The following is a 55,122-nucleotide window of genomic DNA, read 5'->3' on the forward strand; positions in this document are numbered from 1 at the left end:
TCATCGACACGCTCATCCGGTCCAGGGGGATGCCGTCGAAGAGCTGCCGCATGTCGAGGATCGAGTCGATGGCGACGCCGGCCATGCCGACGTCCCCGGCGACGCGCGGGTGGTCCGAGTCGTAGCCGCGGTGCGTGGCGAGGTCGAACGCGACGGACAGGCCCTTCTGCCCGCCGGCGAGGTTGCGCCGGTAGAAGGCGTTGGACTCCTCGGCGGTGGAGAACCCGGCGTACTGGCGCGCGAGGTCCGGCGGCCCGTACACCCCGGCGACGTCGATGCCCTCGGGCGTCTGCCACGCCTCGGCCGGCTCGGGCAGGGCCGGGTCGACGCGGGGCGTGCCGAGGGCGACCTCGGAGAAGTCGGGGATCACGGCGCCACCAGTCCCAGGTCCGAGTGCGTGCGGCGCAGCACCGCGAGGGCGTCGCAGCCGGTGTACAGGTAGTCGTCGACGTGCGCGTACCCGGCGGGTTTGCCGGCCAGCCAGACGGTCCACACGCCTTCGGCCTTCAACCGTCGCGCCGTCTCCTCGGCCTCCTCGGCGTAGGAACGGTCGGACCCGCAGATGCAGGCGACCACCGGGTCGGGTCCGTTGTGGACGGTACGGATGCCGCCGGCCGCGAACAGGTTCGCCGCGAACGACGCGCGGGCGGTGTGCGCGGCGACCGGGCCCAGGGTCACCAGGCTGACCGTCGCGCCGGTGCCTTCGGCGGCGTCGCGGAGGGTTTCGAAGGCTTCGGCGTACCGATGCCGCGGCAACCCACCCGTCGGTGGCGGCGGCGCGGGGGAGCGGGTGGGCCGGCGCTCCTCGAGGCTGGCGAACTCGCTCACGCCGGTGATCGGGTCGAGGCGGTGCGCGATCCGCTCGGCGCGGCGCTGCCAGGTGGCCGCCACCCGGTCCGCGACCAGCCCGCTGTCGAGCGCGGCGCGCATCCCGCCGGCCCGCTCCACCTCGGTGAACACGTCCCACGCGGCGTGCGCGAGGGCGTCGGTCAGCGACTCCACGAACCAGGAGCCACCGGCCGGGTCCACGACCCGGGCCACACCGGCCTCCTCGACCAGCAGTGTCGAGGTGTTGCGGGCGATCCGCCGGGAGAAGCCGTCGGGCAGCCCGAGCCGCGCGTCGAACGGCAGGACCGTCACCGCGTCGGCGCCGCCGACCCCGGCGGCGAAACAGGCGACGGTGGTGCGCAGCAGGTTCACCCACGGGTCGCGGGCGGTCATCATCGCCGCGCTCGTCACCGCGTGCTGGACCTGCGCGCCGAGGTGCGGCACGTCGCAGACGGTCGCGATCCGCGCCCAGATCCGCCGTGCCGCGCGCAGCTTCGCGATCGTGGCGAACTGGTCGCCGCCGGCCGCGTAGCGGAACTCCAACTGGCGCAGCGCCATCCCGGCGCTCAGGCCCGCGTCGACGAACGCGCGCAGGTACGCCACACCGGTCGCCGCGGCGAACCCCAGCTCCTCGGCGTCGCTGCCGCCGGCCTCGTGGTAGGGCGTCGCGTCGACCGTGGCCACCGGTACCGGCGACTTCGCCAGCCGGCCGAGCATGCCGAGGTCGGCGGGGTGCCCCGTCTTCGCCTGCCAGCCGAGCGGGTCGGCGCCGAGGTTGCCGCGCTTGTCCTCACCCGGCAGCCCGAGGAACACCGCCGCGGCGGCCTCCGTGTCGGCGCCGCAGTCCAGCACGACGGGGGCGAGGTCGAGGTACACGCCGTCGAGGACCTCGGGGATGCTGCCGGGCGCGATCCCGTCCAGCCAGATCGAGGTCGCGCCGTTCTCCAGGTCGGTGAGGATCGCCTCGCGGGTCGCCTTCGCGTCGGGGTCCGCGTGCCGCTGCCGCACGTCCCATGCCCGCGGGCCCGCGCTGCCGCCCCGGATGAACGGCGTCTGCCCCGGCCACCCGACCGCCGGCAACGCCGCGGTGTCGGCCGCGGTGAACAACGGCGCGACGGCGATCCCGTCGTACGTGACGCTGCCCAGCAGCTCCCGCACCGCCTCCGGCGGCGTGCCGTCGTCGGCGGTGCCCGCCTTGCGCAGCACCCCGAGCGCCAGCTTCTGCCACTGCTCCAGGTCACCACCGGTGAAGTCGGCGCCCAGCCGCAACCCGTCCGGCTCCTGCGGCCCGGACCGGACAGCCTCAGTCATGAACGGATGTTAAGGGCGCATGCCACGACGCCCGCAACCGTTGTGAAATCGTCCACCAGTTGAATATCTCACCGATTCACCCGGTTCGCCCCCGCCGGCCCGGCAGTAAGGGGTGGATCAGGGGTTGCCGCACCGCGCCGCCGACCACCCCAGGCAGACCGCCTGATCCATGCCGTGGGCGGGCAACGGGTGGCCGCCGGCCCCGGCGATCTTGCGGCCGAGCCGGATCCGTTCGCCGCAGGCGGGGTTCCGGCGCAGGAAACGGTCCAGGTACACCTCGACCAGGTCGGGCCGGCCGCGGCTGGCCAGCCACTCGACCAGCGCCGACGGGGAGTTCGTGCGGTCGCCCGGCGCGCTGACCACCGCCAGGTCGGGGTCGCCCGCCTCCGCGAACCACGGCATCGCCGCGTCGCGCACCACCGCCGCGAACCCGGCGAGCGTCTCCGCGCGTCCCGCGGGGGCGGTCAGGTCGAGCTCGCCGTCGGTGAAGTCGCCGTACACGTAGCCGTTGGCGCGGCCGGCCGCGTACCCGAGCGGGTGCCCGATGGCCCAGTCGTCCGGCTCCGGCAGCAGGCAGTGTCCGGGGTGAGCCCGCCGCCAGCCGGTCAGGCCCGCGTCGCGCAGGATCAGGAACGTCGACACTGTGACGGTGCCGTCGGTGCGGTTCAGCGACGACGGCTGGAAAGGGATCTCGTGGGTGAGGTTGCCCTCGGCGCGGGTGAGGTTGCGGCGCCGGGTCGACCACACGAACCCCGTGCCGGCCAGCAGGGCACCCAGATGGACGCCGGCGGCGGTCACGACGTCCGCCGGGCGCCTCGCCGCGGCCAGCTCCACGACGCCGATCATGTCACCACCTCAGCGGTCGGGGCGGTCCAGGCCGAGCTGGTCGAGCCACTCGTCGACCGGGTGGCCGAGGTCGTCGGCGGTGTCGAACCAGCGGGCGGCGGTGGGCTCGTCCGGGGTGACGCCCTCGCCGGTCAGGTACATGTAGCCGAGCATGGCCGCGGCGCGGGGGTTGCCGGCGTCGGCGGCGCGGCGGTAGTAGTCGGCGGCGACGGTGAGGTCCTTGGGGAAGCCGGAGCCGGTGGCGTGGGCGGCGCCGAGGTTGTAGAGGGCGCGGTGCTGGCCGAGGTCGGCGGCGCGCAGCAGCCAGGTGCGGCCGGTGTCCTCGTCGAGGGGGACGCCGGTGCCGGTGGAGTGCAGGACGTACAGCTCGAAGGCGGCGTCGGCGTTGCCCTGGGCGGCGGCCCACTCGTGGTGCGGCACGGCGGCGGACGGGTCGCCGAGCCACTGCTCGACCAGGCCGAGCCGGTAGCGGGCCTCCGGGTCGGTGGCGGCGTGCGGGCGCAGGTGCTCGCGGGCGGCCCGCTGGGTGTCCGGCGGGGCGTCGGCGCACGTGCGGGCGAACAGCAGCGCGCCGTCGCGGTCGCCGAGCGCGGCCGCCTGCGCGAAGCTCGCCCGGGCCCGCTCCAGCGGGGAGTCCTGCGCGGCGCCGGGAAGGGACGGGACCGGTGGCAGCAGCGCCCCGTCGACGCCGAGGTAGCAGCGGCCCAGGGTGCACCAGGCGGTGGCGGTGGCGGCGGCGCTGAGACCGGCGACGACGACCCCGGCGGCGTCGACCGGCAGGATGCCGATCATCATGTCGCCGCGGTCGATGCGGCCGGCGAGGGCCGTGCAGGCCGCCTCCAGCAGCCGCAGGTCCGGCTCCGGGTCGGCCAGCTGGCCGGCTGCCAGGGCCATCAGGTCGGTGCCGTCCACGCCGTCGAACTCCATCGCGGCACGATACCCGGCGGCGGATCAGTGCGGGTAGGCGCGCGGGACGCGGGGGGTGATCCCGGCCCGGAACCGCTCGATCCGCGCCAGGACCTGTTCCATGGCGACGGTGTCCTCGATGCGGTCGCGGTACAGCAGCCGCCCGGCCAACCCGTCGACGGTGCAGCTGAAGTAGACGGCCATCAACGGGTTGACGAACAGGGTGCTGCCGCCGGTGCGGGTGGTGAACCGCACGTCGCCGAACTCGCCCCGGGTCGCCGCGGCGATCTGCCCGTTGACGATGCTGGGCCGCAGCGGGGTCGCGGCCTGTGCGTGGGCGACGGCGTCGCGGTACAGCGCCGCCTCCCGGCTGGCCGACGGGATCGACAGCGCGCCGAGGTAGGCGCCGTCGCGGTCGAGCGCGGCGAGGTTCTCCAGCACCTGGGTGTGCCGCACCCCGTGGTACGCGTCGATGCCGAACCCCAGGCACGTCACCAGTTTCGTCGGTACCGCCAGCCCCGCGACCGCCACGAGGCTCGTCATGTCCTCGGTGGGGGTGCCCAGCCCCGCCTCGTCGCCGCGCATGAGGATGTCGGTGCCCCCGTCGACGAGCACGACCGCGTCGAGGCGCAGCTGGTCGGCGAGGGCCGCGTACGCCTCCCGCAGCGGCCGCACACCCGTGCGCGGGAACGCGTAGACGATGTCCGGCTCGCGCTGCCGGCGCAGCCAGCGGGCCAGGGTGCGCTCCGGGAAGTAGTCCTCGAGCCCCTCGGTGCGCGCGGTCACCAGCGCCACGCCGGGCGCCGGCCACGTGTCGAGGTCGAGCACCTCCAGCGCCGCGAACGACAGGTTGCCCAGGTGCACGGTGCGCCCCTGGGCCCGCAGGGCCAGCGCGAGGGGCAGCCCGGCGTACACGTCGAACCCGCCGCCGGCGCCGGCGACGAGGATGCTGCGGGCGCCGGCGAGCGCCTCGAACAGCGGCGGGACGGCCAGTTCCACCCGGCGAGTCTAGGCCCGCCCGGGCGCCCGCGGGGCGGTCAGCGGGCCCAGGCGGTGTAGACGCGCTTCGGCACCACCATGCGCCACGCGTCGACGATCAGGTCGCGCAGCTCGTCGCCGCCGAGCGTGGCCAGGTGCCCGCAGACCCAGTTGAAGCGCAGGTCCGACACCGGCGGCAGGAAGAACCGGGCCGGGTCGGTGGCGATGAGCGCGTCGCGTTCCTCCTTCGGGAACGCGAACCCGAGCGTCGTCTCGTCCTGCGACAGCGCCAGGTAGACGATCCTGCCGACCCTGAACTTGACCCGGTCGCGGATCAGGTGCTCGGTGGTCCGCGGCAGGCTCAGCGCCACGCCACGCACCTCATCGACGGTCCCCATCCGCCTATGCTGCCACGCCGGGGCGCCGCGGCCGGGGCACCGGCGGGCGTGGTAGGCATCCGGGATGGAACCCGACGAGTACATCCGTGGTCTGGCCGCCGACTCGCTGCGCCGGGGCGACGCCGTCGGCTGGTGGGACACCCTGTACGTGGCGGCCGGCGAGGGCGTCACCGAGGTGCCGTGGGACCGGGGCGGCCCGCACCGGCTGCTCGCGTCGTGGCCCGGGATCGAGGTGGACGGCGCCGGCCGGCGCGCGGTCGTCGTCGGCTGCGGGCTCGGCGGGGACGCGGAGTTCATCGCCTCGCGCGGGTACGCGACGGTCGCCTTCGACGTGTCGCCGGCCGCGGTGCGCACCGCCCGCTCCCGGTTCCCGGACTCCGGGGTCGACTACACCGTGGCGGACCTGTTCGACGTGCCCGCGGCGTGGCGCGGCGGTTTTGATCTGGTACTGGAGAGCATGACCGTCCAGGCGTTGCCGCGGGACCTGCGTGACCGGGCGGTCGCCGCCGTGCGTGACCTCGTCGCGCCGGGCGGCACGCTGCTGGTGATCGCCGCCGCGACGCGGGAGGGGCAGGAGCGCGTGGAGGGCCCGCCGTGGCCGCTGACCCGGGCGGACGTCGCCGGGTTCGAGACGGCGGACCTGCGGCTGGAGGCCCTCGACGAGCTGGAGGAGCCGGAGTTCCACCGGTGGCGGGCGACGCTGCGCCGAGCACCGCGGTGAGCGGTCCGCCGCCAAGATCAACTCGGGGTCGGATCCCGGCCGGATACCCGGTCGGTCGGCCGCCGCACATCTGACCTCGCGGTCATCGCCATAAACCCGGACAAATCAGTGCGGAGTTCGTCCGAACGGGTGACCGTGACGTCACCGGGGGCGGTGCTCGTCGTTGCGTGGGGCAGCCAGGAGTCCCCCTGCCGAGCGAACGGACCGACGCGATGAGACCGGGTATCGGTGGCGCGCACAGATCACGAGGCCGGATGCTCATGGCCTCCGCACCGCTCACACTGACCGTCGCCGCCGCCGTCCTGGTCGGTGGCCCGCCGCTCGGTCTCCCCGCCAACCTCGCGGTGCTCGTCGCCGCGGCCGCGGCCGCCGCGCTGCACGCCGTCTGGCTGCTGCGGCTCGCCGTCACCACGGCGTCCCCGAAGGCCGTCCAGGCCGTCCAGGCCGCCCGGGCCGAGGCCGCTCCCGCGAAGATCGTCGCGGTGGAGACCGGGGCGGTGGCGGCGGCTGCGGTAGGGACGGCCGCGGAGCCGGTGGCGGTGGCGACGGCGGCGATGGAGACGATCGAGGCTGAGGCGGTCCCAGCCGAAGCGGTCGCGGCTGAGGCGGTCCCAGCCGAGGCGGTGCCAGCTGAAACGGTCCCGGCCGAGGCGGTCGCGGCTGAGACGGTCGCAGTGGAAGCCGTCCGGGTGGAAGCGGTCCCGGTGGAAGCGGTCCCCGTGGAGGCCGTCCCGGTGGAAGTGGTCCCGGTGGAAGCCGCCCCGCCGCCGACCGTTGCGGCCGAGGCCGGCCCCGCCGACCACGCCGGCCCCGCCGACCACGCCGGCCCCGCCGGCACCCCCACCTCGGCGCCGCCGGAGCCCGAGCCCCGCTCCGGCGACCGGCATCGGCCGGCGCCGCGCGGGACCGTGTTCAGCCTCGCCGCGCTCGCCGCCGGTGTGTTCACCGCCGGGGTGGCCGCGGTCGCCACGCCGGTCGCGGTGTACCTCGCGCCGGTCGCCGGGGCGGCCCTCGTCGCCGGCCTGCTGGCGCTGCCCGGGGTCACGTCCGGCACCGGCGGGGCGCTGCGCCGCGCCCTCGACGGGATCTGCGTCGCGCTGTGGAAGTTCCTGACGCTGCTGATCCTCGTGCTGGAGCAGCACGGCCGGCCAAGCACCACCGTGTTCACCACGTGCCTGCTCGCCGTCATCGGTATCACCGTCGCCGTCGTCAGCGGGGTCCGGGCGCCGTTCCCGCGGTGGGCCGCCGTCACCGCCGCCGCCGGGGTCGCGCTGATCGTGCTCGGCCTCGCCGTGCTGCCCCTGCGGCCCGCCGGCGACGGCACCTGGCTGCTGGTGGCCGGTGGGCTGCTGGTGTCCGGCTCGGTGCTGGTGTGGGCCGGGGCGTACCGGTCCGTGTACGCCGAACGCCGGCCCGGCCGCACCGCCGTCGACGGCACGCTGATCGGCGACCCGCTGCTGGTCGCGCCGGTCCTCGCCGGTGCCGCCGCGGTGCTCTACGCGCTGGTCAGCCGCGGTCAGCTGGGCATGACCGCGATGGTGGTCGGCACGTTCGCGGTGCTGGCGGTGGCGGTACGGGAGCTGCTCGAAACGGTCGCGCTGCGCCGGTACGACGGCCAGCTCGACGCGCAGGAGGCCACCTTCCGCACCCTGGTCGCGGGCTCCAGCGACGTGATCGTCGTGCTCGACCCGGACCTGTCGGTGCGGTGGCAGTCGGCGGCCGCCGCGCGCCAGTTCGGGCTGTCGGACCAGGACGTCGTCGGCCGGCCGTTCCGGCACCTCGTGCACCCGCAGGACCTGGCGCTGCTGGCGCCGCAGCCGGCCGGGTCGCCGCCGGTGCGGGCCAGGATCCAGGACGGGTTCGGGGTGTGGCGGCCGGTCGAGGCGACCGTCACCGACGAACGCGACAACCCCGAGGTCGCCGGCGTCGTGGTGCACCTGCGCGACGCGAGCGCCCAGCAGGAGCTGGAGCGCAGCCTGCAGCACACCCGGCGGGTCGACCCGCTCACCGGCCTGGCCAACCGCGGCGCGCTGCTGGCCAGGCTCGACGCCGGCGGCGGCCACCTGCTCACGATCGGGCTGGACGGGTTCGCCGGTGTCAACACCCTGCACGGCGCCGACCTCGGCGACGCGATGCTGGTGCAGGTCGCCGCCCGCATCCGGGGCGCGGTCGGCCCGGGCGACGTCGCGGCGCGGCTCAACGGCGACGAGTTCGCCGTGTACACCGGCGTGGACAAGGTGCACGCGTTCACGCTCGCGACGCGGCTGCTCGGGGAGCTCGGTGAGCCGTACCGGCTGCCCGGCGCCGACCTGCGGCTGTCCGCGGGCATCGGGCTCGCCCCGGTCGGCGGCGGCGCCGAGGAGTCGCTGCGGCGGGCCGGGCTGGCGCTGCGCAGGGCGAAACGCGGCGGCCGGGGCAGGATCGAGTGGCACGACGCCGCCGTCGAGGACGCCTACGTGCGGCGGGCCACGCTCGAGCAGGACCTGCCGCACGCGGCGGAGCGCGGTGAGCTGGACCTCGCGTACCACCCCGTGTACGACCTCGTCGAGGGCCACCCGATCGGTGTGGAGGCGCTGCTGCGGTGGCGGCACCCGAAGCTCGGCACGATCCCGCCGAGGGAGACCCTGGAGGTCGCCCGGGAGCTCGGCACGACCCGCGACATCCACGACTGGGTGCTCAACCGGGCCTGCCGGCAGCTGTCGTCGTGGCAGCACGAGGGGTACCGGCTGTGGATGTCGATCAACGTGGCGATCGACGACCTCGTCGCCCCCGGCTTCGCCGGCCGGATGAGCCTGACCCTGGACAGCCACCAGCTCGACCCGGCGGACCTGGTCGTCGAGCTGTCCGAGCGCGAGCTCGGGGTCGACCTCGACCGGGCCGTGGAGCCGCTGGCCACGGTGCGCGCGATCGGGGTGCGCACCGCGCTGGACGGCTTCGGCGCCGGCGCCACGTCCCTGGCGCACCTGCGCCGCCTGCCGGCGGACCTGCTGAAGGTCGACGGCGCGCTGTTCGCGTCGCAGCCGCTCACCGGCGGCCCGGCCGCGCCGATCATCGACGTCGTGGTGGCGCTCGCGCAGCGGCTCAGCGTGACGGTCGTCGCCCACGGTCTGGAGGCCCAGCGGCACCTGGAGGTGGTGCGGACCGCGGGCTGCCGCTACGGCCAGGGCCACTATTACGGCACGCCGGCACCGGCGGAACGCATCGAGGCCGCCCTGGTGCGGCAGCGGACCTGGTAGCGGCGGTCACGGCAGCCGGGTGCTGATCGGCCGTTCCCGGTGCACGTGCAGGACGCTGAACGTGATCGGCTGGTCCGGCTTGTCCTGCCAGCCGATGGCGAGCCGGTGCGTCTCACGGGTCGACGGGAAGAGCATCTTGCCGGTCGCGACGACGGGCAGGCCCAGCTTCGCCGGCTGCGCGCCGCGGTTCTTGAGGTTGCCGCCGACGACGTTGATCAGCTCGCCCATCGCGTCGGTCACGTCCCGGTCGGTGACCTCGTCGGGCTCCATGGCCAGCATCAGCCCGGTGATGTCGGTGGCCGCCGCCGCCGGTACGAGCACCCGCACGTGCCCCTCCCACGCGCCGGTGATGGAGACCGCGGCGGTGATCGGCCGCATGTCCAGGGCCGGCTCGTGGTCCGTCTGCTGGGCTTGCGGCTGCTGCAGGTACGCGTCCCAGACCTCGTTGACGATCTCGACGAGGTCCCGGTCGGCGAGGCCGGACTCGGTGAGCGAGGCGTCCACCATGCGCACTCCAGAAGTCGTGAGGGCTGTACCTACCCCCGCATGGTGCCAGTCGAAAGTGGCAGGTCGGGAAAAATGGGAAAATCCACCTCGGCGCCCGGGCCGGTCCTTGCGCTGGCAGCGGAATGGCGCCGCGCCACTCGGTGACCTGCCCCGCCGTCGCCTAGGGTCGCTCGCATGGAGCACAGCTCGCGGTTCCGTTACGACCGGCGCCCCGACGACGACCAGCCGCCCCCGCCGCCCCAGTCCGCGCCCTGGCTCGACGAGCAGCTCTTCGGCCGGCGCATGGTCTTCCTGCGCGGCACGATCGAGCCGGAGATGGCCGGCCGGGCCGCGGCGACCCTGCTCGCCCTCGACGCCATCGGCCCCGACCCGATCAGCCTGCACCTGGCGGCCGAGGAGGGCCAGCTCGCCGCCGTCTTCACCCTGGTCGACGCCCTGGACGCCGTGCACGCCCCGGTCCACGCGACCGCCGTTCGGCCAGATCGGCGGCGCCGCCATCGGCGTGTTCTGCGCCGCGGCCACCCGCTCGGCGTTCGCGCACGCCAGGTTCCGGCTGTCCGAGCCGAAGGTGACCAGCCCCGGCGGCACCGCCGACCAGGTCGTCGCCGAGGCCGGGCGGTACCTGCGCGACCTGGAGGACCTGGTGCTGCGCATCGCCGGCGCGACCGGCCAGCCGCGCTCCCGCGTGGAGGACGACCTGTCCACCGGCCGGGTCCTGTCCGCGCAGGAGGCCGTCGAGTACGGCCTCATCTCCTCGATCACGTCGCGGTGACCGTTTCGTGTCTTGGCGCCCGACCGGCTGAGCCACTAGGTTCGATCACGCAGCGTTGTGATCGCCGGTAGGAAAGGAAACGCTGGGTGGACAGCACGGAGCGGAGCCGGATCGACACCACTGTCCCGCACCCCGCCCGGCGGTACAGCTACTGGCTCGGCGGCAAGGACCACTTCGCCGCGGACCGTGAGTCCGGCGACGCGATCGCCGCGCGCTTCCCCGCCGTGGTCGCCCTGGCCCGCGCCAACCGCGCCTTCCTCGGCCGCAGCGTGCGGTTCCTCGCCGAGTCCGGCGTCCGGCAGTTCCTCGACCTCGGCACCGGCCTGCCGGCCCCCGACAACACGCACGAGGTCGCCCAGCGCGTCGCCCCCGAGGCCCGCGTGGTCTACGTCGACAACGACCCGATCGTCATGGTCCACGCCCGCGCCCTGCTGCAGGGCGACCCGCGCGGCAAGACCGCCTACCTCGAGGCCGACGTCCGCGACCCCGACGCGATCCTCACCCACCCCAGCCTGCTGGAGACCCTCGACCTGACCCAGCCGGTCGGCGTCCTGCTCGTCACCACCCTGCACTTCGTCCACGACGACGAGCAGGTCGCCGCCATCGTGCGCCGCCTGCTGGACGCCGTGCCCTCCGGCAGCTACCTGGTCATCACCCACGGCACCATGGACTTCAGCACCGCTGAGGGCGTCGCCGCCTACGAGAAGATGTTCGCCGCCGGCGGCACCGACGTCCGCGCCCGCCCCAAGTCGACCGTCGAGCAGTACTTCGCCGGCCTGGAGATCGTCGCCCCAGGCATCGTCCCGGTCGGCGACTGGCGCCCTGACGCGACCACCGACAGCCCGGTCAGCGCCGACCTCCAGATCTACGGCGTGGTCGGCCGCAAGCCCTGACCGGTGCGGCGCCGTCGGCCCGCCGCCGCCGACGCACTGATTGACGCGTGTCGGCGGCTCGACGCCAGCATGACGGACGAATTCCTCGGTGCTGCTGTGTACGAGACCGTCGCCGAGCGGATCGCCCCGTTCCGCGAGGCCTGGCGGCACCGCTGGAGGCAGCGTTGCAGGACGGTTGGGCGGCGCTGCTGAAGGTGACGGACACCTGCGCGTCGACCCGGGTCAGCGCGCGAACGACCACAGGTAGGGCGTGGAAGTCTGACTCCGGTCGGTCGGTGGACCCGACCATCAGCAGCCCGAGAGCGGCGCCTCAACCCAGGATCGGCAGGCCGAGCGGGGCTCCGGGGGATGCGCCACGAACGAGGCTCACGTCATCGCCGGTGACCAGAGCGCGGTCGTCGACCGCGACGGAGCGCGGTGCTGCGCGGTGCCGGACGACGTCGCCGCGGGCACAGGCATCGAGTCGCGCCTCGTGGTCACCGCTGACCTGCTCGGCCTGCTGGAGGTGTCGCCGGGTGAGCTGCTGCCGGTGTCGCCGGTGTCGCCGGTGACCCGGCTGGTCGTGGCGTGACGGCGGGGCGGCAGGCAGGGGGCGGCAGGCAAGGGCGGCAGGCAAGGGCGGCAGGTACGCCGGTGGGCGGGGCGGCCTGAGGGGGTCGGCCGCCCCGCCCACGTCACCGCGGGCTCAGCGTGTCGTGGCCGGGACCTTGTCCGTAGGCGAGGACGGCGACGGCGACGGGGCCGACAAGTCCAGTGTGCTGCGCAGCGCGGTCGGGCGCATCAGTGCCGCGGCCAGGACGCCGACGAGCGCGATGCCGGCCGAGATGAGGAAGATGTGGCCGGTCGCGTCGCCGTAAGCGGCCCGGACGATGTGCTGCACGGCGGGCGGGAGGGCGTTGAGGTTGAGGTTGCTGGCGCCGCCGCCCGAGCCGGCCGGGACGCCCGCGGCGGCCAGAGCGTGCGTGATGTTGTCGGTGACGCGGCGGGCGAGGACGGCGCCGAGGACGGAGACGCCGATGGTGCCGCCGAGGGAGCGAAAGAAGGCGACGGTGGAGCTGGCGGCGCCGATGTCCTTCAGCGGCACGGTGTTCTGCACGGCGAGGACGAGGTTCTGCATGGAGGAGCCGACGCCGACACCGACGAGGAGCATGGCCGCGCCGACGTAGACGAGGGACGTCTCGTGGTCGATGACGGCCAGGGCGGCGAAGCCGAGGACGAGGATGACGGTGCCGGCGACGATGTACGGCTTGATGTTGCCGGACCTGGTGATGAGCCGGCCGACCACGATGGAGGCGCCGAGCACGCCGGCCATCATGGGGATGGTGAGCAGGCCGGCCTCGGTCGGGGTGTAGCCGCGGCCGATCTGGAAGTACTGGCCGAGGAAGACCGCGCCGCCGAACATGGCCATGCCGACGGCGAGGCTGGCGATGATGGACAGGGCGGTGGTGCGCTGCCGGACGATGGCCAGCGGCACGACGGGCTCAGCGGTGCGGGCCTCGACCCAGACGGCGAGGGCGAGCAGCAGCAGGCCGGCGCCGACCATGGCGAAGCTCTGCCAGGACAGCCACGCGAACGAGCCGTCGACGAACGACACCCAGATGAGCAGGACGCTGACGCCGGCGGCGATCAGCGAGGCGCCGAGGTAGTCGATCTTCACGTTGTCGCGGCGCAGGGTGGCGATGTGCAGCGTCTTCTGCAGCACGAACAGGGCGATGACGGCGATCGGCACGCCGACGAAGAAGCACCAGCGCCAGCCGAGCCACGAGGTGTCGACGATGACGCCGCCGAGCAGCGGGCCGCCCACGGTGGCCACGGCCATCACGCCGCCGAGGTAGCCGTTGTACCGGCCGCGCTCCCGCGGCGGGATCATCGCGGCGATGACGACCTGGACGAGGGCCTGCAGGCCGCCGACGCCGACGCCCTGGAAGGCGCGGGCGGCGATCAGCTCACCGGCGTTCTGGGAGAGGCCGGCGAGGATCGACCCGGCCACGAACACGACGATCGAGATCTGGACGAGCAGCTTCTTGCTGTACAGGTCGGCGAGCTTGCCCCAGATCGGGGTGGAGGCGGTGGCGGTCAGCAGCGTGGCGGTGACGACCCAGGTGTACTGGCTCTGCGTGCCGTTGAGCGCCCCGATGATCTTCGGCAGGGCGGTGGAGACGATGGTCGAGCTGACCATCGCCACGAACAGCACGAGCAGCAGGCCGCTCAGCGCCTCGAGGATCTGCCGGTGGCTCATCGGCTCCTCGGTCTTCGTCTGACTCATCGTGTTGCCTCCAGTTGCGAAGCGTGCAGGTCGTTCGTGAAGCGGCGCAGGTAGCCGCCGAAGCGTTCGAGATCCTCGGCGCTCCAGTCGCGCAGGGCGCCGGAGAGCAGGGAGTCGTACCAGGTGATGGCGTCGGCGAGGGTGGTGCGGCCGGCGTCGGTGAGTTCGAGGAGGCTGGCCCGCCCGTCGTGCGGGTCCGCGACCCGGCGCACGAGACCGTCGCGCTCGGCGGCGCTGACCGCCCGGCTGGCCGTGGACTGGTCGAGGGCGCAGGCGGCGGCGACCTGTTTCAGGTGGCACCCGCCCGTGGCGCTGCGCACCCGGTCGATCGCCTGCAGCAGCCCGACGGTCCCCGCCGGCAGCACCGGGTGCCGCTGCTGCTTGAGCACGCGCAGGACCTTCATCAGCTCGTACAGCTCGTCGCGCAGCTCCATCGGACACCTCCTCGAATACTTGCCTTCTACAAGCATGTGAAAAAGTTGCTCAGTGCGCAAGTTTGCCCGGTGAGAAGTGGGTAACATTCGGAGCGTGAGCACCGGGCTGCGCGAACGCAAGAAGTCCGCTACCCGGCAGGCCCTGCATGAGGCCGCCGTCAGGCTGGCGATCGAGCACGGCCTGGAGCGGGTCACCGTCGAGGCGATCGCCGACGCCGCCGAAGTGTCGCGGCGGACGTTCTCCAACTACTTCGCCAGCAAGGAGGAGGCCCTCCTGCACGGCGACCTGGCCCGCATGCGCCAGCTGCTGGACGTGGTGCGCTCCCGCCCGGCCAGCGAGGCGCCGTGGCCGGTGCTGACCGCGGCCGCCGTCGAGGTGTTCCAGGAGCTCGGCACCCGCGACCCGCGCTGGATCGCCCAGGTCCGGCTGGTGCGCCGGCACCCGGCACTCGCCGCGCAGCAGGTCACCACGTACACGTCGATGGAGGACGACCTGACGGCCGAGCTGTCGGCGCGCGGGGTCGGCGCACCGCTGCGGGCCCGGTTGATGGCCGCGGCGTTCCTGACCTCGCTGCGGGTCGCCGTGCAGGCGTTTCCCGACCGCACCGGGGACACCCCGCTGGTCGACGTCATGCGGGAAGCCCTCGCCGAGACCGGCGAGGGCTTCCTGGGGGGCGGTGCGTAGGAGCGGTGGGGTCAGCGGGCGCCGGTCAGCTGGGGGCGCAGCATGAGGATGACGCCGAGCGTGGCGTAGCCGACGATCAGGTGCGCGCCGCCGATGTAGTCCGCCACCGGCGAGCCGAAGATCGCGAACGTCGGCACGGTGACCACGGCCCAGCTCTCCGCGACCGTGGGCCACACCCGGACCACGCCCTTCCAGCGGCCGGCGAACAGGATCTTCACCCCGATGACGGCCATGCCGAGCATCGACAGCGGCCAGAACACGTCCATCGGGATGAGCCACACCGCGTCACGCAGCGCCGGGACGGCGTGCAGGAAGCTCCACACGGTGGCGACGGCGAGCAGGACGTGCTCGACGACGAGCATGCCGCGGGCGACCTTCGTCAGGCCGGTCGCGCGGGTCCGGACCTGGATCGCCAGCAGGGCGAACAGCCCCAGCTGGAACATGCCGCCGGTGACGTCGGTGATGGTCAGGCCCAGCGAGTCGGTCGGGTTGTTGCCGACGGTGAACATGCTGGTCGCCCACGCCGCGGTGCCGGCGGTCAGGGCCAGGCCCAGGGCCCGCACGCCGCCGGCGGTGACGGCGGCCGGGGGCTGCGGCAGGTCGTGCAGGTCGGTGCGGGCGGGGACGGGTTCGGTGCGGATGGTCATGGCAGGTCCTCTATGTGAACGGCGCGGCTCGCCGGGTATGCCGAAGATCCTGCGTCCCGCGGCGACCCGGGCGGCAGGGCCCGGCGCCCCCGACCGCGTCCCCTTCGGTGTCCCGGCCGGAACGGGACACCGGTCCTCGGGACCACGGGACGGCCCGGCTGACACCATGACCGCATGCGCATGCGCCTGACCACCCTCGCCGGCGGGCTCTTCGCCCTGCTCGCGCTCGCCGCGACGGGCACGTCGATCGGGCTGGAGGTCGCGATCGGCGCGCAGCGCCGGGCCACCGACGGCATCGAGGCGGGCTGGATCTCCGGCGTCGCCGGCCTGGCCCTGGCCGTGCCGGGTGCGCTGCTGGCCCGCAAGGTGCCGCGCAACGCGGTCGCCTGGATTCTGTGCGTCACCGGCCTGCACTGGTCCGCCGACGGCACCTGCGCCGCGTGGGTCGCCTACGCCACCGCGCACGACCCGTGGCTGCCCGGCGTCAGCATCACGTGGTGGCTCTACCAGCGCCTCGGCGCGGCGCTGCTGTTCTCCCTGCCGCTGCTGCTGATCTTCTACCCCGACGGCCGGCCGCCCGCCGGGCGGGGGTGGCGCTGGGCGTCGTACGTCAGCCTCGGCTGCACCGCGATCCTGCCGGTGACGCTGCTGTTCGTGCCGACCCGCATCGCCGGTGCCGCGGACACCGAGGCCGAGCCGACCCAGCTGCGGCAGCTGTCCGTCGACCTGCTCACGCTCCCGCTGCCCGACACCGTGTGGGAGGCGCTGCTGCGGGTCGGTTACGCCGCTCTGCCGCTGAGCATGCTGGTCCCGTTCGCCGTGGTCTTCCGCCGGTACCGGCACGCCACCGGCCTGGACAAGACCCGCATGCGCTGGCTGGTCTGGGCCGGCGTCGTCGACGTGCTGGTCATGCTCTCGGCGCTGCTGCTGCCCCAGTCGGCGCTGTCGGCCGGGCTGTTCGTGGCGATCACGGTCACCGGCGCGGCCATCGCGATCGGCATCCTGCGCCCGCGGCTGGTCGACATCGACCGGCTGCTCGGCGGCACCGTCCTCTACGGCGCGCTGGCCACGCTCGTCGTGGCCGTCGACGCGGTCCTGCTGGCCGCCGCGACGACCCTGCTCGGCGAGCAGGGCGCGGCACTGGCCGGGCTGCTCGTCGTGATGCTCGTGTACGGCCCGCTGCGCCACCGCCTCTGGCAGCTCGTGCAGCGGATGGTGCTCGGGCGGCGGCACGACCCGTACCGCGTCGTGTCGGGCCTGGCCGAGCAGCTGGAGCGCACCGACAGCCCCGAGGACCAGCTGCTGGCGGTGGCGCGCAGCGTCGCCGAGGCGTTCAACGCGCCGTACGTCGCCGTCGAGGTCCACCGCGGCGGGGACTCGACGCTGCTCGCCGAGCACGGGCACCCGGTGTCCGACACGCAGACGCTGCCCATCACGTACCGCGGCGAGACCGTGGGCCGGCTGATCCTGCCCGCCGGCGGGCCCCGCACCGTGCTGTCGCCGCGCGACGAGCGGCTCCTCGCCGACGTGGTCCGGCAGGCGGCCGCCGCGGCCCGCTCCAGCCACCTCGCCGCGGAGCTGCAGCAGAGCCGGGAGCGCCTGGTCGGGGCGCGCGAGGAGGAGCGCCGCCGGGTGCGCCGCGACCTGCACGACGGCCTGGGCCCGGCGCTCGGCGGGGTGGCGCTGCGCATCGACACCGCCCGCAACCTGCTGAAGTCCTCACCGGCCCGGGCCGACGAGGTGCTGCGGCAGGCCCGGGAGGACGTGTCGACGGCGCTGGCGGACGTACGGCGGCTGGTGCACGACCTGCGCCCGCCCGCGCTCGACGACGTGGGCCTCATCGGCGCCGTCGACCAGGTCGCCGACCGGCTGCGCACCCCCGCGCTGACCATCCGCGTGACCGGCGAGCCGCCGGCGGGCCTGGCCGCGGCGGTGGAGGTGGCGGCGTACCGGATCGCGTCGGAGGCGCTGACCAACGTGTCGAAGCACGCCCGGGCCGGGTCGTGCACGGTGGACTTCTCCCTTGACGGGGACAGCCTGGTGGTGTCGGTGGTCGACGACGGCGGCGGGATCGCGGCCGGCACGCCGTCCGGCGTCGGGCTGATCTCGCTGCGCGAACGGGCCGCCGAGCTGGGCGGCCGCTGTGAGATCTCCTGCCCGCCCGACGGTGGCACCACCGTGCGGGCCACCTTGCCGTTAGGATCTGCAGCCCGCGCACTACAGGAGGTGCCCGATGGCCGATGAACCGGTCCGGGTCCTGGTCGCCGACGACCACCCGATCTTCCGCGACGGCCTCGCCGTGCTCCTCGGCTCCGTCGACGGCATCGACGTCGTCGGCACCGCCGCCACCGGGGCGGAGGCCGTCGCCCTCGCCGTCGAGCTGCTGCCCGACGTCGTCGTCATGGACGTGCAGATGCCCGACCTCAACGGCATCGAGGCGACCCGCCGCCTGGCCACCGAGGCGTCCTCCGTCGGGGTCGTCGTGCTCACCATGTCGGAGGACGACGGGACCGTCTTCAGCGCCGTGCGCGCCGGAGCCCGCGGCTACCTCGTCAAGGGCGCCGAACAGGAGGAGATCGTGCGGGCCATCAACACCGTCGCCTCCGGCGGCGCGGTCTTCGGCGCGACCCTCGCCCGCCGCATCGCCGAGTTCTTCGCCGCCGGCCCGCCGACCGCGACCACGGCCTTCCCCGAGCTGACCGCCCGCGAGCGGGAGATCCTGGAGCTGCTGGCCGCCGGCCGGTCCAACGCCCAGATCGCGCAGGCGCTGTTCCTGTCCCAGAAGACCGTCCGCAACAACGTCTCGAACGTGTTCGCGAAGCTCCAGGTCGCCGACCGCTCCGAGGCGATCGTCCGGGCCCGGGAGGCGGGCCTGGGCCGCTGAGGCGCTACGTGTTGGGTGCGGTCCTCGGTTCGGTACGGGCGGAGATCCACTCCAGGAGCCGCTTGCGCGGGCTGTTGTGGAACGCGGTGAACAGCCATCGCCCGTCGCGGCGCACCGCCACGAACGTCTGCGCCTTGTCGAGCCGGCGCCCGCTCAGCCGCGAGGTGCGGACCCGGCCCTGACTGGTCAGCACCGCCACGTCGTCGGTGACGAACCGGATGTCGGTGACCGCCCCGACGAGCCGGCTGCCCTTGAGGAACCGCCGCCACAACGCGTCGTGCACGTCGGCGATCTTGTCCCGCCCCCGGTACCGGGTGCCGACGAAGATCGTGTAGTCGGCGTCCTCGGTGAACGCGGCGGCGTACGCCTGCGCGTCGGCCCGGTCCCACGCCTCGATGGTGCTCGCGAACAGGGCCCGCAACTGCGCGACGTCGGTCTCCCGGTCCATCGCCTCCCCCTTCGGATACAGTTGTACCGTCAGTAGGAAATCTCGAAGCATCGAGATTTCCCATCCGTCGAAGTGTCTGGCGATCGGAGCCCCATGTCAAGCCGTGCTGAGCTGCTGGGCGCGATCGGCGCGCAGATGCGCCTCCAGTCGAGCCTCGGCCTGGTGCTGCACCAGTCGGTGGCCGACCGGTTCGGCCTGAACCCCACCGACCTCAAGTGCCTCGACCTCGCCGCCCGGGAGCCCGACCTCACCGCCGGCCGCATCGCCGAGCTCACCGCCATGAGCACCTCGGCCGTCACCGCGCTGCTGGACCGCCTGGAGCGCCGGGGCTTCATCGAACGCCGCCGCGACCCCACCGACCGCCGCCGCGTCTACGTCGTCTCCACCGGCCGCCACGAACGCGAGCTGGCCACCATCTACGCCCCCCTCGCCACCGCGACGGGCGCGGTGCTAGACAGCTACAGCGACGACGAGCTGCGGCTGCTGCTGGGCTTCCTGGAGCGGTTGACCGCCGCCAGCCGGACGTTCCTCGCCCAGGAGCCGGAGCCCAGCTGACCGCTCCGAGGGAGGCCGCGGCGCTTTGTACCAACGGGCCTCGATCGCGTCGCCGGGAGTGCGGGACTTCGGGGTCGCTGTCAGGCGGTTCGGCTGATGCGTGGGTGGCACGTTTCCGGGATTTTGGTGATGTCGGGTGGCCGTACCGTTAGGTCCAACAGCGCAACACCGAGATGACATCCGAGAGGACCACCCCATGAGCGAGTACGGAGAGATCGAGACCGGCGAGACCCACAGCGGCCTCGCGGAGGCGCACGCGGAGAGCGGCAGCGAGCAGGACTACAGCTCGCAGTACGGGATCCTCGAGCAGGACCACCAGAGCATCGAGCACACCGAGTACGAGAACGTCAGGCACATCGAGTACACGGACGCCGCGGGCAACCACTACGAGGTGACCGAGTACACCCACTACGAGCACACCGAGATCGAGTCGGAGCACACCTTCGCCGCGTACGGCCAGGAGGGCTCCGCCGGCTTCGGCGCCGCCGAGCTCGGCACCTCCGAGGCGGCGTCGGACTCGCACGTCCTGTCGCTGACGGAGCGCTTCGAGAGCTTCCTCGGCAACGCCCTGGACGGCACGAACTACGAGATCTCCGACAGCAGCGCCTGACCCACCCGCCCGGGTGCGTCTCGACTGCGCTAGGAACGCCGGTCAGCCTCGCGGCTGGCCGGCGTTCCGCGCTGTCCGGGCCATGTCGTGCGGTTCGCGGCGGTACCGTGGCCGCCATGGCCATCACGAAGGATGTCGATGCGCGGCGGGGGCGGGCGGATCTCGGCATCCTCACGGCGGGGCTGGCGGTGTCGGTCGCCGGGGACGCCGCGGCGTTCGTGGCGCTGCTGCTGCGGTTGCAGCCGCACGGCAGCGGCTGGGTGGCGGCGCTGCTGGCCGCCGAGCTGGTGCCGTTCGTGGTGCTGGCGCCGCTGGTGGGGCGGGTCGTCGACCGGTACGAGACCCGTGGCGTGCTCATCCTCGCGCTGCTCGGGCAGGCGATGGTCGCGGTCCCGCTGGCACTGCTGGACGGGCCGCTGCCGACGGTGCTGCTGTTCGCCGGGCTCGCCGCGCTGAGCGCGCTCGTGCGGCCGGCGACGAACGCCCTCATCCCCGCGATCACCGGTCCCGCGGGGCGGGCGCGCGGGTTCGCCCGGCTGGGGCTGGGGTTCGGCCTCGGGTGGATCGCCGGGCCCGCCGCGGGCGGGCTGCTCACCGGATGGTTCGGGGTCCGGGCCGCGGTGCTCGCCGACGCCGGCACGTTCGCGGTGCTCGCCGGGGCGTGCGCGCTGCTGTCGGTGCGCCGCGCGCCGGCACCGCGGGCCGGCACCGGGCGCGGCGAGGGCGGGCTGCGGCTGCTGGTCGCCGACCGGGTCCTGTTCGCCGCCGTGCTCGGCACCGCGGTCAGCGTCGGCGCCGCCATCGTGGACAACGTCGCCGCGCCGTTCCGGTTCATCGACCAGCTTGGCGCGTCACAGGGCCAGTACGGCCTGTACCTGACGCTGTGGGGGATCGGCGCCCTCGCCGGTGCGCAGGCGCTGCCCCTCGTGCGCGTCGGCCACCGGACCGCGCTCGCCCTCGCCTGCCTGATCTGCGGCGCCGGGATCGCCGGCATCGGGGCCGCGCCGACCCTGCTGCTCGCCTACGCCGCGGCCACCCTCGGCGGGGTCGGCAACGGGGTGCTCAACGTGGCGCAGAACGCCCTGGTCGCCGAGCGCACCCCGGCGGAGCGACACGGCCGCGTCTTCGCCACCGTCGGCGCCGTCAGCCAGACCGCCATCGGCGGCGGCACGGCGGCCGCGGCCCCTCTGGTCGGCTGGCTCGGCGGCGGTGGTGCCCTCATCGCGGCCGGCGTGACCTCGATGGTCGCGACCGTCGTCGCGTTGCTGCCGGCCGGTGGTCGCCCGAGCGAGGAGCGGGCCGCCGAGCGCAGAGGGCTGGACCGGATGCGGTGATACCGGACAGCGGTGTCGGGTGGGTGACACGGCGGCGCAAGTGTTCGCCAAGTGGGCGCCAAGTGGCGGGGTGCATCCTTCTCTCAGCAGCAACCGAAAGGGCCGGACCGGCCCTCGCACGGACTAGCTCGAAGGCCCCCCTTCGATATACATATATCGCTGGACCGGTAGAGCGGCGCTCCTCCCTCGCGCCGCTCTACCAAGCGTTCCGGCCCTGCGGACCCCGACGGCTCAGCCGGTGAAGAGCAGCAGCAGGCCGGCGACCGTGTAGGCGACCATCAATCCCAGCAGCGGCACCTGGCCGGTCATCGCCTGGGCGCGGGGGAAGAGCTTCAGGGCCCGGTCGTGGGCGAGGACCGTGCCGACCAGGTGGCCGAGGATGATGGCGGTGATCTGGACGTTGGCGACGCCCGTCGGGGTGATGACGCCGGTCCACGGGTCGAAGTCGGGGTGGTCCAGCAGCAGCGCGACCGTGCGCTGGCCCTCCAGGACGAACAGCGAGTAGTAGTGCGCCACCACGTAGCCGACGACGATCGGCACGATCGAGTGGGCCAGCTCGCCGGGGGTGCGCTCCGCCGAGGTGTGGCCGCGCCGGCCCGCGGCGCGGGTCGCCACGGTGTACGCGAGGGCCACCGCGCCCATGACGCCGAGCAGGCCGAGGGTGCCGGTGACGGGGGCGGGCAGGCCGTTCTCCTGGGTGAACCGGAGCCAGAACAGGGCGCCGGACATCGCGTCGTAGAAGGTGGCGCCGAGGAGCACGACGACGACCGCGACCAGGCCGGGTGCGGCCCGCAGGCCGGCCATGCCGTCGAGGGGGTTGCGCAGCACGAGAGTGCCGTCGGGGCGGCGGCCGATGATCGCCAGCCGGCCGGCGAGGTCGCTGAGCACCTCGAACGCGTCACCGCGGGTGAACCAGTCGGGGCCGTAGACGAAGGCACCGGCGAGCATCGCCACCGCGTACACGGCGAGCCAGGTGCCGATGACCGGCAGGGTCGCCCGGTCGGGGGCCACGAGCTCCAGCCAGGCGAACGCGAACAGCCCGGCCGCGGCCGGCCAGTAGCCGACGGACTCGGGCAGCGGCCGGCGGGCGGTGAAGCCCAGCGACAGGGTCCGCAGCGGGTTCAGCGCCCGCCACACGGGGCCGAGCAGCAGCGACAGCGGGACCAGTCCGACCCAGAACAGCACGTACACGAGCCCGGCCGCGGGGTTGTCGGCGGTGTCGGGCAGGGTGAACGTCCACGCCAGGACGCCGAGCAGCGCGATGCCGATCAGGCGCGGGACCAGCGGCGGCACGGTCGGCAGGCGGACCGGGCGGCCGGCGGCGGGGTCGAGCCGCGGCGAGCGCCACGCGACGCCGAGGACCAGGAACGACACGACGAGCGCGGCGGCGGCGCCGGCCAGGAGCTGGCCGAGGGTCAGCGGGAGGTCCTGGCGGCCGCCGACGCCGTGGGCCAGGACCGGCTGGAGGGCGGCGTTCAACGGACCACGAGCTGGAACAGCACGAGGTGCGTCGCGTGCGTCTCGACCTCGAACAGCCCGGTCCGGTCGGCCCGCAGGTCGAGCGAGGCGGGTGCCCCGGCCGGCAGGGCGAGGCTCCTGTCGTAGCCGTGGACGTGCAGCTCGTCGGCGACGTCGGAGGTGACGGTGATGCGCACCAGGCTGCCTTTGGCGACCTCCACCCGGCCGGTCGGCGGGGTCACCTTGCGCTTGGCGACGGTGACCACGACCTCCTTGTCGACGGCGGGGGACGGGGCGACCGAAACGGCCGGCGAGGCCACCGGCGACGCCGTCGCGGACGGCGAGGCCACCGACGAGGTCATGGGCGAGGCCACCGGAGTCGGTGCGGCGGAGGGCGCGGGGGAGGACGAGTCGCAGCCGGCCAGGAGCACCAGCAGACAGGTGGCGGCGACGGCGGTGGTGCGAGCGGCAGGCACGAATGCGGCTCCCGGGGCGGGCGGGGTTCGTTAGGCAGGTGAATTTAGCGTCTTGTCGGCCACGGGGGAACCCGGCATCATGTGCCGATGCGATCGGGCAGCGTCATTGCGGTCACCACCGTCCGGATCGCGGTGCTGGCCGTCGTCGCGGCGCTCGGCCTCGCGCTGACCGCGGCACCGGCCGCCGCCCACGGGCAGCTGGCCATGTCCGACCCGGTCCAGGACAGCACGGTCGACCAGGCACGCGCTGACGTGGCGCTGTACTTCACCGAGCAGCCGGCGTCCTTCGCCTGGTTCACCGTGACCGCCCCGTCCGGGCAGCGGGTCGACGGCGGCTGGCGTGGCGGGGAGCCCAAGCGCCTCGACAAGCCCGTGCAGGAGTACTTCCTCGTCGACGGCAAGTTCGAGCCGAAGGTCTACAACACCGGCTTCCCCGCCCTGGTGGCCGTCTCGCACTGGCCGGAGCAGGGGCAGTACGTCGTGGCGTACCAGTCGGTCGCCTCCGACGGCGAAGCCGTCAAGGGGCAGCTGCGGTTCACGTACAGCGGACCCGTGACACCGGCGCCGGCGGGCTGGACCGCACCGACGGCCGGGCCGTCGGAGGCGCTGACCAGGGCGCTGAACAAGGAGAGCGCACCGGCCGCCGCCGCGCCGACCGCCGGGCCCACGCAGCAGCCGCAGCAGGCCGCGCCACCGCCCGCGCCGGCGACGCCGTTCGTGCTCACCGACTGGCTGATCCCGGCGCTGCTCATCGTGGGCGTCGGCGCGATGGTGTGGCTCGCGGCGCGCCGCGAGCCGGTGCAGCCGGAGAAGAAACGCCGCAAGGCCGCCCTCCGCTGAAGGAGCGCGGCCCGGCTACTTCGGGGCCGACCCGCAGGTCCGCTGGAGCTGCCCGGTGAGCCGCTCGGCGAACGCCGGGTCGGCGACGACCCGCTGCTGGTACTGCTCGACCTGCGCGTCGCTGAGCCCGGCGTAGACCGGCCTGCTGGCGTACGCCTCGGCCATGGCCGCCGGGTCGGTGTACACCCGCGACTGCACCGAGCACAGGTGCGCGGCCGTCGTGTCCAGGAAGATCGTCTCCTGCCGGTCAGGGGTCAGCGACGCGGCCGCGGACGGGCCGGCCGCCGAGGACGCCGCCGACGGGGCGGTGATCTTCGCCGGGGTGTCCGACCCGTCGCCACAGCCCGCCAGCGCGCCGGTGGTGGCGAGGGCGGCGAGCGTGAGCAGGGCTAGCGGCGGCGCCGGAGCGAAGCGGAGGTGACGGCGTGAGCGGATCATGATCTGCCCTTCGGGGAGCTAGACGACGATCAGGGTGAGGTCGTTGCTGTCGGTGGTGCTGCCGTAGCTCTGCTTGACCGTGAGCTTGTACGTGCCGGCGGCCACGTTCGTGGCGTCGAACTTCACCGCGGCGTGGTCGTCGGTGCCGACGGGCAGCGCCGCACCGGCGTTGAGCTGCGTGTACGCCCGCTCCTGCGGGTAGCTCACGACCAGCCCGGCGGGGCCGCCGGAGACGGTGACGCGCAGGTCGTCGACGCCGCCCTTGCGCGCCTGGAACACCAGCTGCGACCAGACCGGGGTCTTCTTCGGCACGGTCACGGACGAGGTCTTCTGCGTCACCGCGTCACCGGTCACCGACACGATCGGCAGGGTCGCGGTCTGCGAGCCGCTGCGCTTGGTGCCGGTGCAGGTGGTGGCGCCGTCGGCCTTCTCGACGTAGGTGTAGTTGAGCGTGACCGGGGTCAGCGACACGAGCTTCGACGTGGCGACGCTGAGGTGGAACGCCACGTAGTCGATGTGACCCGGCGCCAGCGAGTCGCCCTTCGACAGCGAGGAGTAGGTGCCGGTGTTCGTGGGGTACGTGACGGTGACCCCGGCGCCGGCGGCGGTGACCCGCACGTCGCACACGTCGTCGGTGGCCGCCCAGGTGGTGCCGACCCAGCCGGTCTGGCCCGGCAGCATCGGCGCCAGCAGCGGGATCACCAGGCCCAGGTCCGCGGCCGCGGCGTGCGCCGGGGACGTCGCGGGCAGGATGGCGGCCGCGCCCGCGGCACAGGCGATGGCGACGGAGGCTGAGCGGCGCATCGGCGGGGTCCTTGTCTGTGGGCCGGTGATGTCTGCCTGATCGGCCGGTCCGGCCGGCGGTTGAGCTACCCGCCGAGGGCGGCCCAGGTGTCGTACTGGTGCACCGCGATTCCCTCGAAGGCCGCGTAGCGCTGGGCGGCGGTGTCGACCTCGCGCAGCGTCTCGCGCATCGCGCTGCCGGTGCCGCCGTGGAAGGTGCAGTACGCGCAGTCGCCGAGCGGCTGCGTCTCCGCGCCCAGCCGGACCGGTTTGGCCGCCTTGCCGGCCCGGCGCAGCAGGTCGTCGGCGACGCCGAGCATCGAGTTGCCGCCGGTGGCGGTGTTGCGGTAGCTCATCACCGTGACCCCGTCGACCCGGTCGAGCACGGCGTCGGCCAGGTTCTGCCCGCCGACCCGCACCGTGGACAGCCAGAACGGCACGTCCAGCTCGACCGGCGGGCCGACCCGCGCCAGCTCGTCGAGCAGTCCCAGCAGCCGCGGCACCAGCACCGCCTGCCGCTCCTGCCAGCCGGGCAGCAGGTACGGCTCGACGTCGACGTGCAGCCCCCGGAACAGGCCGGTCGCCGCCGCGGCGCGGGCCCAGGCGAGCGCGGTCGCGTGGTCCGTGGTCCAGGCCGGCTCGCCGCCGAGCGCGTCGAGGGTGATCCCGGCGTCGTCGCACAGCGCCCGCAGCCGGGTCAGCGGCGCCACGTCGGCGCGCGGGTCGTAGTACGCGAAGATCGTCGTCACCGAGTGCCGGGCCGCCCAGCCGGCGACCGCGTCGGGCGGTGCCGGGTCCCACAGCCACATGGCGCGGGTGCCGGGCGGCGCCACCGACGTCTCCGGCGCGAGCGGCGGCAGGCGCCGGTGGACGGCGGCGACCAGCAGGCCGAGGGTCAGCACGGCACACAGGACGGCGTGCGCCGCGGTCCTCCACACGTCCCCTGTTCGGCGCCGCGGGCCGCCGGCCAAGGATTTGGGTCACGTTGACGTCACCGGGAGCCCTGGGACAGGATGAACCCCGAGCGGCCACAGGGAGGAACCCAGTGCGATTCTGGGACGGTCCCGCCACTGTGACCGGGGAGTCGTCCTCCAGCGCACGGGCCACGGCCACAGGTCGGAAGGTCGGGGGACGGCGGCGATCCGGGAGTCAGGAGACTCCGGCCGCTCGTGCTCCATGACCCAGCGGGCGCGGACCCGCTCGAGGAGGATTTGCCCGTGACGTCGCCGTACCCGTTCTCGGCCGTGGTCGGCCTGCCCGACCTGCGCCTCGCGCTGCTGCTCACCGCCGTGTCACCGGCGATCGGCGGGGTGCTCGTCCGGGGTGAGAAGGGCACCGCCAAGTCGACCGTCGTGCGGGGCCTCGCCGCGCTGCTGCCGGAGGTCGACGTCGTCGCCGGCTGCCGCTTCGCCTGCGACCCCGCCGCCCCCGACCCGTCCTGCCCCGACGGCCCGCACGCCGTGGACGCGTCCCTGACCGGCGCCGTGCGCCGCCGCTCCGCCCTGGTCGAGCTGCCCGTCGGGGCCACCGAGGACCGGGTCGTCGGCACCCTCGACCTGCAGCGGGCCCTCGGCGACGGGGTCAAGGCCTACGAGCCCGGCCTGCTCGCCGCCGCGCACCGCGGCGTGCTCTACGTCGACGAGGTCAACCTCCTGCCCGACCACCTCGTCGACCTGCTCCTCGACGCCGCCGCAATGGGCCGCGCCCACGTCGAGCGCGACGGCGTCTCCGTCCAGCACGCCGCCCGGTTCCTCCTCGTGGGCACCATGAACCCGGAGGAGGGCGAGCCGCGCCCGCAGCTCGTCGACCGGTTCGGCCTGGTCGTCGGGGTGGCGTCGCCGACCACCGCCGCGCCCCGGGCCGAGGTGGTGCGGCGCCGGCTGGCGTACGAACACGACCCGGCGGCCTTCGCGGCCCGCTTCGTCGAGGAGGACGCCGCCCTCGCCGCCCGCATCGCCGCCGCCCGCCGCGCGCTGCCGGGGGTGTCCCTGCCGGACCACCAGCTCGACCGGATCGCGCGGATCTGCCTGGCGTACCGGGTCGACGGGCTGCGCGCCGACATCGTGGTGGCCCGCACCGCGGTCGCCCTCGCGGCGTGGCACGGCCGGACCGTGGTGACGAAGGACGACCTGCGCGACGCGGCCCGGCTCGCCCTGCCGCACCGGCGCCGCCGCGACCCGCTCGACCCGCCCGGCGCCGACCAGGAACGCCTGGAGGAGATCCTGGAGCAGGAGCTCGGCGGGCCCGACGACGACCCGGACGGCGGCGACGGCGGCGACGAGCGCCCCGACGGCGACCCTGACACCGGCGGCCCTTCCCCGGCCGGCACCCCGCCGGAGGGCGACGGCACCGACGGTGGCTTCGATGGCGGTCCGTCCGGCCCCGGCGGCCGTGGCGGCGCGGGCGGCGCCCCGCAACAGCCCGCCGGCGGGGCCCGCGACCAGCGCGCCGAGGGCGCCGGCGACCAGCGCGCCGAGGGCACCGAGCCGCCGGCCGTCGAGCCGGCGCCGTCCGGCGGCCCCGCCACCGCTCCGGCGGGCGAGCTGGCGTTCGCGCAGGCACCGTACAAGACCAGGCTCCTGAAGATCGGCGGCCGGGCCAACCGGCAGCACGGCGCCCACGCCGGCCGGCGCTCCCCGGCGCACGGGCGGCACGGGCGGGTCGTGCGGTCCCGGCAGCCGAGCGGCGGCAAGCTCGTCACCCTGCACCTGCCCGACAGCGTGCGGGCCGCGGCGCTGCGCGGCGCCTCCCGGGTGCACGCCCGGGACCTGCGCGAGGCGGTCAAGGTCGGCCGCGAGGCCAACCTGGTGCTGTTCGTCGTCGACGCCTCCGGGTCCATGGCCGCCCGCCAGCGCATGACCGTGGTGAAGACCGCGGTGCTGTCGCTGCTGCGCGACGCGTACCAGCGCAGGGACAAGGTCGGCATGATCACCTTCCGGGGCGCGGCGGCCACGACGGTCCTCGAGCCGACCGCCAGCCACGAGGTCGGCGTCCTGCGCCTGGCCGAGCTGCGCACCGGCGGCCGCACCCCGCTCGCGGCGGGCCTGCTGCAGGCCGCCCGCACGCTGCACGGCGAGCGGCGCCGCGACGCCCGCCGCCGGCCGCTGCTGGTCGTCGTCACCGACGGGCGGGCCACCAGCGGTCCCGACCCGATGACCGTCACCCCCGCGCTCGCCGGCGTCCCCGCCGTCGTCGTGGACTGCGAGTCCGGCCCGGTGCGGCTCGGCCTCGCCCGGCGCCTCGCCCGCGCCCTGTCCGCCGACTGCGTCCCGCTGTCGGCGCTGTCCACCGCCGCCGCCCACCCGGGGAGCTGAACATGCCGCAGGGCAAGGTCGAACAGGTGCCCGACGACGGGCTCACCACCCGCCAGCGCCGCCGGCAGCACGTCCTGGCCGTCCACACCGGGCAGGGCAAGGGCAAGTCCACCGCCGCGTTCGGCATGGCGCTGCGCGCGTGGAGCGCGGGCTGGTCGATCGCCGTGTTCCAGTTCGTGAAGAGCCCCAAGTGGCGGGTCGGGGAGGAGACCGCCCTCAAGGCGCTCGGCGAGACCGGCAAGGGCGGCGACGTCGTCTGGCACAAGATGGGCGAGGGCTGGTCCTGGATCCAGCGGCCCGGCACCGAGCGCGACCACGCCGCCGAGGCCGCCGAGGGCTGGCAGCAGATCAAGCGGGACCTGGCCGCCGAGGCGTACCGGTTCTACGTGCTCGACGAGTTCACCTACCCGATGAAGTGGGGCTGGGTCGACGTCGCCGACGTGGTCGCCACGCTGCGGGACCGCCCCGGCAACCAGCACGTCGTCATCACCGGCCGGGACGCGCACCCGGACCTGGTCGACCTCGCCGACCTCGTCACCGACATGACGAAGGTCAAGCACCCGATGGACGCCGGGCGCAAGGGCCAGCAGGGCATCGAGTGGTAGCCAGGATCGTCGTCGCGGCACCCGCCTCCGGCCACGGCAAGACGACCGTGGCGACGGGCCTGCTCGCCGCGTTCGCCGCGCGGGGGCTGCGGGTGGCGCCGTTCAAGGTCGGCCCCGACTACATCGACCCCGGCTACCACGCGCTCGCCGCCGGCCGGCCCGGCCGCAACCTCGACCCGGTCCTCGTCGGCGAGGAGCGGATCGGCCCGCTGTTCGCGCACGGCGCCGCCGGCTGCGACGTCGCCGTCGTCGAGGGCGTCATGGGCCTGTTCGACGGCCGTACCGGCGCCGGGGAGCTCGGCTCGACCGCGCACGTGGCGAAGCTGCTCGACGCCCCGGTCGTCCTGGTCGTCGACGCGACCGCGCAGGCCCGCTCGATCGCCGCGGTCGTGCACGGCTTCCGCTCGTTCGGCTCCGGCGTGCGCATCGCCGGGGTCGTGCTCAACCGGGTCGGCTCCGACCGGCACGAGCGGATCCTCCGCGACGCGTGCGCCGAGGTCGGCACCCCCGTGCTCGGCGTGCTGCGCCGCCACGACGCGGTCGCCGCGCCGTCGCGGCACCTCGGGCTCGTCCCCGTCGTGGAGCGGCAGGCCGAGGCCGTCGCGTCGGTGCGCGCCCTCGCCGCCGTCGTGGCCGCCGGCGTCGACCTCGACGCGGTCCTCGCCACCGCCCGCACCGCGCCGCCGCTCACCGCCACGCCGTGGACGCCGCTGACCGCCGAGCCCGTCGCCGGCCGGCCGGTCGTCGCGGTCGCCGGCGGGCCCGCGTTCTCCTTCGGCTACGCCGAGACCGTCGAGCTGCTCGCCGCCGCCGGCGCCGAGGTGGCCACCGTCGACCCGCTGCGCGACGAGGCGCTGCCGGCCGGCACGCGCGGGCTCGTCGTCGGCGGCGGCTTCCCCGAGGTGTACGCCGAGCAGCTGTCCGCCAACACGCCGCTGCGGGCGTCGGTCGCCGCGCTCGCCGCCGCCGGCGGGCCGGTCGCCGCCGAGTGCGCCGGGCTGCTGTGGCTGGCCAGGTCCCTGGACGGCCGGCCGATGTGCGGCGTGCTGCCCGTCGACGCCGCCATGACCCCGAAGCTGACCCTCGGCTACCGCGACGCGGTCGCCGTCGGCGCCAGCGTCCTGGCCCCGGCCGGCACCAGGGTCAGCGGCCACGAGTTCCACCGCACCGCCGTCACCCCACCGGCCGGCGCCACCGCGGCGTGGGCGTGGCGGGGCGAGACCGGCACCGTGCGGGAGGGGTTCACCGCCGGGTCGGTGCACGCGTCGTACCTGCACCTGCACTGGGCCGGCGCGCCGCAGCTGGCGCACCGGCTGGTCGCCGCATGCGGCTAGTGCTCGGGTTCGGCGCCCGCTCCACCGCCACCGCCGACGACGTCGAGGCGCTCCTGCCGCCGCTGGACGGCACCGTCGTCGCACTGTCCACCGTGGACGCCCGGGCGGACCTGGCCCGCGAGGTCGCGGCCCGGCACGGCTGGCGGGTCGTCACCCACCCGGCCGGGGACCTCGCCGGGGTCGCGGTGCCGAACCCGTCGGCGGTCGTCGCCGCGCACACCGGCACCCCGAGCGTCGCCGAGGCCGCGGCCCTGCTCACCGCCGCGGCGTCCGGCGGCCCCGCGGTCCTCGTCACGGGCAAACAGGTGTCCGAGGTCGCCACGGTGGCCGTCGCCGCCCTCGCCCCCACGGTGACCGTCGTCGGCATCGGCGCCGACGGTGCCGCCTCGCTGTCCCCGGCCGGGCACGCCGCGCTCGCCGCCGGCACCGTCGTGTTCGGCGGCCCCCGGCAGCTCGACCTCGTCGACGCCGTCACCACCGCGGAGCGGGTGCCGTGGCCGTCGCCGCTGGTGCCGTCGCTGCCCCGCCTGCTCGCCGAGCACCACGCCGCGCGGGTCGTGGTCCTGGCCAGCGGGGATCCGATGTACCACGGCATCGGCGGCACCCTGGTGCGGCTGCTCGGCGCCGGGCACGTCCACGTCGTGCCGCACCCGTCCTCGGTGTCCCTGGCGTGCGCGCGGCTCGGCTGGCCCCTCGACGACGTCGAGGTCGTCAGCGCCGTCGGCCGGTCCGTCGACGCGCTGCGCCGCGTCCTGCACGACGGCCGGCGGGTCCTGGTGCTCAGCGCCGGCGCCGGCACCCCGCCGCAGGTCGCGCAGATCCTGCGGGAGACCGGGTTCGACGCCAGCGACGTCACCGTGCTGGAGTCCCTCGGCGGCCCCGACGAGCGGGTCCACCACGACGTCACCGCCGCCGGGCCGCTCAACGTGGTCGCCGTCGCCTGCCGGGGCACCGGCGGGCTGCCGGTCGTGCCGGGGCTCGCCGACGGGTCGTACACCTCCGACGGCCAGCTCACCAAGCGCGAGATCCGCGCCGTCACCCTCGCCGCCCTCGGCCCGCGCCCCGGCGAGCTGCTGTGGGACGTCGGGGCCGGCTCCGGCAGCGTCGCCGTGGAGTGGCTGCGCGCGCACCGCTCGTGCCGCGCCGTCGCCGTCGAACGCGACCCCGTCCGCGCCGACCGGGTCACCGCGAACGCCCGCGCCCTCGGCGTGCCGCACCTGTCCACCGTGGTCGGTGCCGCCCCCGGCGCCCTGGACGGCCTGGCGCCCCCCGACGCGATCTTCATCGGCGGCGGCTTCACCGCGGCGGGGGTGTTCGAGCGCTGCTGGTCGGCGCTGCGCCCCGGCGGCCGGCTCGTCGTCAACGCCGTCACCGTCGAGTCGGAGCGGCTCGTCGCCGACCTCCACGCGGCGCACGGCGGCACCTTGACCCGGCTCGCGGTCCAGCGCGCCGCGCCCGTCGGCGGGTTCCTCGCCTGGCGGCCGATGATGCCGGTGACGCAATGGGTGGTGTGGAGATGACGGTGTACTTCATCGGTGCCGGACCGGGCGCCGCCGACCTCATCACGGTCCGCGGCCGTGACGTGCTCGCCCGTACGCCGGTCTGCCTGTACGCGGGCAGCCTCGTGCCGGTCGAGCTGCTCGGCGTGTGCCCGCCCGGCGCCCGCCTGGTCGACACCGCGAACCTGGACCTCGACCAGATCCTCGCCGAGCTGACCGCCGCGCACGCCGCCGGCCTCGACGTGGCCCGCCTGCACTCCGGCGACCCGTCCGTGTTCAGCGCCATGGCCGAGCAGCTGCGCCGCCTCGACGCGGCCGGGGTCCCGTACGAGATCGTCCCCGGGGTGCCCGCCTTCGCCGCCGCGGCCGCCTCCCTGGGCCGCGAGCTGACCGTGCCCGGGGTCGCGCAGACCCTCATCCTCACCCGCACCGCCGCCCGCGCCACCCCGATGCCGCCCGGCGAGGAGCTGTCCACCCTCGCCGCCAGCCGCGCCACGCTCGTGCTGCACCTGGCCGTGCAGCGCATCGCCGTCCTCGTCGAGGAGCTCATCCCCTGGTACGGCGACGACTGCCCGGCCGCGGTCGTGGCCCGCGCCAGCCGCCCCGACGAGGTCATCCTGCGCGGCACCCTGGCCGACATCGCCGAGCAGGTCAGGGCGGCGGGGATCGTGCGGACCGCGGTCATCGTGGTCGGCCGCGTCCTCACCGCCGAGGAGTTCCCCGACAGCCACCTGTACTCCACCACCAGGCCGCGCTCGTAGCCCCACCGCCGCGAACCACCGCGCGCCGGACCTGTCCGGTCTCCACATCGGTCAGGACCCGTGTCGCGAAGCGCGCACCGCCAGCCGCGCTGTGGTGCCCGGCGGTGCGGCGGCCTCGGTGGCTTCCTCTCCTGGCTGACGATCGCCACCGCGTGCCGCGATGTCCACCATTCGGCCGAGGTCGCAGACGACGGCGGCTTCGGCACGATGCGGGTTCGTCCGGCGATCCCGCCGGCTCAGGACGCCCAGCGCGGAGGACGGCCCGGCCAGGCGAGGGCGGCCGGCGGCCGGGGTGTTCACGGTGGCGGCGGGGCGGCGCGGTGGACCCGGGCCAGGTGGGCGCCGGCGGCCGCTTCGAGGGTGTCGTCGCGGAGCCAGCGCCGGGCCAGGGACGGCAGGCCGGCCGCGGCGGCGCGGGCCGCGCGGGCCGGGTCGTGGCCGGGTTCGCCGGCGTCCCACTGGAGGCGCAGGCCCTCCAGGGGGCGCTCCACCGGCTCGGACAGCTCGGCCAGGAAGCCGTCGTCGGTGAAGCCGAGGCCCCGGATCCAGGCGACGCGGTCGGCGGTGACCGGGGCGCCGAAGGCGCGGTCGATCCAGGCCAGCTGGAACGCCGCGGGCGCCGACGGCCGGCCGAGCAGCACGGCGGCGTAGGCGGTGAACGCGCCGCCGAGGGTGGACTCGATCCGGCCGCGGAGGAAGGCGTCGTCGGCGTCCTCCAGGCGCGGACGGCGGAACGCGGCGACGGCGTCCAGGGCCCACCGGAGCCGCTCGACGTCAGGGTGGCGGCGCGCGTGGTCCTCCAGCAGCGCCGCGCCGCCGGCGAACGACGTGACCGCGGCGACCGCGGCGTGCCACTCCGGTGGGCCGAGGCGGTCCTCGCGCAGCATCGGCAGCAGGTGTACGAGCATCGCCTCGTCCCCCAGCCACGCCACGGTCGACGGCACGGCCGCGCCGAACCGGGGTCCGGGCCGGCGGGCCGGCGGGTCGGCGACGCACGCGCGGAGGAACGGCCGCAGCGGCGCCGGGTCGGTGGTGAGCCCCGCGCACCGGCGCCGCATGACCAGGTTCCACAGGGCGTCGGCCGTCCCCGGGCGGGCGGTCACGCGCGGGACGAGCCGGTCGCTCGCCGGGTGCGCGGCCAGCCGCTCGACGAGGCCCGGCGCCAACGGGCCGTCGCCGTGGCACAGCGCGTCGATGTGGGCGGCGGTGACGGGGTCGCCGGCCATGACCAGGATCTCGGCGGCCGAGGGGAGCGCCGGCAGGCCGCGCAGCGCGCGCATGACGGCCGGCGGGCGGTCGCGGATGATCCAGTCCCGCAGCCGGTGCTGGGCGAGGAACCGCACCACGTCCTCGCCGGACTCCTCGGCGAGGAACCGCTCGACGTGGGCGGTCGCGCCGCGGGCGAGGTGCCGGTCGGTGAGCCGCTCCATCGTCTCCGGCCACCGGTGCACGCCGAGCGCCCGGGCCCGCGCCGGGGCGACCGCGTCCAGCGCGACCGCCGCCTCCCGCCACGCGTCCAGGCGTGCGGTGGCCCGGTCGGCGAGCGCGGTGGCCGCCGCGTCGCCCGCCGCCGGGCCGAGCCACTCCAGGCCGAGGCACGCCCAGGACCGCAGGTCGGCGTCGTCGAGCGCGCCGACCAGCAGCGGCGCCGCGGCCGGGCCGGCGCCGACCAGGTCGCGCAGCGCGGCGCCCGGGGCGTGCGGCGACGGCGTGAACTCGCTGTCCCAGTGCCGGTCGTGCCACAGCTCGAGCCGGAACCGCTCGAACAGCCGCCGCGCCTCACCGCCGTCCATCCCACCAACCTAGACGGGCTCCGCGACGGTGGCCGGCGGCTCCGCGGGCACGGCCTCCGGTTCGCGCAGCGCCGCGGACAGCGCGACCGCCGCGACCGGCACGACGGCGAGGGCGATGAAGGCGCCGCGCGGGCCGTGCTGCTCGGCGATGAGGCCCAGCAGCGGCATGCCGAGCCCGCCGGCGCTGACGGCCAGGCCGAGGGTGACGCCGGCGGCGGTGCCGGGGCGGGTCGGCAGGTAGTCCTGGCCGAGCTTCACCAGCACCGCGAACGGGATGTTGGTGACCAGCCCGACGAGCAGGACCAGCGGGAGGGCGGCGTACCGGTCGGGGCACAGCAGCATCGCGGCGATCGCCGGGCCGAGCAGCAGGTTGCCGAGCCGGACGGTGCGCACCAGCCCGATCCGGTCGGCGATCCGCCCGCCGGCGAGGGTGCCCAGGACCCCGCCGCCGAGCTGGAGGGCGAGCGCGACGCCGCCGAGGGCGCTGGACGCGCCGAGGGTACCGATCCAGTACAGGGCCACGAACGTGTTGACGCCGAAGGACACCGCTGACCGTACGATCTCCACCCCGGTCAGCACGGCGAACATGCCGGGGCGGTCCCGGCCGGGCGCGGCGGCCTTCGCGGCGGGGCGGCCGGTGACGCGGCGCTGGTGGCGCAGCAGGACGAAGCCCATGAGCACGGCCGGCGGCACGAACAGGGCGGTCGCGCCGACGCCCCACGCGTCCAGCGCCGGGGTGGCCAGGGCCGGGGCGACGAAGAACCCGACGCTGCCGCCGGCGGCGAAGTAGCTCATCGCGGTGGCGCTGGACCCGGCGGCCAGCCGCGCGTCGCGCCCGGCGGCCGGGTGGAACATCGCGACCCCGAGCCCGGACAGCAGCAGCAGCGCCCACACCACCGGGTAGGTCGGCGCGACCCCGGCGAGGCCGGCGCCCGTCCCGGCGAGCGCGACACCGACCGGGGACATCCACGGCAACCGGTGGCGGTCGGCGATCACCCCGAACACCAGCTGCGGCAGTGAGCTGCCCAGCGCGGCGGCCATCGCGAGTCCGGCGGCGCCGACGTAGCCGTAGTGCCGGTCGAGGACGAAGTACGGCACGGCGGCCGGCACGAGTCCCTGGTAGAAGTCGTCGACGGCGTGCGCGGTCGCCCAGACCCGCATCCGCCGCCAGGGGGAAGGAGGAGTGCTCACCCGTCCAAGATCGCAGCGGACCGGTGCTGCGGACTTCCGGTATTCTGCCGATCGATGTCGAAAATCCGCCACATGCCGGTGGCGCCGACGAAGGTGACCGAGCACGGCTCCGGCGCGTTCATCGACCGGCACCGGCACGACCAGCACCAGCTGGTCTACGTCAGCCGCGGGGTCATCGCCGTGCAGACCGAGGCCGGCGGGTGGGTCGCGGCCGCGGACCGGGCCGTGTGGATCCCCGCCGGGTGCTGGCACGAGCACCGCTTCCACGGCGCGAGCGCGTTCCACACCGTCGGGTTCCCGCCGCGGGACCCGCCGCTGCCGGCCGGGGCGCCGACCGTCGTCGCCGTGGGGCCGCTGCTGCGGGAGCTGTTGGTCGCGTGTACGGATCCCGCGCTGCCCCAGGACGAGGAGGTCCGGCTGCGGGCGGTGATCCGCGACCGGCTGCACCGCGCGCCGCAGGAGCCGGTGGCGCTGCCGGCCGCGCGCGACGGCCGGCTCGCCGCGGCGTGCGCGATCGCGGCGGACCGGTTGGAGGAGCCGCGGACGCTGTCGTCGCTGGCCCGCCTGGCCGGTGCGAGCGAGCGGACCCTGGCCCGGCTGTTCCGCGCGGAGTTCGGCATGACGTATCCGCAGTGGCGCACCAACGTCCGGGTGTACCGGGCGATGATCCTGCTCGCCGGGGGACTGCCGGTCACGGCGGTGGCGCACCGGTGCGGGTTCGCGACGCCGAGCAGCTTCGTCGACACGTTCCGCCGGGCGACCGGCCTGACACCGGGCGTCTACCAGGCCCGGGAACGCGCGGGCGGCGCGTAGCGGGGCGGCGCAGCTCCCCGGGTCTGCGCCGCCGGTGGGAAGATCAGCCGCAGTGCTTGAGGTGCGACCGGATCTCGGCCGGGACGTTGGCCTGGCACACCCCGTCGGTGCCGCCCATGACCGCGGCCCACGTCTTCTTCGCCGCGTCGTACTTGAACACGACCACGGCCGCGTCCATCGCCTCCGGCTGGGTCAGCGCCGTCGCGTACCCCTGGTAGCAGCTGATGTCCTTGAAACCCTTGCCGAGCAGGATGGAGCCGGCGACCTCGGCGTTGGCCTGGAACGCCTTCTGCAGCGTGGTCGCGTCGACGGGACAGCCCCCGCCGGCCGGGCCCGACGCGGCCGGTGCCGCGCTCGTCGGCGCCGCGGCGCTCGACGTGCCGGCCGCCGGCGCCGCGCTCGACGCGGCGGTGTTCGCCGGTGCCGCGGTGGTGTCGGCCGGGTCCTCGGAGGAGCACCCGGCGAGGGCGATCGCCGCGAAGGCGACCGGGAGCAGCGCTCGTGTCATCACACGCGGAATCCTTGCGCCTGCGGCCCTCGCGTGGTTGTCGGCTAGCGGACATCTACATTGGACAGACGGGTGATGCGTCGCGGGTCGCCGTGCGCCCGGTCCCTATTCGATCAGGATCGCGGCGGCGGTGGTGCGCACGTACCAGCGCTCGAAGTCCACAGTGGACCAGCCGCGGCGCCGCACGAGCCAGTCGTAGTTGTGCCAGTCCATGGCGAGCCACAGCACGTCGGCGAGCTGCTCGACGGTGAGCGCCGGGTCGGTCCGGCCGGTGCCGGCCAGCTCGGCGGCGAAGCGGGTCATGCCCGTGCGGCGCTCCTGCTCGTTCTTGGCCAGGATCGCGGCCGCGTCGGGGTCCGCGGTGGCCGCGCCGGCCAGGGCGAGCATCACGTCCGCCTGCCGGGCGTGGGTCTCGGCCAGGTGCCGGGCGTAGCGGGCCAGCTTGTCGCGCGGGTCGGGCAGCGCCTGGATGTCGGCCACGAACTGGCGGTCGGGCAGCGCGACGGGCTCGTCGTCGCCGGCGATCGTGCGGTCCACCAGGTCCGACAGCAGCTGCCGTTTGGTGCCGAACGCCGCGTAGACGGTCTGCACCGCCACCCCCGCCTCGGCGGCGACGGCGGTGAGCGGGGTCGCGGCGTAGCCGTCGCGGACGAACAGCCGGCCGGCCGCGTCGAGGATCGCCGCCCGGGTCAGCCGCGCCTGCCGCTGCCGCCCCGACGCGTCGTACCGCCTCTTGACAGCCATCCGGTCAGCGTAGTGTCCTATTCAATAGAGGTTTACTCTATCCAATAGGAGTGCATCGTGTACGGAGTGGTCCAGCAGATGCCCGGCGTGTCCGAGCGCGAGTACCGCACGGTCGAGCGTCACCTCGGCCCGGACCGGCCGCCCGGCCTGGTCGCGCACGTCGCGGGCCCCTACGAGGAGGGCTGGCGGGTGCTGAACATCTGGGTCGACGAGGCATCGTTCCGCCGGTTCCAGTCGGAGCGGCTGGCGCGCGCGGCCGGGCTGGCGGCGCAGGAGGAGGGCTTCGACCCGGGCAAGGCGGCGGGCTTCAGCTCGTTCGCCGTCACCGGCGACGAGCTGCCGTTCTGATGGAGCCGGCGGCCTTCTGGCAGGCGGCGGCGCCGGGCTGGATCCGGCACGCCGACCGGCACGACGTGCGGGCGCGCCCGCTCGGCGAGGTCGCGCTGCGGGCCCTGGCGGTGCGGCCGGGCGAGCGGGTGCTGGACGTCGGCTGCGGCTGCGGCGGCACCACCGCCGAGCTGGCCGCGGCCGCGGGTCCGGCCGGCGCCGCGGTGGGCGTCGACCTGTCCGTCGCCATGATCGACGCGGCGCGCGCCCGGTTCCCGGGCCCGCGGTTCGTGGCCGCCGACATCGAGGCCGTCGACGCCGTGCCCGGCGGCCCGTTCGACGCCGCCTACTCGCGGATGGTCCTCATGCTGCTGGCCGACCCGGTCGCCGGCTGTGCCACGGTCCGCCGCTGCCTGCGCCCCGGCGGCCGGCTCGCGGCGACCGTCTTCCGCGCCGGCCCGGGCAACGCCTGGCTGCCCGCGGCGATGCTCGGCGCCGCCCCGCACCTGGGCGCCCTGCCCCCGCTGCCGGTCGGCGCGGAGCCCGGCCCGTTCGCCCTGGCCGACCCGGAGCGGATCGCGCGGGTGCTGGCGGCGGCCGGGTTCACCGACGTCGCCGCCGAGCCGCACGACGTGGTCATGACGGCGCCCGACGACCCCGACGACGTCGCGGAGTGGCTGATCGAGCTCGGCCCGGCCGGCGCGCCGTACCGGCAGGCCACCCCCGACGCCCAGGCCGCCGCCCGGGGCGGCGCGGCGAGGCTGCTCGCCCGCTTCCGCGAGCCCGGCACGGGCTACCGCATCCCGTCGGCGCTGTGGCTCGTCACCGCCCGCACCGCCGGTCCCGCCTGACGCCGCCCGCCGGCGGCGGTGGTCAGCGGCTGCGCAGGCCGTCCAGGGCGACGCCGAGGACCCGGTCGCGCTGGGCGCCGTCGACGAAGCCGCCGGCGGTCAGGCCGCTGATCATGCGCAGCGTGTCGTCGAACGTGACGTCGGTGCGCACCGAGCCCGCCTGCTGTGCGCGGGCCAGCAGCGGCTCGCCGACGCGGTAGATCTCCGAGCGGCAGTGCCGGAACATGGCCGAGTCGCGGTTGAGCGCCTCGTAGATCGCCCGTTTCGTCGCGGTGTACGCCACGAACCGGTGCAGCCACGACACCAGCGCCTCCCACGGCGGCAGGCCGGCGACCTCGTCGGCGGTCCGGCACAGCTGCTCGATCTCGCCGATGTACACGGTCTCGAACAGGTCCTGCCTGGTGGGGAAGTTGCGGTACAGCGTGCCGATGCCCACCCCGGCCCGCCGCGCGATGTCCTCCAGGGACGCCTCGGTGCCGTGCTCGGCGAACGCCTCGCGGGCCGCGGACAGCAGGGCGTCGAAGTTGCGTCTGGCGTCGGCGCGCTGCGGGCGGCGGACGGCGACAGGGGACTCGGCGGACATCGTGATCTCCAGCACGCGGAAACGATTGGATCCGGAGGCACCCCTCCGCTAATGTGGAGGCGTACCTCCACTACTGTACCGCGTCCGGGGGAAATCCGATGACACGCGCACTCACCCTCAGCCCGCCACCGGTCGCCACCGCGCCGGCGACCGCGGGCCGCTTCACCTTCGTCGCGCTCGCCGCCGCGGCGGCCGCCTTCTCCATGCTCCAGTCGCTGGTCAGCCCGGTGCTGCCGACGATCCAGCGGGACCTGCACACCAGCCAGAGCACGGTCACCTGGGTCCTGACCGCGTGGCTGCTCTCCGCCGCCGTCGCCACCCCGATCATGGGGCGCATCGGCGACATGTACGGCAAGCGCCGCACCCTCCTCGTCGCGCTCGCGGCCATCGCGGTCGGCTGCGTGATCGCCGCCGTCGCGCCGAACGTCGGGGTCCTCATCGTCGGGCGGGTCATCCAGGGCCTCGGCGGCGCGGTGTTCCCGATCTCGTTCGGCATCCTGCGCGACGAGCTGCCCCCGGCGAGGGTGGCGTCCGCGATCGGCGGGCTGTCCGCGGTGATCGCCGTCGGCGGTGGCCTCGGCGTGGTCCTCGCCGGGCCGATCGTCGACGCGCTGGACTGGCGGGCGCTGTTCTGGATCCCGACCGTGGTCGTGGCCGGCACGTTCGCCCTCGCGCTGCGGTTCGTGGCCGAGTCGCCGGTCCGCGCGCCCGGCCGGATCAACTGGCTCGCCGGTGCGCTGCTGTCCGGGTGGCTGGTCGCCCTCATCCTGCCGCTGAGCAAGGCCCCGGTCTGGGGGTGGACGTCGGTGAAGGTCGTCGTGCCGCTGATCGCCGCCCTGATCCTCATCGTCGCGTGGGTGCTGGTGGAGCTGCGCTCCGCGGAGCCGCTCATCGACATGCACATGATGCGGCTGCCGGCGGTGTGGACGACCAACCTCGTCGCGCTGCTGTTCGGCGCGGGGATGTTCGCCACCTACGCGTTCCTGCCGCAGTTCCTGCAGACCCCGCGCTCGACCGGGTACGGGTTCGGCACCACCGTCACCGGCGCCGGGCTGGCGATGCTGCCGATGCTGGTCACCATGGCCCTCGCCGGGTTCGTGAGCGGCCCGTTGACCGCGTACGTGCCGACGAAGGTCCAGCTCCTGCTCGGCACGATGACCGCGGCGCTGGCCTGCGGCGCGCTCACCCTGTTCCACGACGCGTACTGGCAGGTCGCGGTCGCGACCGGCGCCTTCGGCGTGGGGCTCGGCCTGACGTTCACCGCCATGGTGAACCTCATCGTGCACACCGTGCCGGCCGGGCAGACCGCCGTGGCCAGCGGCATGAACGCCAACATCCGCACGATCGGCGGCTCCCTCGGCGCCGCCGTCGCCAGCGCCGTGATCACCGCCCACGTGACCCCGGCCGGCCTGCCGCTGGAGTCGGGCTACACGTACGCCTTCGCCGTGCTGACCGCGATGCTGGCGGCCGCGGCGGTGATCGCCGTCCTCGTGCCCCGCGGCCGCCGGGCGTGACGCGACGGGGGTGCCCGCGGTGGGCACCCCCTGCGGCGGGGCCGCGGTCAGCCGCGGTCAGCCGCGGGCGATCCAGACGTCGTCGAGGGTGCCGTGGAACTGGTCGTTGTCCTTGCCGTTGCCCTTGCCGCCGATGCTCAGCGGCACGGTGTTGACGACCGACAGCTCCGCGGGCAGCACGGCCGAGCCGTGGACGGCGTCGTCGACCAGCATGGTCAGCGAGGTGCCGGACCGGCGGCACTCCAGGCGGTGCCAGGCGCCGTCGGAGACCGACACGTCCGACATCGCCACGTGGATCGCGTGCACCGCCGCGTCGGCGAACACGCAGCTCGGGTGGCCCGCCGCGCCGTCGATCTGCAGCTTGTACTGCGTGCCGGACGCCGAGTACCCCTTCTGCACGATGTTCTGGCCGGAGCCGGTGTCCTTCTTCGTCAGCCGGACGGTCGCGCCGTACCGGATCGGGCCGGTGCCCGGGTTGAGCTCCGGGGCGTCGGGTGTCTGCAGCACGGCGTGCGGGCACTTCGCGCCGGCGCAGCGGGCCGGGAAGTCCGCCGCCCGGCCGGCCAGGCGCTCGGCGAGGCGGACCTTGCCGCCGTGCCCCGCCGACGAGGTGAGCGTGTGGCCGTGGCCGGAGTCGTCGGCGACGATGGCGCCGTTGCTGGCCGCGTCGAACGTGTACCGGGCCACGATCACCGGCGCGGCGACCTCCGCGGTCAGCTCTGGTGCCGCGACGGCACCGTGCGCCCGGGCGCCCGCCGGCCCGGCGCCGCCGAGCGTCATCCCCAGTGCCGCGAACGTCAGGACTGCCGGTCGTATGACCCTCATGCGGCCGCCGTACGTGTTCCCCCATGTCTTCATGCCCGAAATGTGTCATATTGAGGCCGTAACCTCCGCGCATTTCCCCCAACGTGTCGGACGCAATCCGTGACCGAACGGTTGACGCATGGTCACCCAAACCGGATGTCCGGTCATCGCCGACGCGATTCTGGGAGACTCGCAGGCATGCGGGTTGCGGCGGGGGCGGCGGCGTTGCTGGTGCTGAGCGCGCCGGTGACGTGGGTGGTGCCGGCCCGGGCGCACGCGCCGACGCGGGTGTCCGGCGCGCCGGTCGAGGTCTGCCGCATCACCGATCCCGCGGTGACCGAGGTGTCGGGGCTCGCGGTCACCCCGACGGGCTATCTGGTGGAGAACGACAGCAATCCCGACCCGGCGAAGACCCGAGTGTTCACGCTCGACAAGGCGTGCCGGGTGACCGGCAGCGTGCAGTATCCGCGCACCGCCCGCGACCCCGAGGACCTCGCGATCGACCGCAAGGGCACCGTGTGGGTCGCCGACATCGGCGACAACGGGCCCATGACCGGCGGGTCCGGCAACCGCCGCAGCACCGTCGCGCTGTGGACGATGGCGGCCGGCTCGACCAACCTCAAGATCCATCGCCTGGTGTATCCCGACGGGCTGCCCCGCGACGCCGAGGCGCTGCTCATCGACGGGCAGGGCCGCCCGGTGATCGTCACCAAGGACGCCAGCGGCGAGGTGTTCCGCCTCGACACGCCGCTGCCGACCGACAACACCAGCGGCGCGAAGCTCACCAGGGTCGGCGTGTTCGAGCCGCGGCGCACCGGCACGTCCAACCCGTGGGGCTTCCTCGGCGTCGCCTGGGTCACCGGCGGGGCCGTGTCCGCCGACGGCACCCGGGCCGTGGTGCGCACCTACGCCGACGCGTACGAGTTCGAGGTCACCGGCGGCGACGTCGCCAAGGCGATCACCTCCGGCAAGGCGACCGTCACGCCGCTGCCCGACGAGCCGCAGGGGGAGGCGATCGCCTACACCGCCGACGCGGCGAGCCTGCTGACCGTCTCCGACCAGAACGGTCCGGCCGTCATCCTGCGGTACCCCAGCGGCCTGAAGCCGCCACCGCCGCCCAGCAGCGCCGCGGCACCGGCCAGCCCGCTCGCGGCGGCGCCGCCGGCGTCCCCGGCCAGGGCGGTGCCGCGCGCCCCGCTGCTGCTCGGCGCCTTCACCGTGGTCGCGTTGATGCTGGTCGCGGCGGTCGCCAGGCGTGCCAGGAGGCGTTGAGCACCCACGGTGTCGACTCGGGAGCGCTCACATGACACGATTCACCGACAGGCGGCAGTGGTCGGGGGAGGGGTTCGCGGCGGTGGTGCGCATCGAGGTCGAGCGGGCCACGACCCGTGACATGCGCCGGCGCAACCGGTCGACGTTGCTGTCCGAGCTGTTCTTCCGCGGTCCGCTGAGCCGCCACGACCTCAGCCGGATCACCGGGCTGAGCGCCGCGACCGCCAGCAGCGTCACCGGTGAGCTGCTCCAGGAGGGCCTCATCATCGAGGCCGGGCAGATCGACTCCGACGGCGGCCGGCCGCGCGTGCTGCTGCGGGTCAACCCCGACTTCGGTCGGCTGGTCGGCGCCGACGTCGGCGAGACCGGCGTCAAGGTCGAGCTGTTCGACCTGGCGATGCACCGGCTGGCCACGGTCGACGAGCCGCTGCCGTCGTCCCGGCCCGACCCGGAGGCCGTCGCGGGGCAGCTGCTCGCCGGCATCCGCGAGGTCCTCGGCGGCACCGACCCCGCCGACGTCATCGGCATCGGCATCGGCGTGCCCGGCACGGTCGAGCAGTCCGACCCCGTGCGCGTGCACGCCCCCACCATCGGCTGGCGCGGCATCAGCCTCGACGGCCTGCTGCGCGACGGCGGCCTGACCGCCCCGCTGTTCGTGGAGAACGGCGCGAAGTCCCTCGGCCAGGCCGAGATGTGGTTCGGCGCGGGCCGCGGCGCCGCCAACGCCGTCATCGTCCTCGTCGGCTCCGGTGTCGGCGCCGCCGTCATCACCAACGGCACCCTCTACCGCGGCGCCAGCAGCAGCGCCGGCGAGTGGGGCCACACCACCGTCGTCTACGGCGGCCGCCAGTGCCGCTGCGGTGCCCGGGGCTGCCTGGAGGCCTATGTCGGCGCCGAGGGCATCCTCGACCGCTACCGGCAGGTCAAGCCCGACCTCGTGCGCGGCACGGACGAGCTCGCCGACGTCGCGGCCCTCATCGACGCCGGCACCCCCGAGGCCGACGCCATCCTGTCCGAGACCGCCGGCATGCTCGGCGCCGGCATCGGCAACCTGGTCAACCTGTTCAACCCCGAGCGGGTCGTGCTCGGCGGCTGGGCCGGCCTGGCCCTCGGCGCCCGGCTGCTGCCCCAGATCCGCGCGGCGGCGGGGGAACAGGCCCTGGAGCACCCGTTCGGCCAGGTGTCGATCGAGCTGTGCGAGCTCGGGCCGGACGCGGTCGCCTTCGGCGCCGCCACCCTGCCGATGGCGGAGCTGCTGCGCCGCGCCTCCCGGCCGTAACGGCCCGGCGCGCGGCGGTGCGCCGGCCGGCGGCGCGCGGGTGCGAGCCCGGCCTGTGTGGTGTTGCGCTCCGGCCTGAGCCACCGCGTCCGCCGGATGCACCTGTGGCTGGCCCCTGCCGCTCGGCGTCACCGTCGCGGTCACGGTGCTGTGGGCGGCGGTGCGCGGCATGCTTCCCTGGGCGACTGGTTCCGGCTGGCCGTCCCGCTCGCCGCCGTGCCCTGCGCCGTGATCGTCGCGGTGCGGCACGCGCTGGCCCCCGAGGCCCGCCTGGTCGGCTCCGCCGCTGCCACCGGTACCGGTGGACCGGGGTCGACCGGCGGACCGTCGGCTCGCCGGCCGGCAGTGGCCGGCATCGTTCGGGGATCGACGCGGCCGGTGGGGATCGACTGGCGTCGTCATGTGTTCCGTATCCGCCGTGCGACGCCCCGCAACGGTGGGTCGGTGGTTAGCGTCGGGGCATGACGGCGGCGGTGGACGACGCGGGCGTTGAGCCGTGGGGGATCGACAAGGCGACGCTGCACGAGGCGCTGCGGCGGCACCGGCGGCACGCGACGCATCTCGCCTGGTACCTCGGCCTGGGGCTGGGCGGCGCCGCGGCGCTGTTCGCGGCGGTCGCCGTGGTGGTCGAGCGGCCCGCCGGCAGCCCGGCGATGAGCCCGACGCTGCTGCTGGCGGCGTGCACGCTGCTCGCCGCCTAGGTCGTGCCGAAGGTGGTCATGGCGATGGACCGGGCGCACGCCGCGCGGTGGGTGCAGCGGCACGGGAGTACGAGGCGCTCGCCGTGGTCGTGGGTGAGCCGCTCGTCGGCGACGCGCCGCCCGCCGCGGGGGTCAACGGGGCGCGGGTGGTGAGCCGGCCGCTCGGGCAGCTGCTGCTGTTCGACTTCCGGCTCATGGACCGGTTCAGCGCGACGGCGCTCGGGCAGGCGCGGGTGTCGTTCGTGGCGTGCCTCGTGGCGGTCGGCGCGACCCTCGTCGTCCTGCTCACCGGCTCCGCGGCCATCCTGGCCACCGGTAGCGCCGAGGTGCAGGTTAGGCACAGCCACGGCCGCCGGCCGAGCGGCAGGAGGTCCCGGTTCCCGTCGGGTGAGCGCGCCGGCGGGACAGGCGCCGCGGTGAACAGGCTCAGCGGCGCCACGGCTGGAACGGGGTCGACTCCGGATACCCGGTGCCGGTCACGGCCTCGATGACCGCCCACAGGAAGTCCTCGTCCGGGCCCCACGACGGGATGTCGACGCTCGACTCCACCGGCAGCGGCTCGCCGGTGTCGACGACCGCCTCGGCGTCGGCGTAGACCACCTCGCGCACCACCTCGCCGCCGGCGAACAGCGTGAACGCGTAGCTGCTGCTCACGCTGGCGAACACGACGGTCAGCGCGTCGCCCGGCGGCTCGCAGGCGGTGACGAGCTCCAGCGACGGGTCCCACACCTGCGCCCAACCGCCGGCCTCGGCCGCGAACAGCACGCCGTCCGGCAGCCCGCTGGTCGCCTCGTCGGCGGTGACCGGGGCGCCGTCGGGCCGGGCCGTGCCGCTCAGGACCGCCACGGCCTCGGCCGCGGTGGCGCCGTGGACGAACAGCGCCGAGGTGTTCCATCCCATCCGGTGACCTTAGATCAGCCAGTGGTCGTACGGGTGGCGGCCCGGACGGAAGCCGGCCGCCTCGACCATCGCGGCGGCCTCGGCGAAGCGGGTGGCGACGAGGTCGGGGCGGTGCGCGTCGCTGCCGAAGCAGACGGCCCGGCCGCCCTCCTCCCGCCACCACCGCACGAACTCGGGCTCGGGGCCCCGGCGGGTGTTGACCTCCAGCGCGCGGCCGGTGCCGGCGAGGGCGCGCAGCACGGCGCGGATCTCCTCCTCGTAGTCGGTGATCGCGAACGGGGCGCCGGCGGGCAGGTACCGGACGGGATAGTCGAGGTGGGTCAGGGCGCAGAACGTGTCGCAGGCGAGGATCATGCGGATCGCCTCGGCGAAGTACTCGCGCAGCACCGCGGGGATGCCGCGCAGCTCGAACTCGTCCTCCACGAGGCGGTGCCGGCCGGCCACGGCGATGGAGTGCAGGGAGCCGATGACCCGCTCGAACGGGGCGGCCGCCAGCAGCGACCCGGCCTGCGCCGGGAACCAGTGCGGCTCGCCGAGCTCGACGCCGGTGATGATGCGCAGCGACGGGAACTTCGCCCGGCAGCGGTCGACCGCCTCGAGGTAGCCGTCGACGTCCAGCGGCGGCGGGGCGAGCCACGCGTCGTCGGTGATGTGCCGGCGCATCCGGTCGGGCAGGGTCGCGGGGTTGACGTGCCACGTGACGAAGTCGGTGTGCTCGGTGAACGCGATCGCCGGCAGCCCGAGCTCCACGGCCCGCGCGCAGGAGCCTTCCATGTCGCCGGTGGCGGTGTCCCAGGAGAACTCGGTGTGGGTGTGCAGATCGGCGGGCAGCATGCGGCGATCGTGTCAGCCGCCGCCCGTGCCGCCGTCGCCGGTCCGCAGGAATGTGACGGCGTCCTCGACGCTCGCCACGACCGGCACGCCCGGGGTGACCGGCGGCCGGTCGACCATGAGCACCGGCAGGCCCAGCCGGCGCGCGGCGGTGAGCTTCGCCGCGGTCATGTCGCCGCCGCTGTCCTTCGTCACCAGAAGTTGGATGCTGTACGACCGCAGCAGCGCGCTCTCGCCGTCGACGCTGAACGGCCCGCGATCCAGCAGCGACTCCAGCCGCGGCGGGTGCGGCGGGGCGACCGGGTCGACGCTGCGCACCAGGAACCAGCGGGCCGCCAGGTCCGCGAACGCGGCCAGGCCCTGCCGCCCGGTGGTGAGGAACACCCGCTCGAACGGGGACCGCGCGATGAACGCCGCGGCGGCGTCCAGCGTCGGCACCCGGTGCCACACGTCGCCCGGGCCGGCGGTCCAGCCCGGCCGGCGCAGGAGCAGCAGCGGTACACCTGCCGCCGCCGCTGACGCACTGATCCTCGCGGCGAACGGGTGGGTCGCGTCGACGACCACGTCGACCCGGGTCGCCCGGACGTAGCCGGCCAGCCCCGCGGGGCCGCCGAACCCGCCGACGCGGACCTCGCCGGGCGGCAGCACCGGGTCCGCGACCCGCCCGGCGAGCGAGCTGATCACGCGGAACCCGGTGCCGGCCAACGCCTCGGCGAGCCGCCGGGCCTCGCCGGTGCCGCCGAGGATGAGCACTGTCCGCATGCAGCAGACGATGCCATGACCGGCGGGCGGGCCGGCGACGTGGTCCACCGGCCCGCCCACACGACGCGCTACGGGCCGCTGACCAGGTTCGTCACCTGGTGGCCGCTGTTGACCGCGGCCCCCGTGTCGTTGATGACGTGCGCGATGGTGCCCGTCCCGCCGAGGGAGACGGTGACCATGTTGTGGAACTTGACGTTGGTGGTGACGGGGACCTCGAAGGAGTGGCCGAGCACGACGCTGGGGTTGGTGGAGAAGTAGCAGTAGCTGAGGCCGTTCGCGGCGGTGTTGGTGTTCCAGCCGACGGTGCCGCCGTTACCGTGGTCGGCCCGCCAGATCCACATGTGGTCGCCGATGACGTGGTTGCTGTTCACCCGCAGCGACACGGTGGCCTTGCCGGCGATCGAGCCGCCGATGCGGAAGAACACGTCGTGCAGCGACGTCGGGTTGGCGGAGTGGTCGGCGGCGGAGCCGCTCGGGCCGACCTCCATGAGCACCTGCGAGTTGGTGGTGCCGGCGTCGAACAGGATGCCGGCGACCTTGACCCCGTCCACGTCGGCGACCGTCATCGCGGTGATGCTGGCGGCGGTCGCGCCGGCCTTCACGATGTAGAACTGGCTGATCGGCAGGCTCGACCCCGCCGTCGTGCCGGTCGACCAGCTGTTACCGGACGAGTTGCTGCGCAGCGACGGCACGAACACCTGGTAGGCGCCGGCGCTGTCCACGTACAGGAACGGCTTCTCCCGCACCACGGGTGTCGTGCCGACCGTGGTGTACGGCGGGCTGGGGAAGCTGTTGGCCGGGGCGCCCTGGACACCGACGAAGACCTGGTTCCAGTTGGAGCCGGACCACGAGCCGATCTGGCTGTTGCGGGTGATCCACTGCTGCTGGCTGCCGGACTGGATCTGCCCGTCGATCTTGCTGTCGGAGATCCAGCCGCCGGACGACCAGCCACCGTCGGACAGCGCGAGGTTGCCCCGCACGTGCATCCGCCGGTACGGGGCGGCCTGGGACACCGCCCACCGGTCCAGGCCACCGGTCGGCGTCACCGACAGGTTCTCCGCCGACCGCCAGAAGTTCTGCTGCGACATCGACGGATCGAACACCGACACGTTCGGACCCAGGTCCGGATTGTTCGGGTTGTTCGGCGGGGTGCTGGTCGGCGGGTTCGTGGTGCCTCCCGGGAGCGTCCACTGCTGGTTGGCGCTCGCGAAACAGTCCCACAGCTGCAGCTTGGTGCCGTCGGCGGAGCTCGGTCCGGTCGCGTCGAGGCACTTGCCGAGCGAGCGCAGCGTGCCGTCGCTCTGCTTCGACCACTGCTGGGCGCTCGTGCCGTTGCAGTCCCAGATCTGGATCTTCGTGCCGTTCGCGGTGCTGGCGGCGTTGACGTCGAGGCACTTGCCGAGCGCGCGGATCGTGCCGTCGTCGCCGACGGTCCACTGCTGCGCGGCCGTGCCGTTGCAGGTGTACAGCTGCACCTGGGTGCCGTTGGCGGTGCCGGCCGCGGCGACGTCGACGCACTTGCCGCCGTAGCCGGTGATCTGGCCGGTGGTGGCGGCCGAGGCGGAGGTCATGGCGATCACGCCGGTGCCGGCGACCACGAGCACGGTCGCGGTGATCGCCAGCCCGATGCGGCGTCTGGAGATGGGCTTCACGGGGGTCCCTTCTGGGCGGGGCGCCCGCGCAGGACCCCTTTCGGGGGGTGGGTCCGGGGCGGGCGGGAGCCGTCCTCCGCCGCGTCGGTGGGTGACGACGGAGGACCAGATCTGTGAAGTTGCCTTACAGATCCATCGGAGGCTATTCCCGCCCCGGTGCGCAAGTCAATACGCGACCCGAATTAAGGGATTGAGCTGCCGATTTACGCCTTCGCCAGGATCTCGCCGGCGCCGCCCGCGGTCTCCTGCACGGCCTGCAGGTAGGCCTTCATGTCGGTGTTCGGCAGCCCGGTGCCGGCCACCACGACCGTGTTGCCGGCGAGGAGGACCGGGTACATCTTCGCCTCCTCCTGCGCGTACGCCTTCGCCGCGTTCGCCGCCTTGAACTCCACGAAGATGGCCTGCTGGCCGCGCGACGGCATGAAGTCGCCCTTCTTCTTGTAGCAGTCGAACTGCTTGAAATTCGCCACCGCCGAGCGGTACTTCGACGGCACGCCGGTGGAGTTGCTGTCCCACTTGCCGACCGGGCACATCTCGTCCTTGGTGAACAGGTCGCCGGTCAGCTGCGCGATCTTCTCGAACTGCACACCCTTGCCGGCGGCGGCGCTGCCCGAGGGCTTCGCGCTCCCGGACGGCTGCGCGCTTTCGGCGGGCGCGGCGCTGGCGGGCGCGGACGTCGCCGCGGCGGGAACGGCCTTGTCGTCGGTCTTCTTGTCGTCGCCACCGCAGGCGGCGGTCAGCAGCAGGGTGGCACCGGCAACGGCGGTCGCGATCAGCAGACGCTTCATGGGGATTCGATTCCTTTATGTGGTGGTGCGATTGGGGGTTCGCCCTTGACGCACAAGAACGTATGCGCGCCGCCCCGCCGTTGAATCCCGGATGTATGCCACCCGACAACCGACGTGGCGGTAGTCACTGTGGTGCTTCGGCGCGGCTGCCCGAAGCGGCGGGGTGGGCGACGGATCGGGCGGGTTGTCGACAGTTGCGGTCCGGACGAAAGCGGCGACCCGACATCATGTGAGCATGGACCGACCGGACTGGCATGGACCGCTCACCGAGGCGTACGAACAGGCGACCCGCTTCCTGACCGGCCTTCCGGAGCGCGAGGTCGGCAGCCGCGCCACTCTGGAGGAGCTGCGGGCGGCGCTCGGCGGGCCGCTGCCGGACGCGGGCAGCGACGCGCGGGAGGTCGTCGCCCGGCTGGCCGAGGCGGCCGACCCGGGGATCGTCGCGTCGCCGAGCGGGCGGTTCTTCGGGTTCGTCATCGGCGGGGCGACGCCGGCGGCGCTCGCGGCGGACTGGCTGACCGCGACCTGGGACCAGAACGCCGGCCTGTACGCCGCCGGGCCCGCCGCCGCAGTGGTCGAGGACGTCGCCGGCGGGTGGCTGCGGGACCTGTTCGGGCTGCCGGCGCAGGCGTCGGCCGGGTTCGTCACCGGGGCGCAGATGAGCCACGTGACGGCGCTCGCGGCGGCGCGGCACGAGGTGCTGCGCCGGGCCGGCTGGGACGTGGAGACGGACGGCCTGCACGGCGCGCCGCGGATCGCGGTGCTCGCCGGCGCGGACCGGCACTCGACGATCGACCGCGCGCTGCGGTTCCTCGGCATCGGCACGGCGGCCCTCGTACCGGTGGACGTCGACGACCAGGGCCGGATGACGACCGCCGGGCTGCGCGCCGCCCTCGCCGGGCTGGACGGGCCGGCGATCGTCTGCGCCCAGCTGGGCAACGTCAACACCGGCGCGTTCGACCCGATCGGCGAGATCTGCGACGTCGCGCACGCCGCCGGCGCGTGGGTCCACGTCGACGGCGCCTTCGGGCTGTGGGCCGCGACCAGCGCACGCCTGCGGCACCTCGTCACCGGCGTCGACCGCGCCGACTCGTGGACGACGGACGCGCACAAGTGGCTCAACGTCCCGTACGACTCCGGACTCGTCTTCTGCGCGCACCCCGCGGCGCACCGGGCGGCCATGGGCGTGCGCGCCGCCTACCTGGTCCACGCCGGCGGCGACGAGCGCGACGCGCTGGACTACAACCCCGAGTTCTCCCGCCGCGCCAGAGGTTTCGCCGTGTACGCCGCGCTGCGCGCCCTCGGCCGCACCGGCGTCGAGTCCCTCATCGACCGCGGCTGCGACCTCGCCGCGCGCTTCGCCCGGCGGATGAGCGGCCGCGTCCTCAACGACGTCGTGCTCAACCAGGTCCTGGTCGGCTTCGGCCCGGCCACCCCCGACCTGGTCCGCCGCGTCCAGGCCGAAGGCACCTGCTGGGTGAGCGGCACCCTCTGGCGCGGCGCCCCGGCCATGCGCTTCTCCGTCAGCAACTTCACCACCGACGAGGCCGACATCGACCGCGCCGCCGACACCATCCTGCGCCTCGCCGCCGGCACCTGACCCGACGGGGCGTCACCCGACCGGCACCGGCGGCGCGGGCTTCGGGGCGAGCGCGTGCTGGACCGCGACGATGGCGGCGCACGGCACGGCCGAGAGCGGGACGGCCAGCAGGCCCCAGTCGCCGAGCGGCAGTACGTCGGTGAGCAGTCCCACCTCCAGCACCGCGTACCCGATGAGGCCGCCGCCGACCGCCACCGCGAGCCCGCGGCGCCGATGGCCGGGGGTGCCCGGGCCGGCGACCCGGTCGAAGAGCGCGGCGAGCACGGTGGCGCCGAGCAGGGCCGGCACCACAGAGAACATGGCCGTCAATAGGCCCAGGAACACGTACACCAGGATCCCGACCGCGGACACGGCGACGGTGACGGTGATGCCGAGCAGCAGGGAGAGCCACAGGTGCATCCGCCGGGAGCCGGCCGGGCGCGGCCCGGTGGCGGTGTCGCCGCGCAGCCAGGGCACGGCCAGCAGCACGAGGCCGGCCAGCAGGAGCAGCACGGCCGCGGCGAGCAGGACGGTGCCGACGAGGGTGGTGCCCGACGACAGGTACTCGACGGTCTGGCCGTCGTCGCGCACGCAGGTCACGCGGGGCGGGAAGTGCTGGACGCGGGCCTTGAACTCGTGCGCCTCGTCGAAGCGGTACCTGCACGAGCGTGCCGGGTCGATGAGGTCCGGACCGGCGGCCGCGAGCGCCAGGCTGCTGCCGACGCCGAGGAGCACGCCGACGCCCGTGAGGGTCCACCCACCTGCCAATGCCTTCATGCGGCACATGTTCGCAACCGCCGGCTACGGTACCGGCATCCGCGGGCGCGGATCTTCGCTGGTGAACATGCCTCCGGCCGGATGGATACGTCCGAAGCACGACAGGAAGCGGGCATGGGTGCCCCGGCCGTCCGCACGCCGGGGCACCCCGCTGGTCCGCCCAGGTGCCGGGTCAGCCCTGGTACTGGGCGATGATCCTGGTGAAGTCCCACGCGTTCTGGGAGACGCCGCTACAGGTGTCGTCACCGGTGCCGCCGCCGTTGCACGGGCGGTCGCGGTTGGCCGACCAGAACGTGAAGCGGGCGAGGTGGTGCTGCTGGGCGTAGGCGAGCATGGTGCGGAAGTCCGCCACGGTGACCGTCTCGCCGACGTCGGTGATGCCGTTCATCGAGGAGATGCCGGCGTGCCGGTACGCCTGGTCGTCGGTGTACCCGTAGCCGTTCTTGATCGTGTTCTTCAGCCCCTCGGCGGCCTGGACGGTGAGCGCGCCCATGTTCTGGCCGGCGGCGCCGAAGTCGAACGGCATGATGGTCCACGCGTCGACGGTCAGCCCTGACGCGGCCGCCCGGTTGATCATCGTGGCGTCGGGGCCGTTGCGGTCGCTGGGGAACGTGACGTAGACGGCCACGCCCGGGTTGTTGGCCTTGACGGTCTTCAGCGCGTCGATGGTCCGCTGCTGCAGCGTCGCGTTGTTGTAGACGCTGCCCTCGATGTCGATGTCGATCGCCTTGAGGCCGTACGCGTTGATGACCTTCTGGTACGCGGCCGCGAGCGTCGAGGCGCTGCTGCACGTCTGCTCCAGCCACGGCCCGGACGCGCCGCCGAAGGAGACCGCGACGTTGCCGCCGGCGCCGCGGATGTTGTTGATGACGGTCTGGTCCTGGCCACCGGTCAGCGGCCGGTACCCGTCCCACAGCGGCTCGCACGCGCCGTTGGACAGGATGAACGCCATCGTGAACCACTTGACCCCGGTGGCCGCCATGATCGTGCGCGGGTCGGGCAGGTTGCCCCAGCCGAGGTACGCGTACGGCGCGGCGCCCATGGCCGGGTTCGACACCGGCGGGTTCGATGTGGGCGGGTTGGACGTCGGGGTCGTGGTGCCGCCGCCGATCGTCCACTTCTGGTTGGCGGTGCCGCCGCACGTCCAGATCTGCAGCTGGGTGCCGTCGGCGGAGCTCTGGCCGGTCGCGTCGAGACACTTGCCGGCGTTCGGGTTGGTGAGGTCCTTCGCCGCGCTGTACGTCCACCGCTGGGCGACGGTGCCGTTGCAGTCCCACAGCTGGACCTTGGTGCCGTTGGCGGTCCCGGCCGCGGCCACGTCCAGGCACTTGCCCAGCACGCGCAGCGTGCCGTCGTCGCCGAACGTGATCCGCTGGGCCGCGGTCCCGTTGCACGTGTAGAGCTGGATCTTCGTGCCGTTGGCCGTGGCCGCGCCGGCCACGTCGATGCACTTGCCGGCGATGCCGGTGATCGGGCCGGTCGTCGCCGCGGCGGCGGTGTTCATCGCCACCACGGTCACCGTGCCGAGCGCCGCCACTGCGGCGGCGGCGAGAAGTACGAGGCGGGGGCTGCGCATGAGTGCAGGCCTTTCGGGAGCAAGAGGGCCATCTGTTAGCACCTCTTCCAGATAGAGCGCAGGCTATGCACTTCCCTTTTTTTGAGTCAACAAAAAACTGGAAACATCAGGAGCACTTAAGGAACCGTTACGGTCCACCCGGCCGGGACGATCGGCGCGGTACCTCTCGGAGGGACGCGTCACCTGTGACCGTGGCTCCTCGGCTACCGTGCTTCGATGATCCTTCCCGGTTATGCGGACACGTTCCCGGACCTTCACGCCTCTTCGGCGTGGCCGGGGTTCCGGGTCGAGCTTCGCGACGGCGCCGAACTTGGAGGGGCACCAGCGCGCCCCCGGGCTGTCCTGGCCGGAACTGGTCGTCGTCGCCGGCCGGCGGCCCGGCCCGGTCCGGCGAGCGCAGACCTCGCTCCCGCTCGCACCCGCGTTCGGTGACGAGGTGGCCGACACGCCCGACGCGGTGTCGGCGCTGTCGGAGGCGACGCGGACGCTTGGCGCCACAGGCGGCACCGCGGAGCTGGCTGCGCCGGCTGTCTCCGACGAGGTCGTGTTCTGGGGACACGTGTCGTGGGTGTCGGGTGTGCCCGACATGGACCACTCGCCGCGCGATCCGTCCAGTCCGTTCGCGCTCCCGGCGGCCGAGCGGCAGTTGGTTACAGCGCTGCTGGCACCCTGAGCACTCGACCGCAACGGAGCGGACGCGGGGGCGCCAGGCGTCGACCGAATCGAGGCGCACGACCGCGACGGGCCGGCTCGTTCGGGTGGAGCTTCACGCCCGTCGCATCCCGAGGTCGGTCAGGACCCGCCCGTCTGGTGGCCGTCCTCGAGGTCGCCTTCGGTCTCGAGGTACACCTGGCGGAGGGCGTCGAGCGTGGCCTGCTCCGGGTGCTCCCACAGCTTGCGGTCGGCGGCCTCCAGGAGGCGCTCGGCGATGCCGTGCAGCGCCCACGGGTTGGACTCGTCGAGGAACTTGCGGTTCTCCGGGTCGAACACGTAGGACTCGGCGAGCTTCTCGTACATCCAGTCGGCGACCACCCCGGCGGTCGCGTCGAAGCCGAACAGGTAGTCGACGGTGGCGGCGAGCTCGAAGGCGCCCTTGTAGCCGTGGCGGCG

Annotated in this window: 57 protein-coding genes, 1 pseudogene and 1 riboswitch (1 of these 59 only partly in view); of the genes and pseudogenes, 28 read left to right on the forward strand and 30 right to left on the reverse strand. The window is 74.5% G+C overall.

Annotated elements, in window-relative coordinates; all coding sequences use genetic code 11:
- The 6 genes from OP18_RS62390 to OP18_RS44070 all read right to left on the reverse strand — a co-directional run.
- Positions 1–370, reverse strand: a 370-nt coding sequence (locus tag OP18_RS62390) for a methylmalonyl-CoA mutase family protein (protein ID WP_033365328.1), incomplete at its 3' end; no start/stop codon positions are given.
- Positions 367–2,139 carry a methylmalonyl-CoA mutase subunit beta gene (locus OP18_RS44050; protein WP_052388244.1) on the reverse strand — a complete coding sequence of 591 codons (1,773 nt, stop codon included), beginning with the start codon at positions 2,137–2,139 and terminating at the stop codon, positions 367–369. The genes OP18_RS62390 and OP18_RS44050, both read right to left, overlap by 4 nt.
- 117 nt (positions 2,140–2,256) lie before the next feature.
- Positions 2,257–2,985: a hypothetical protein gene (locus tag OP18_RS44055; RefSeq protein WP_033365331.1), complete on the reverse strand. Its 729-nt coding sequence runs from the start codon at positions 2,983–2,985 to the stop codon at positions 2,257–2,259.
- Between the two features lie 9 nt (positions 2,986–2,994).
- Positions 2,995–3,912: a tetratricopeptide repeat protein gene (locus tag OP18_RS62190; protein WP_033365332.1), complete on the reverse strand. Its 918-nt coding sequence runs from the start codon at positions 3,910–3,912 to the stop codon at positions 2,995–2,997.
- 24 nt (positions 3,913–3,936) lie between these two features.
- Positions 3,937–4,890 carry a DUF1152 domain-containing protein gene (locus OP18_RS44065; protein ID WP_033365333.1) on the reverse strand — a complete coding sequence of 318 codons (954 nt, stop codon included), beginning with the start codon at positions 4,888–4,890 and terminating at the stop codon, positions 3,937–3,939.
- 38 nt (positions 4,891–4,928) lie between these two features.
- Positions 4,929–5,267, reverse strand: a complete 339-nt coding sequence (locus tag OP18_RS44070) for an MmcQ/YjbR family DNA-binding protein (RefSeq protein ID WP_033365334.1) — start codon at positions 5,265–5,267, stop codon at positions 4,929–4,931.
- Positions 5,268–5,331: 64 nt separating this feature from the next.
- Between OP18_RS44070 and OP18_RS44075 the strand changes: the two genes are divergently transcribed.
- Both OP18_RS44075 and OP18_RS53955 read left to right on the forward strand, forming a co-directional pair.
- Positions 5,332–5,988, forward strand: coding sequence for a class I SAM-dependent methyltransferase (locus OP18_RS44075; protein WP_033365335.1), 657 nt, complete (start codon positions 5,332–5,334; stop codon positions 5,986–5,988).
- 254 nt (positions 5,989–6,242) lie between these two features.
- Positions 6,243–9,224, forward strand: a complete 2,982-nt coding sequence (locus OP18_RS53955; protein WP_052388245.1) for a putative bifunctional diguanylate cyclase/phosphodiesterase — start codon at positions 6,243–6,245, stop codon at positions 9,222–9,224.
- A gap of 6 nt (positions 9,225–9,230) precedes the next feature.
- On the opposite strand, the gene OP18_RS44085 is transcribed toward OP18_RS53955, so the two are convergent.
- On the reverse strand, positions 9,231–9,731 hold the full coding sequence (locus tag OP18_RS44085; protein ID WP_052388246.1) for a chemotaxis protein CheX: 501 nt from the start codon (positions 9,729–9,731) through the stop codon (positions 9,231–9,233).
- A 315-nt stretch (positions 9,732–10,046) separates the two neighbouring features.
- Here OP18_RS44085 and OP18_RS62775 point away from each other — a divergent pair.
- The 4 genes and pseudogenes from OP18_RS62775 to OP18_RS58200 form a co-directional block, all read left to right on the forward strand.
- A pseudogene (locus OP18_RS62775) lies at positions 10,047–10,139 on the forward strand (hypothetical protein); the annotation flags it as partial.
- A 94-nt stretch (positions 10,140–10,233) separates the two neighbouring features.
- Positions 10,234–10,503, forward strand: a complete 270-nt coding sequence (locus OP18_RS62195; protein WP_052388248.1) for an ATP-dependent Clp protease proteolytic subunit — start codon at positions 10,234–10,236, stop codon at positions 10,501–10,503.
- 86 nt (positions 10,504–10,589) lie between these two features.
- Positions 10,590–11,396, forward strand: coding sequence for an SAM-dependent methyltransferase (locus tag OP18_RS44095; protein WP_033365337.1), 807 nt, complete (start codon positions 10,590–10,592; stop codon positions 11,394–11,396).
- Between the two features lie 427 nt (positions 11,397–11,823).
- Entirely contained in the window at positions 11,824–11,967 is a 144-nt protein-coding gene (locus OP18_RS58200) for a hypothetical protein (RefSeq protein ID WP_156090211.1), read from the forward strand.
- Positions 11,968–12,081: 114 nt separating this feature from the next.
- Here OP18_RS58200 and OP18_RS44105 read toward each other — a convergent pair whose 3' ends face one another.
- Positions 12,082–13,662 (reverse strand): MDR family MFS transporter, encoded by a 1,581-nt coding sequence (locus OP18_RS44105; RefSeq protein WP_033365342.1) that lies wholly within the window; start codon positions 13,660–13,662, stop codon positions 12,082–12,084.
- Entirely contained in the window at positions 13,659–14,096 is a 438-nt protein-coding gene (locus tag OP18_RS44110; protein WP_052388249.1) for a MarR family winged helix-turn-helix transcriptional regulator, read from the reverse strand. The genes OP18_RS44105 and OP18_RS44110 overlap by 4 nt, the downstream gene beginning before the upstream one ends.
- 94 nt (positions 14,097–14,190) lie before the next feature.
- Between OP18_RS44110 and OP18_RS44115 the strand changes: the two genes are divergently transcribed.
- A complete protein-coding gene (locus OP18_RS44115) occupies positions 14,191–14,781 on the forward strand; it encodes a TetR/AcrR family transcriptional regulator (protein ID WP_033365344.1) in 591 nt (196 codons plus the stop codon).
- An 11-nt stretch (positions 14,782–14,792) separates the two neighbouring features.
- Here the strand turns inward: OP18_RS44115 and OP18_RS44120 are convergent, their stop codons facing one another.
- Positions 14,793–15,428, reverse strand: a complete 636-nt coding sequence (locus OP18_RS44120) for a hypothetical protein (RefSeq protein ID WP_033365346.1) — start codon at positions 15,426–15,428, stop codon at positions 14,793–14,795.
- 174 nt (positions 15,429–15,602) lie between these two features.
- Between OP18_RS44120 and OP18_RS44125 the strand changes: the two genes are divergently transcribed.
- The gene (locus OP18_RS44125) at positions 15,603–17,672 is read left to right on the forward strand and encodes a sensor histidine kinase (protein WP_052388250.1); all 2,070 of its coding nucleotides are present in this window, start codon (positions 15,603–15,605) and stop codon (positions 17,670–17,672) included.
- Complete coding sequence (locus OP18_RS44130) at positions 17,662–18,312, forward strand: response regulator (protein WP_033365347.1); 651 nt, start codon at positions 17,662–17,664, stop codon at positions 18,310–18,312. The genes OP18_RS44125 and OP18_RS44130 overlap by 11 nt, the downstream gene beginning before the upstream one ends.
- 4 nt (positions 18,313–18,316) lie before the next feature.
- On the opposite strand, the gene OP18_RS44135 is transcribed toward OP18_RS44130, so the two are convergent.
- Positions 18,317–18,760, reverse strand: coding sequence for an SgcJ/EcaC family oxidoreductase (locus OP18_RS44135; protein WP_033365349.1), 444 nt, complete (start codon positions 18,758–18,760; stop codon positions 18,317–18,319).
- A gap of 93 nt (positions 18,761–18,853) precedes the next feature.
- Here OP18_RS44135 and OP18_RS44140 point away from each other — a divergent pair, with 93 nt between their 5' ends.
- The 3 genes from OP18_RS44140 to OP18_RS44150 all read left to right on the forward strand — a co-directional run bounded on the left by OP18_RS44140 (position 18,854) and on the right by OP18_RS44150 (position 21,259).
- Positions 18,854–19,315 (forward strand): MarR family winged helix-turn-helix transcriptional regulator, encoded by a 462-nt coding sequence (locus OP18_RS44140; RefSeq protein WP_052388251.1) that lies wholly within the window; start codon positions 18,854–18,856, stop codon positions 19,313–19,315.
- A 196-nt stretch (positions 19,316–19,511) separates the two neighbouring features.
- A complete protein-coding gene (locus OP18_RS44145; protein ID WP_033365351.1) occupies positions 19,512–19,925 on the forward strand; it encodes a hypothetical protein in 414 nt (137 codons plus the stop codon).
- A 116-nt stretch (positions 19,926–20,041) separates the two neighbouring features.
- On the forward strand, positions 20,042–21,259 hold the full coding sequence (locus OP18_RS44150; RefSeq protein ID WP_033365353.1) for an MFS transporter: 1,218 nt from the start codon (positions 20,042–20,044) through the stop codon (positions 21,257–21,259).
- Between the two features lie 231 nt (positions 21,260–21,490).
- On the opposite strand, the gene OP18_RS44155 is transcribed toward OP18_RS44150, so the two are convergent.
- A complete protein-coding gene (locus OP18_RS44155; protein ID WP_033365355.1) occupies positions 21,491–22,738 on the reverse strand; it encodes a hypothetical protein in 1,248 nt (415 codons plus the stop codon).
- Positions 22,735–23,193 (reverse strand): hypothetical protein, encoded by a 459-nt coding sequence (locus OP18_RS54610; RefSeq protein ID WP_033365356.1) that lies wholly within the window; start codon positions 23,191–23,193, stop codon positions 22,735–22,737. The genes OP18_RS44155 and OP18_RS54610 overlap by 4 nt, the downstream gene beginning before the upstream one ends.
- Before the next feature lie 87 nt (positions 23,194–23,280).
- On the opposite strand from OP18_RS54610, the gene OP18_RS44165 reads away from it, so the two are divergent.
- Positions 23,281–24,033: a copper resistance CopC family protein gene (locus OP18_RS44165; RefSeq protein WP_156090213.1), complete on the forward strand. Its 753-nt coding sequence runs from the start codon at positions 23,281–23,283 to the stop codon at positions 24,031–24,033.
- Between the two features lie 15 nt (positions 24,034–24,048).
- On the opposite strand, the gene OP18_RS44170 is transcribed toward OP18_RS44165, so the two are convergent.
- From OP18_RS44170 to OP18_RS44180, 3 genes are all read right to left on the reverse strand, one after another.
- On the reverse strand, positions 24,049–24,471 hold the full coding sequence (locus OP18_RS44170) for a hypothetical protein (protein WP_033365357.1): 423 nt from the start codon (positions 24,469–24,471) through the stop codon (positions 24,049–24,051).
- An 18-nt stretch (positions 24,472–24,489) separates the two neighbouring features.
- A complete protein-coding gene (locus OP18_RS44175; protein WP_033365360.1) occupies positions 24,490–25,275 on the reverse strand; it encodes a hypothetical protein in 786 nt (261 codons plus the stop codon).
- Between the two features lie 65 nt (positions 25,276–25,340).
- Complete coding sequence (locus OP18_RS44180) at positions 25,341–26,192, reverse strand: hypothetical protein (RefSeq protein WP_156090214.1); 852 nt, start codon at positions 26,190–26,192, stop codon at positions 25,341–25,343.
- A gap of 97 nt (positions 26,193–26,289) precedes the next feature.
- Positions 26,290–26,414, forward strand: a riboswitch (cobalamin riboswitch).
- A 57-nt stretch (positions 26,415–26,471) separates the two neighbouring features.
- On the opposite strand from OP18_RS44180, the gene OP18_RS44185 reads away from it, so the two are divergent.
- The 5 genes from OP18_RS44185 to cobM are packed head-to-tail and all read left to right on the forward strand — an operon-like array spanning position 26,472 to position 32,767.
- Complete coding sequence (locus tag OP18_RS44185; RefSeq protein ID WP_033365364.1) at positions 26,472–28,568, forward strand: VWA domain-containing protein; 2,097 nt, start codon at positions 26,472–26,474, stop codon at positions 28,566–28,568.
- Positions 28,569–28,570: 2 nt separating this feature from the next.
- On the forward strand, positions 28,571–29,173 hold the full coding sequence (gene cobO / locus OP18_RS44190; protein ID WP_033365365.1) for a cob(I)yrinic acid a,c-diamide adenosyltransferase: 603 nt from the start codon (positions 28,571–28,573) through the stop codon (positions 29,171–29,173).
- On the forward strand, positions 29,167–30,507 hold the full coding sequence (locus OP18_RS44195) for a cobyrinic acid a,c-diamide synthase CobB (protein ID WP_033365367.1): 1,341 nt from the start codon (positions 29,167–29,169) through the stop codon (positions 30,505–30,507). The genes cobO and OP18_RS44195 overlap by 7 nt, the downstream gene beginning before the upstream one ends.
- A complete protein-coding gene (gene cbiE / locus OP18_RS44200; RefSeq protein WP_081971629.1) occupies positions 30,498–32,027 on the forward strand; it encodes a precorrin-6y C5,15-methyltransferase (decarboxylating) subunit CbiE in 1,530 nt (509 codons plus the stop codon). Before OP18_RS44195 ends, cbiE begins: the two co-directional genes overlap by 10 nt.
- A complete protein-coding gene (gene cobM, locus OP18_RS44205; protein WP_033365424.1) occupies positions 32,024–32,767 on the forward strand; it encodes a precorrin-4 C(11)-methyltransferase in 744 nt (247 codons plus the stop codon). The genes cbiE and cobM overlap by 4 nt, the downstream gene beginning before the upstream one ends.
- Before the next feature lie 296 nt (positions 32,768–33,063).
- Here cobM and OP18_RS44210 read toward each other — a convergent pair whose 3' ends face one another.
- Entirely contained in the window at positions 33,064–34,560 is a 1,497-nt protein-coding gene (locus OP18_RS44210) for a hypothetical protein (protein WP_033365369.1), read from the reverse strand.
- 9 nt (positions 34,561–34,569) lie between these two features.
- Positions 34,570–35,751 (reverse strand): MFS transporter, encoded by a 1,182-nt coding sequence (locus OP18_RS44215; protein WP_081971630.1) that lies wholly within the window; start codon positions 35,749–35,751, stop codon positions 34,570–34,572.
- Positions 35,752–35,805: 54 nt separating this feature from the next.
- Here OP18_RS44215 and OP18_RS44220 point away from each other — a divergent pair, with 54 nt between their 5' ends.
- The gene (locus tag OP18_RS44220) at positions 35,806–36,564 is read left to right on the forward strand and encodes a helix-turn-helix transcriptional regulator (RefSeq protein WP_033365373.1); all 759 of its coding nucleotides are present in this window, start codon (positions 35,806–35,808) and stop codon (positions 36,562–36,564) included.
- Positions 36,565–36,607: 43 nt separating this feature from the next.
- Here the strand turns inward: OP18_RS44220 and OP18_RS53980 are convergent, their stop codons facing one another.
- Both OP18_RS53980 and OP18_RS44230 read right to left on the reverse strand, forming a co-directional pair.
- Positions 36,608–37,072: a hypothetical protein gene (locus OP18_RS53980; protein WP_052388255.1), complete on the reverse strand. Its 465-nt coding sequence runs from the start codon at positions 37,070–37,072 to the stop codon at positions 36,608–36,610.
- 105 nt (positions 37,073–37,177) lie between these two features.
- Positions 37,178–37,816, reverse strand: coding sequence for a TetR/AcrR family transcriptional regulator (locus OP18_RS44230; protein WP_033365374.1), 639 nt, complete (start codon positions 37,814–37,816; stop codon positions 37,178–37,180).
- A gap of 57 nt (positions 37,817–37,873) precedes the next feature.
- Here OP18_RS44230 and OP18_RS44235 point away from each other — a divergent pair, with 57 nt between their 5' ends.
- Complete coding sequence (locus tag OP18_RS44235) at positions 37,874–38,164, forward strand: hypothetical protein (RefSeq protein WP_156090215.1); 291 nt, start codon at positions 37,874–37,876, stop codon at positions 38,162–38,164.
- Positions 38,164–38,994, forward strand: a complete 831-nt coding sequence (locus OP18_RS44240) for a class I SAM-dependent methyltransferase (RefSeq protein ID WP_033365377.1) — start codon at positions 38,164–38,166, stop codon at positions 38,992–38,994. Before OP18_RS44235 ends, OP18_RS44240 begins: the two co-directional genes overlap by 1 nt.
- 22 nt (positions 38,995–39,016) lie before the next feature.
- Here the strand turns inward: OP18_RS44240 and OP18_RS44245 are convergent, their stop codons facing one another.
- On the reverse strand, positions 39,017–39,592 hold the full coding sequence (locus OP18_RS44245; protein ID WP_313900954.1) for a TetR/AcrR family transcriptional regulator: 576 nt from the start codon (positions 39,590–39,592) through the stop codon (positions 39,017–39,019).
- A gap of 83 nt (positions 39,593–39,675) precedes the next feature.
- On the opposite strand from OP18_RS44245, the gene OP18_RS44250 reads away from it, so the two are divergent.
- Complete coding sequence (locus OP18_RS44250) at positions 39,676–41,091, forward strand: MFS transporter (protein WP_081971631.1); 1,416 nt, start codon at positions 39,676–39,678, stop codon at positions 41,089–41,091.
- A gap of 57 nt (positions 41,092–41,148) precedes the next feature.
- On the opposite strand, the gene OP18_RS44255 is transcribed toward OP18_RS44250, so the two are convergent.
- The gene (locus OP18_RS44255; protein WP_033365379.1) at positions 41,149–41,916 is read right to left on the reverse strand and encodes a LamG domain-containing protein; all 768 of its coding nucleotides are present in this window, start codon (positions 41,914–41,916) and stop codon (positions 41,149–41,151) included.
- Positions 41,917–42,093: 177 nt separating this feature from the next.
- On the opposite strand from OP18_RS44255, the gene OP18_RS44260 reads away from it, so the two are divergent.
- The 4 genes from OP18_RS44260 (at position 42,094) to OP18_RS58205 (ending at position 45,638) form a co-directional block, all read left to right on the forward strand.
- On the forward strand, positions 42,094–43,167 hold the full coding sequence (locus OP18_RS44260) for an NHL repeat-containing protein (protein WP_052388257.1): 1,074 nt from the start codon (positions 42,094–42,096) through the stop codon (positions 43,165–43,167).
- A gap of 31 nt (positions 43,168–43,198) precedes the next feature.
- A complete protein-coding gene (locus OP18_RS44265; protein WP_081971632.1) occupies positions 43,199–44,446 on the forward strand; it encodes an ROK family protein in 1,248 nt (415 codons plus the stop codon).
- Between the two features lie 461 nt (positions 44,447–44,907).
- Positions 44,908–45,147, forward strand: coding sequence for a hypothetical protein (locus OP18_RS44270; RefSeq protein WP_033365380.1), 240 nt, complete (start codon positions 44,908–44,910; stop codon positions 45,145–45,147).
- A gap of 47 nt (positions 45,148–45,194) precedes the next feature.
- Positions 45,195–45,638 carry a hypothetical protein gene (locus tag OP18_RS58205; protein ID WP_156090216.1) on the forward strand — a complete coding sequence of 148 codons (444 nt, stop codon included), beginning with the start codon at positions 45,195–45,197 and terminating at the stop codon, positions 45,636–45,638.
- On the opposite strand, the gene OP18_RS44280 is transcribed toward OP18_RS58205, so the two are convergent.
- The 5 genes from OP18_RS44280 to OP18_RS44300 all read right to left on the reverse strand — a co-directional run bounded on the left by OP18_RS44280 (position 45,574) and on the right by OP18_RS44300 (position 50,080).
- Positions 45,574–46,047, reverse strand: a complete 474-nt coding sequence (locus OP18_RS44280; protein ID WP_033365383.1) for a hypothetical protein — start codon at positions 46,045–46,047, stop codon at positions 45,574–45,576. The genes OP18_RS58205 and OP18_RS44280 overlap by 65 nt on opposite strands.
- 9 nt (positions 46,048–46,056) lie before the next feature.
- The gene (locus OP18_RS44285) at positions 46,057–46,881 is read right to left on the reverse strand and encodes a PHP domain-containing protein (RefSeq protein WP_033365385.1); all 825 of its coding nucleotides are present in this window, start codon (positions 46,879–46,881) and stop codon (positions 46,057–46,059) included.
- Between the two features lie 12 nt (positions 46,882–46,893).
- Positions 46,894–47,640, reverse strand: coding sequence for a cobalt-precorrin-6A reductase (locus tag OP18_RS44290; protein WP_033365435.1), 747 nt, complete (start codon positions 47,638–47,640; stop codon positions 46,894–46,896).
- A gap of 68 nt (positions 47,641–47,708) precedes the next feature.
- Positions 47,709–49,292: a ricin-type beta-trefoil lectin domain protein gene (locus OP18_RS44295; RefSeq protein WP_052388258.1), complete on the reverse strand. Its 1,584-nt coding sequence runs from the start codon at positions 49,290–49,292 to the stop codon at positions 47,709–47,711.
- A 203-nt stretch (positions 49,293–49,495) separates the two neighbouring features.
- Positions 49,496–50,080: a hypothetical protein gene (locus OP18_RS44300; protein WP_033365388.1), complete on the reverse strand. Its 585-nt coding sequence runs from the start codon at positions 50,078–50,080 to the stop codon at positions 49,496–49,498.
- A gap of 235 nt (positions 50,081–50,315) precedes the next feature.
- Here OP18_RS44300 and OP18_RS44305 point away from each other — a divergent pair, with 235 nt between their 5' ends.
- Entirely contained in the window at positions 50,316–51,680 is a 1,365-nt protein-coding gene (locus tag OP18_RS44305) for a pyridoxal phosphate-dependent decarboxylase family protein (protein ID WP_033365390.1), read from the forward strand.
- A gap of 12 nt (positions 51,681–51,692) precedes the next feature.
- Here OP18_RS44305 and OP18_RS44310 read toward each other — a convergent pair whose 3' ends face one another.
- Both OP18_RS44310 and OP18_RS44315 read right to left on the reverse strand, forming a co-directional pair.
- A complete protein-coding gene (locus tag OP18_RS44310) occupies positions 51,693–52,436 on the reverse strand; it encodes a hypothetical protein (protein WP_156090217.1) in 744 nt (247 codons plus the stop codon).
- A 172-nt stretch (positions 52,437–52,608) separates the two neighbouring features.
- A complete protein-coding gene (locus OP18_RS44315; RefSeq protein ID WP_081971633.1) occupies positions 52,609–54,012 on the reverse strand; it encodes a chitinase in 1,404 nt (467 codons plus the stop codon).
- Between the two features lie 436 nt (positions 54,013–54,448).
- On the opposite strand from OP18_RS44315, the gene OP18_RS58210 reads away from it, so the two are divergent.
- Complete coding sequence (locus OP18_RS58210) at positions 54,449–54,685, forward strand: hypothetical protein (RefSeq protein ID WP_156090218.1); 237 nt, start codon at positions 54,449–54,451, stop codon at positions 54,683–54,685.
- A 119-nt stretch (positions 54,686–54,804) separates the two neighbouring features.
- Here OP18_RS58210 and cobN read toward each other — a convergent pair whose 3' ends face one another.
- Positions 54,805–55,122, reverse strand: partial view of a cobaltochelatase subunit CobN gene (gene cobN, locus OP18_RS44325; protein ID WP_033365398.1) — the 3' end only. 3,252 nt of this gene lie beyond the right edge of the window; 318 of the gene's 3,570 nt are visible here — the last part of the coding sequence; the start codon falls outside the window, past its right edge; the stop codon is at positions 54,805–54,807.

Source organism: Dactylosporangium aurantiacum (assembly GCF_000716715.1).
GTDB classification, from domain to species: domain Bacteria; phylum Actinomycetota; class Actinomycetes; order Mycobacteriales; family Micromonosporaceae; genus Dactylosporangium; species Dactylosporangium aurantiacum.

Coding starts and splice junctions, on each gene's coding strand:
- OP18_RS44050 (WP_052388244.1), bottom strand. CDS start 2,139: ATGACTGAGGCTGTCCGGTCCGGGCCGCAGGAGCCGGACGGGTTGCGG.
- OP18_RS44055 (WP_033365331.1), bottom strand. CDS start 2,985: ATGATCGGCGTCGTGGAGCTGGCCGCGGCGAGGCGCCCGGCGGACGTC.
- OP18_RS62190 (WP_033365332.1), bottom strand. CDS start 3,912: ATGGAGTTCGACGGCGTGGACGGCACCGACCTGATGGCCCTGGCAGCC.
- OP18_RS44070 (WP_033365334.1), bottom strand. CDS start 5,267: ATGGGGACCGTCGATGAGGTGCGTGGCGTGGCGCTGAGCCTGCCGCGG.
- OP18_RS44075 (WP_033365335.1), top strand. CDS start 5,332: ATGGAACCCGACGAGTACATCCGTGGTCTGGCCGCCGACTCGCTGCGC.
- OP18_RS53955 (WP_052388245.1), top strand. CDS start 6,243: ATGCTCATGGCCTCCGCACCGCTCACACTGACCGTCGCCGCCGCCGTC.
- OP18_RS44085 (WP_052388246.1), bottom strand. CDS start 9,731: ATGGTGGACGCCTCGCTCACCGAGTCCGGCCTCGCCGACCGGGACCTC.
- OP18_RS44105 (WP_033365342.1), bottom strand. CDS start 13,662: ATGAGTCAGACGAAGACCGAGGAGCCGATGAGCCACCGGCAGATCCTC.
- OP18_RS44110 (WP_052388249.1), bottom strand. CDS start 14,096: ATGGAGCTGCGCGACGAGCTGTACGAGCTGATGAAGGTCCTGCGCGTG.
- OP18_RS44120 (WP_033365346.1), bottom strand. CDS start 15,428: ATGACCATCCGCACCGAACCCGTCCCCGCCCGCACCGACCTGCACGAC.
- OP18_RS44125 (WP_052388250.1), top strand. CDS start 15,603: ATGCGCATGCGCCTGACCACCCTCGCCGGCGGGCTCTTCGCCCTGCTC.
- OP18_RS44130 (WP_033365347.1), top strand. CDS start 17,662: ATGGCCGATGAACCGGTCCGGGTCCTGGTCGCCGACGACCACCCGATC.
- OP18_RS44135 (WP_033365349.1), bottom strand. CDS start 18,760: ATGGACCGGGAGACCGACGTCGCGCAGTTGCGGGCCCTGTTCGCGAGC.
- OP18_RS44140 (WP_052388251.1), top strand. CDS start 18,854: ATGTCAAGCCGTGCTGAGCTGCTGGGCGCGATCGGCGCGCAGATGCGC.
- OP18_RS44145 (WP_033365351.1), top strand. CDS start 19,512: ATGAGCGAGTACGGAGAGATCGAGACCGGCGAGACCCACAGCGGCCTC.
- OP18_RS44150 (WP_033365353.1), top strand. CDS start 20,042: ATGGCCATCACGAAGGATGTCGATGCGCGGCGGGGGCGGGCGGATCTC.
- OP18_RS44165 (WP_156090213.1), top strand. CDS start 23,281: ATGCGATCGGGCAGCGTCATTGCGGTCACCACCGTCCGGATCGCGGTG.
- OP18_RS44170 (WP_033365357.1), bottom strand. CDS start 24,471: ATGATCCGCTCACGCCGTCACCTCCGCTTCGCTCCGGCGCCGCCGCTA.
- OP18_RS44175 (WP_033365360.1), bottom strand. CDS start 25,275: ATGCGCCGCTCAGCCTCCGTCGCCATCGCCTGTGCCGCGGGCGCGGCC.
- cobO (WP_033365365.1), top strand. CDS start 28,571: ATGCCGCAGGGCAAGGTCGAACAGGTGCCCGACGACGGGCTCACCACC.
- cbiE (WP_081971629.1), top strand. CDS start 30,498: ATGCGGCTAGTGCTCGGGTTCGGCGCCCGCTCCACCGCCACCGCCGAC.
- cobM (WP_033365424.1), top strand. CDS start 32,024: ATGACGGTGTACTTCATCGGTGCCGGACCGGGCGCCGCCGACCTCATC.
- OP18_RS44210 (WP_033365369.1), bottom strand. CDS start 34,560: ATGGACGGCGGTGAGGCGCGGCGGCTGTTCGAGCGGTTCCGGCTCGAG.
- OP18_RS44220 (WP_033365373.1), top strand. CDS start 35,806: ATGTCGAAAATCCGCCACATGCCGGTGGCGCCGACGAAGGTGACCGAG.
- OP18_RS53980 (WP_052388255.1), bottom strand. CDS start 37,072: ATGACACGAGCGCTGCTCCCGGTCGCCTTCGCGGCGATCGCCCTCGCC.
- OP18_RS44230 (WP_033365374.1), bottom strand. CDS start 37,816: ATGGCTGTCAAGAGGCGGTACGACGCGTCGGGGCGGCAGCGGCAGGCG.
- OP18_RS44240 (WP_033365377.1), top strand. CDS start 38,164: ATGGAGCCGGCGGCCTTCTGGCAGGCGGCGGCGCCGGGCTGGATCCGG.
- OP18_RS44250 (WP_081971631.1), top strand. CDS start 39,676: ATGACACGCGCACTCACCCTCAGCCCGCCACCGGTCGCCACCGCGCCG.
- OP18_RS44255 (WP_033365379.1), bottom strand. CDS start 41,916: ATGAGGGTCATACGACCGGCAGTCCTGACGTTCGCGGCACTGGGGATG.
- OP18_RS44260 (WP_052388257.1), top strand. CDS start 42,094: ATGCGGGTTGCGGCGGGGGCGGCGGCGTTGCTGGTGCTGAGCGCGCCG.
- OP18_RS44265 (WP_081971632.1), top strand. CDS start 43,199: ATGACACGATTCACCGACAGGCGGCAGTGGTCGGGGGAGGGGTTCGCG.
- OP18_RS44270 (WP_033365380.1), top strand. CDS start 44,908: ATGACGGCGGCGGTGGACGACGCGGGCGTTGAGCCGTGGGGGATCGAC.
- OP18_RS44280 (WP_033365383.1), bottom strand. CDS start 46,047: ATGGGATGGAACACCTCGGCGCTGTTCGTCCACGGCGCCACCGCGGCC.
- OP18_RS44285 (WP_033365385.1), bottom strand. CDS start 46,881: ATGCTGCCCGCCGATCTGCACACCCACACCGAGTTCTCCTGGGACACC.
- OP18_RS44290 (WP_033365435.1), bottom strand. CDS start 47,640: ATGCGGACAGTGCTCATCCTCGGCGGCACCGGCGAGGCCCGGCGGCTC.
- OP18_RS44300 (WP_033365388.1), bottom strand. CDS start 50,080: ATGAAGCGTCTGCTGATCGCGACCGCCGTTGCCGGTGCCACCCTGCTG.
- OP18_RS44305 (WP_033365390.1), top strand. CDS start 50,316: ATGGACCGACCGGACTGGCATGGACCGCTCACCGAGGCGTACGAACAG.
- OP18_RS44310 (WP_156090217.1), bottom strand. CDS start 52,436: ATGAAGGCATTGGCAGGTGGGTGGACCCTCACGGGCGTCGGCGTGCTC.
- OP18_RS44315 (WP_081971633.1), bottom strand. CDS start 54,012: ATGCGCAGCCCCCGCCTCGTACTTCTCGCCGCCGCCGCAGTGGCGGCG.